The sequence below is a fragment of the Sphaerothrix gracilis Ecp01 genome (genome assembly GCF_030405905.1).
In the GTDB taxonomy this organism is placed as follows: domain Bacteria; phylum Cyanobacteriota; class Cyanobacteriia; order Phormidesmidales; family Phormidesmidaceae; genus Sphaerothrix; species Sphaerothrix gracilis.
Map to the genome: position 1 here is coordinate 170129 of NZ_JASATW010000007.1, position 57671 is coordinate 227799.

Here is a 57671-nt window from a genome sequence, read left to right on the forward strand (position 1 = left end):
CAGAACTACCGCTAGAGCTTTCTTACTGGGTTGCTGGCAATTTGTATGGCGTTGCCGGCGAGCAGCAATCTTTGTTAGAGATGCAGGATACAGCAGGACGCTTGGAGCGAGAAGTTGAAATTCTGACCTCTACCCGTAACCATTTAGCTGCCCGCACCGCCCTAAAAGACGTTTTAGAATAAGATCTGGCGGAGATTGAGTGAAACTGGATTGGCGTCGCTCAGTCGGTAGAGGCGGGTGAAATAGGGGCTAATTCGGTTTCGCTGATTTGCATAGTGCCATAGCTGCCAAAGATTTTTAGCGTTTCAGTGCAGCGCTTTAATCCTTCCAAGGCTTTTTGAACTTTGCTTTGGCTAGCATCAGCCTCAATATCGACAAAGAAAAGATAGTCACCTAGGGAGCGTTTGGTTGGCCGAGATTCAATCCGGCTAAGGTTGATATTCTGATTAGCGAAAATTTCCAAAGTCTTAAGCAGGGCACCGGGAGCATTTACTGGCAGACTAAACGCTAGCGAGGTCTGTGTTCCCTGTCCTGCCTGAGACTGTCCCACAACCCAAAATTTAGTGCAGTTCTCAGCATGGTCATTGATTGGGCAGGCCAGAACGGGCAGATCATAGAGCCGAGCGGCCCAGCGCGAGGCGATCGCCGCCGCCTGTAAGTCTGTTGAAATATACTGCAGAGCATCTACGGTTGAGCGCGTCGGTACTAGCTGGGCCTGCGGCAGATACTGGTCTAGCCAGCCCTGACACTGGCCCAAGGCTTGGGGATGGGAATAGACTCTTTCAATCGTTGACCAGTCCTGAGCTTTAGATAAACAGGCATTGAGAATTGGTAAGACGAGTGCCTGCTGAATTTGTAAGCGATCTAGCTGCCAGAGGCTATCTAGTGTCGAAGTGACTCCCCCCTCAATTGAGTTTTCAACCGGCACAACCGCTAAATCAGCTTCGCCGATAGTGGTTGCTTTGATGGTTTGCGTAATACTGGGATAAGTCTGTAGTCTGGCGGATTGGCTGTGATTTTGCTCAAGCCAGCTGACGTAGGCGACAGCGGCAGCTTCTGAATATGTTCCCCGAGGGCCTAGATGGGCAATAACAAGCGACATACAATGAGTTGATAGTTACTGTGAGTCGGTAAGTACCTGCTTAAGCCAGCATAGTGCGATCGCTCAGTAAATAGACCAGACAGACAGGCTACAAGCGCTAAATTCTATAAAGACTCTCTGATTGGTATAGCGCTATTTCGATTTATGTTCTTCTAAAAATGCTCCAGTTTTCAGCTTCACAATCAGTCAATATGGCGGTGCCGACAAAATCCGTTCCGATCAGGCACTACCTGCAAAAAACCCGGCGGCTTGTACAGGCATTGATGAACCCTGAGCAGGTTGAAACCTTGGGATTTGATAGGTTTCGTTTCAGCCTGCAGCCGTTCAAGTTTATCGTTTTGAAGATTCAGCCCGTTGTGGATCTAGAAGTCAAGGTGAGTGAGGCTGGCAGCGTCAAGCTACGCTCAACTGACTGTGAAATTCGCGGTAACCAATACATTAATCAGCGTTTTGATTTGGATTTGCAGGGGTGGCTAGAGCCTCGGTCTAAGAATGCAGAAACACACCTAGTCGGACAGGCTGATCTGACCGTCAAGTTTGAGCTGCCGCCCGCGCTTCGGTTCACGCCCAAATCTTTAATCGAGTCTGCCGGCAATCACCTGCTGCGCGGCATTTTAGCAACTATCAAACAGCGTCTTGTTCAGCAGCTACTGGTAGACTACGCGCAGTGGGCAGAGTCAGAACCAGCCGCCGAAACCTGCTCCGAAGCTAATTGAGTAGTTGCCGGTTAACCGCCTTTGACGCAATGTTCCCATCTTGGCAGGGCTTAAATGATTTACGGTGCTGGCGGGTTGGCCCTAGCCTTAACAGGGCGGCTCGGTGTTTAGCGCTGCCATATCCTTTGTTAGACGCTAGGTCGTAGTGGGGATAGCGCTGAGCTAAGCGAACAATGAGGCGATCGCGCCAAACCTTAGCTATAATGCTGGCTGCCGCGATCGCTACCGAGCGCTGATCGCCTTTAATCCAGGTTTCCTGATAAATAGGCAGATTAGGAATAGCTCGATTACCGTCAATCAGGCAAAGCTGCGGTGCCGGCGACAAGCTTAGAATCGCTCGCCTCATTGCCAGGAATGTAGCCTGCAGAATATTGACGCGATCAATCTCGTAGGCCGAGCTAATGCCAATTCTGCAGTCAACGGCGGCAGCTAGAATAACCTGATAGAGCCGCGATCGCCGCTGGGGTGTCAGCTGCTTGCTATCCTGCACACCAGCAGCGACAAGCGGTTCAATGCTGGCTGCCGTTAGAATTACAGCCGCCGCTACCACCGGTCCAAATAAAGCCCCCCGGCCTACCTCGTCCACCCCGGCAATTTGTTCAGACGTAAGCTGTGGTTTTGTCTCAGAGAGATCAGTTAGCCTCAGCGGTAGCTGTTTCGGCTGAAGACCGCCGCCGCCGTCGCCGCCGCACGATGCCATTGTCACCCTCACCGCTATTCTCCTCTGAATTCTCTGCTTTAGCTGCCGCGGCAGCATCACCAGGGTCCGAAGTAGCCACGGCAGCATCCGCGCCAACGCTAACGCTAACAGATTTTTTAGGAGCGGCCACTGTCTGAGCCGTGTCAGCCGTCTCTGACTTGAGCTTGGGTTCTGCCACTTTTTCGCCAGGTAAGACCACTGAAATAATTGCAGAGCGAGGATCTTTGACTTCCTGGTTGGAGAGCACCAAAGGCGAGATACCCATCATGGCATATACTTTTTGCTCCTCCGGCGTCATCTCAACCGCGATCACCTCAGGGGGTTGCTTCCGCTCATTGCGACCGTTACTTTTGAGTTTGCTAGGCTTACTGGTTTCTGCCGCTAGCTCTGGTTCAGTAGTTTTATCCTCAGCCGGTCCACTCTCTCGCTCTTGCTCACGCGGGCTACGGCTAGGTAAGTTATCAGCAGGCCGCCGCCGCCGCCGATGACGATTGCTGTTCTTGGTATTCCCCTTCTCCTGATAGCTAGGATGGTTGACTAAATCAAGCTCCTGCAAATCTGCCTGTGGCTCCAAGTCTTCCGTACGACTGTCTAGCTTGGGGGCTGGCACGCTGGAGGCACTGGCAGGAGCAGCAGGAGCGCCTCTATACTCTCGCAGCGCTTCCGTCGGTTCCGCGCTAGCTCTGACTTTCTCGCCTGGCAGATGAACTAGATGCCCTAAGCCATCACAGGTCGGACAGGGTTTCCCAAACAGCTCATAGATATTTTGACCCTGACGTTTGCGTGTCAGCTCTACCAGTCCAAGCTCGGAAAGCTGAGAAATTTGAGGTCTGGCTTTATCGGATCTCAGTGCTTTACTAAAGTGCTCTAGCACCTGCATCTGATCGCGCCGAGAGTCCATGTCAATGAAGTCAACGATGATTACACCGGCCACGTTTCTGAGCCGTAGCTGCCGCGCAATCTCGGCGGCGGCTTCACAGTTGGTCCACAAGACAGTTTCTCTGGCAGTGGCTGAGCGCGTAAATGAGCCTGAGTTGACGTCAATCACTGTTAAAGCCTCAGTTGGCTCAATGATGATATATCCGCCAGAGGGCAAATCTACTCTGGGTTTCAGGGCTTCGCGAATAGCCGCATTCACGCGGAAGTACTCTAAAATCGGAACGCGATCGCGATGATGATCAATGAGAACTCCCTGAGGCGACTTGCCTGCATTCCAGTTAGAAAGATGCTGCTTTACTCGCTTCAATCCGGTATGAGAGTCAGCCACAATGCGATTGACATCTGTGCTGAAGACATCTCTCAACACCCGCTGGATAAAGTCATCGTCTCGGTTTAACAAAGCGGGCGGACGGCTGGAAAGCGCTTCTTGTTGAATACTTTCCCACTGTCGCTGCAGGAATTCTAGATCTTCAATAATCGCTTCTTCAGGTATCCCTTCGGCCTCAGTGCGCACCAGCAGTCCCATGCCGGCTGGCTTGATTAAAATTGCCAGGGCTCTCAGGCGATGGCGCTCATTTTCATTGCGAATGCGCCGAGATAAGTTAACTCCACGGCCAAACGGCATGAGCACCAGGTAGCGGCCCGGCAAAGTAATGTTGCCAGTCAGGCGTGGGCCTTTATTGCCGGTCGGCTCCTTCATGACTTGCACCAGCACCTTCTGCTGGGGAGCCAGCAGTTCAGTAATAGAGCCAGCCGAGCGCTTTAACCGCAGCGGCCCCAAATCGGTCACGTGCATAAAGCCGTTACGTTCGCTGTCTCCAATATTGACGAAGGCAGCATCAATGCCTGGTAAAACATTCTCTACAGTCCCCAGGTAAATATCACTAACCTGGTGGCTGCCGGTGGCTACAATCAGCTCTTGAATCTGGTCTTCCGAAAAAACAGCAGCAATCCGATGCTGCTCAGCAATAATAATTTGCTTTGGCATTCAATTTCCTCAAATACTATCACCAGCTACGGCATTAGTAAGATCCTTGCAACGAATTGACTGGTGTAAGGCTAAAATACGGGTCGATCGGTAACAGAAGAATTCTAGAGAATCTCCTATTAATGAACTCAATCCCCACAACTCTGTGAGAATTGAGTCTGCGCTAGTAAACTCAGCCAAAAGGACATCACGTCCGCGTGAAAAGGGCACGATTACTACATGCAAGATCTGGAGGTCAAGCCGGTGCCAAAATTCAAGAAACTCTGACAGAAGACCTCAGATACGGGTACTCCCCGCTGGCTCAATCACTATCGCAGGGTCATCAAAGCTATATCTAAGCGTTAGCTTCTGTTGAAATGAATTATAACGCTAGAGCAGCCCTAAAATCATAGAACTGGCTTTTTTCTAGCATATTCCGTCTGAAAATGCACGCCTAATTTTAGAAGCGAACGGCGAGAAGGAAATGTTAAGAATTAAAACAGCTAGTAGAACTGACTGAGATAGGCAAGATCTACTTAGGCAATATGCCTCTAAGTCCTATCTCAGCCAGCTACGTCCGGCTAGTGTTAGGAAACAGCTACGGTTGGCTTGGTTTTCTCCGCTTTATAGGCTTCAGCCGCAGGCTGCTGCAGCAGAAAAACAACCAGCGGATATCGCTTTGGCAGCTCTCGCTTGAGAAAACGCCGCAGCTCTCCCTCAATTTTAAACTGCAGTTCTTGCCAGTCCACATTGGGCAACCCATTTTGAGACGGACTGGAAACGGCTGACCAGTTTTCCCGCAGGGCAGTCTTGATCAGTTTGTGAATAGCCTGCCCTAAACGTTCTGGATTTGCTGCATTGGCGACGCCCCGCAGGTGAACGGCGGGTTGGGCCACTAACTCACCGTTCCAGCTAACAGCCGCCGCAACGCTCACCATGCCATCTTCTGCCAATTGCTGCCGCTCTTTGAGCACGTCGCGGGCTACCAGGCCGTTGCGTGAAGAGTCAACTAGCTCAATACCTGAAGGCACCTGACCCACGATTTGAATATGGTCTTGGGCAACTTCAACGATATCGCCGTTATTGATAATCACCATGTTCTCAGCCGGAATGCCCATGCTCTGAGCCGTTTCCGCATGTTTGACCAGCATACGGTGTTCGCCGTGTACGGGCAGGAAGAATTTGGGTCGAGTTAGCGCCAGCATCAGCTTTTGATCTTCCTGCGCGCCGTGACCAGAAACGTGAATGCCCTTATCTTTGCCGTAGACGACTTTGGCCCCCTGCATCATCAGCTTGTCAATGGTATTGACGACGGCAATGGTGTTACCCGGAATGGGGTTGGCCGAGAAAACAACGGTATCTCCCTGTTTGACCTTAATTTGCCGATGGGAGCCATTGGAAATGCGGGTAAGAGCCGCCATTGGTTCCCCTTGCGAGCCAGTTGTCAGAATGAGGACTTTGTGATCGGGCCACTGACTGAGCGCCTTCAGCGGCTGGAATAGATCATCATCACACTTGATGTAGCCGAGGCTGCGGGCATGGGCAATTACGTTAAGCATCGATCGCCCAACTACAAACACAGCCCGGTCGTGCTTCTTGGCCAAGTCAAGAATCATATTGACTCGGTGTACTGAAGAAGCAAAGGTTGTAACCAAGAGCCGCCCATCAGCCTGGGCAAATGTCCGATCTAAGTTGGGATAAACCGATCGCTCAGAGGGGGTGTGTCCAGGAACTTCCGCGTTGGTTGAGTCGCTAATCAGGCACAGCACGCCTCGCTCTCCATGCTCGGCTAGCTTTTGAAAATCAAAGAACTCACCGTCAACAGGGGTGTGATCTACCTTGAAGTCGCCGCTGTGAATGACGACGCCGACGGGCGTATGAATCGCCACCGTAAAACTGTCGGCAATAGAGTGAGTGTTACGGATGTACTCAACAATGAACGATTTGCCAATCCGCACCATTTCGCGGGGGCGTACAGTCCGCAGCTCAGTGCGATCGCTCACACCGGCCTCTTCTAGCTTGCCCTCTAGCAGGGCCATAGCCAGCCGTGGGCCGTAGATCACCGGAATATCAAACTGCTTCAGGTGAAAGGCAATCCCGCCAATATGATCTTCGTGGCCGTGAGTCACAATCATGCCTTTGATTTTGTGGCTGTTCTCACGCAGATAGGTGACATCTGGCAGCACGATATTGACGCCGTGCATACCATCGGTCGGAAAGGCAAGTCCGGCGTCTAGCAGCATGATTTCGTCGTTGGTTTCAAAGACGCAGGTATTTTTACCAATTTCGTGCAGTCCGCCTAGAGGAATCACCTTCAGGGCTTGATTGGTATCAGTTTGTTCTGTAAACATTCAGGGATAGAACTCCTAACAGATAAAAATGTAAGGTTAAAAAATTGGGGTGGGACTAAGACCGGAAAACGACAGGCCGGCGCAAATCTAGAGAGATTGTCGATGGAAAAAGTTTATTCAATTGTTCTAGAGACTTGTGTGGGTTCAGCGATCGCCCCTACCAACCCAGCGCCCAACTTTTCACTGCGGCTCAACAGCCTGCAAAATATCCTGTAGCTCCTGCTTAAGGGCTGGTGGGGCTGCGCATAGGGGTAGACGGAAGTAGTCAACGTCCCAGCCTTGCAGGGCCAGTGCTGTTTTAACAGGGATGGGATTAGTCGTCAGGAAAAGTCCTTTAAATAACGGTAAAAGCTGAATATGAATGGCAGTTGCTTGCTCTACTTGCCCAGTCTTAAATGCCTGAATCATCTGCTGCATCTGCTTGCCCGCTAGATGGCTGGCAACGCTAACAACGCCGATACCGCCGACTGCCAGCAGCGGCAGCGTTAGCGCATCATCACCGGAATAAATGGCAAACTCAGGCGGAGTTAATCGCCGAATCTGGCTGACCTGATCTAAATTACCGCTGGCCTCCTTAATAGCCACAACGTTGGGTATTTTTGCCAGCCGGGCTACTGTCTCTGGTAGGAGGGTTTGCCCAGTCCGCCCAGGTACGTTGTAGAGCATTAAAGGCAAGTCAGGTACGGCTTTAGCGATGCTGCTGAAATGCAGATAAAGCCCTTCCTGCGGCGGTTTGTTGTAGTAGGGCACTACCTGCAACGCCCCCTCTAAACCCAGTTTACTGGCCTTTTGCGTCGCCGAAATCGCCTCTTGGGTAGAGTTAGAGCCGGTTCCAGCAATAATCTTGGCTTTGCCTGAGACGGCCTGCTGCACAACGCGAAAGAGAGTATATTCCTCATCCCAGCTCAGGGTAGGAGACTCCCCAGTTGTACCACAGACAACTAGGGTATCAGTTCCGTTGTCAGCTAAATGGGCAGCAAGCTTTTCTGCTAGAGCGTAGTTGACCGCGCCTTCCCGGTTGAAAGGGGTAATCATAGCAGTCAGGACTTGCCCGAACTCAGTTGTGCCCATTTAAGCTCCTTACGTTCATGAAACTTGGCCTTATCTCTGCATTCTAATCACAAAAGACTTGAAGACAGCTTTTTTCCAGAAACCGCTGACAGAAATGAAACAATCGTCAATTTGTTTCTATGCCCGAAAACCGAGCAGCTGTCAGCTCTCTTGTCTAAGCTAGGGTCGGTACCGCTAACCAGCGCTTAGCCACCAGCAGCTCAGCAATTTGAATCGCGTTCAGGGCAGCTCCCTTGCGAATCTGATCGCCGCTTAACCACAGTTCTAACCCACATGGATGGGATAGGTCTTGCCGAATTCGACCAACTAGCACCTCATCTTGACCGCTAGCTTCAATAGGCATGGGGAAATGGTTTGCCTGCCAGTCCTCTACCAGCCGTACACCAAGGGCATTAGACAGAATTTCTCTGGCCGAGGCAATATCAAAAGGCTGTTCAAATTCTAAGTTAACGGCTTCTGAGTGTGCCCGTAAGACGGGAACCCGAACACAGGTGGCCGTAACTTTGAGCGACTCAGCCCCAAAAATCTTGCGGGTTTCATTGACCATCTTCATCTCCTCCTCGCAGTACCCCGCCTCTGTCAGCTTGGAGTCATGGGGAAAAAGATTAAAGGCTAACGGATAGGGCAAGACTTCGGCGATCGCGGTTTCTCCATTTAGGATTGCCTGCGCCTGTTTTTTCACCTCTTCCATCGCCCGGGCACCAGCTCCACTCGCAGACTGATAGGTCGACACCACAATTCGCTGCACTGGCTGCACCCGATGGAGCGGCCAAACCGCCAGACTCATTAAAATTGTCGTACAGTTGGGATTAGCAATAATACCGCTATGTTGACCTGCCGCCGCCGCATTCACCTCAGGCACCACTAAGGGCACTTGAGGATCCATCCGAAACGCACTGGAATTATCAATGACAACAGCACCTGCCTCAACTGCTTTAGGTGCCCACTGCCGCGAAACGCTGCCACCCGCAGAGGCCAACACCAAATCAACATTATCGAAAGCATGTTCATCTAGCGGCTCAACAGTGAGGTTAGCCCCTTGAAAAGCAATTTTTTTACCCGCTGAGCGCGCAGAAGCCAGTAGCTTTAACTCGGCGATGGGAAACTGACGGCTCTCTAGCAGAGAAAGTAATTCTGTGCCTACAGCACCTGTGGCACCTAAAACGGCAACTCTGTAAGACTGGGACAAGCGAGGTTCCTCCTTAAAGTTTGTTGTACAGGATTTGATTTAGAGATCAAGGCAAGTGAGTAAAACTGTTGAAGATAGTTGGCTTTGGCAGGGGTTTAAATTCTGTTACAGCGCCAAGCGATAAATTTTGGCTGTTCTGGCTAAGGGGAACGTTGAGCTGCGTTGCTGCCGGTGGGCTGTGAGAGTCTCTTAGTGTTCAGAAGTGTCGGACAGAAATTTCTTGACATTGATGGCCTGAGCGCCTGAAGCGGGCTGAGAGGCGTCAAGGCAGATGCCTACACAATATCGCTAAAGCTCACTCCACACTACTGTAGCTAGCAAAATTAAGCCAGCTTTATTGATTTAACTTTGTTAATTTCCACAGTCTTTTTGCCTTAATTGTCTTAACTTTCCGCCGCTTTGATCTCGATAGCCCTGCCACGCCGTCCAGCTTTCCTAGCAAGATTCCTTACGGTAGATACTCGCTGCTGGGAAGAATCCGCTATGATAGCTAACTGCGATTAATTGAAGAAAGGGTCTCGTTTACGGATAGTCCGGAGCTGGATCAGTTGCTAAAAATTTAAGGAATTCGATGAAAGTTACTCAGGAAAAGTTGCCCGATAGCCAGATTGGCTTAGAAATTGAGATCCCCGCAGAGATGTCAAAGCAGGCATACGATCAGGTGCTGCGTAAGTTTATGCGCTCTGCGAATATTCCTGGGTTTCGCAAAGGGAAAGTTCCCCGTCAAGTTCTGTTACAGCGCTTTGGTCAGGCTCAGGTAAAAGCTGCTGCCATTGAGGAGCTGGTTCAAGATGCTGTGGAACAGGCTGTCGAGCAGGAAAAAATTGAGGCGATCGGTAACTATCAGCTCAAAACCTCTTTTGAGGATTTAATCGCTCAGTATCAGCCTGGACAAGTGCTGACTTTCTCGGCAACGGTGGACGTGCCGCCTAGAGTTTCTCTAACGGACTATAAAAATCTTTCGGTTCAGGCAGAAGAGATCAAGTACGAACCCGAAAAAGTAGACTCAGTCTTAGAGGACTACCGTGAGAATCTGGCTACGCTGGTACCCATTGAGAACAGGGCCGCTGAGGCAGGTGATGTCGTGGTCATTGATTTTGTTGGCAAGCGCCTGATTGAGGGTGAAGAACCAGAAGAATTTGAAGGGGGCAGTGCCGAAGACTTTCAGCTAGAGCTGAGCGAAGGTCGGTTTATTGCCGGTTTTGTAGACGGCATTGTGGGTATGCAGCCCGACGAGATTAAGGATATTGAAGTTACCTTCCCGGAAGACTATCCGCAGCAGGAGCTAGCGGGCCAGCCGGCAGTCTTTACAATCACGCTGAAAGAGCTCAAAGAGAAGGAACTGCCTGAGCTAGACGATGACTTTGCGCAAGAGGTGAGTGAGTTTGAGACTCTGGCAGAGCTGCGAGCTTCTTTGGAAGAACGCTACAGCCAGGACGCGGAGAAACAGACCCAGTCGAATAAAGAAAGCGCTCTGCTAGAGGCTTTAGTCAGCCACCTAGAAGCAGAAGTGCCGCAAACCTTAGTCCAGCGCGAAGTGGACTATCTGGTAACGCAGACGGCTATGCAGTTGGGCAATCAAGGGATTGATATTAAAAAGCTGCTAACCAAGGATATTGTGGCCAATATGCGGGAGCGGGCGCGACCTGAAGCGATCGCTCGTTTGAAGCGTACTCTAGCCCTGGGAGAAGTGGCTAAGCAGGAAGATATTGCCGTCGAAGAGTCCGAGATTAAAACCCGCGCTGACGAAATGCTAGCCGAGGTTGAAGATCCTAAAAATATCGACATGGAGCGGCTAAACGAGATTGTGCGGGAAGACTTGCTCAAGGAAAAGATCTTGGCGTGGCTGGAGGAAAACAGCACGGTTGAACTTGTCCCAGAAGGCACCCTATCGCCAGATGAAGCAGATGAAATGGCCGCCGCAGAGACAGAACCTCCGGCCTCTGAAACCGTCGTTGATGTAGAAGCGACTTCGGCTGAAGCCGAGGCGGAATCGGCTGAGACAGCCTCTGAGGCTGCAGAACTTAAATAGAGATGGCTACTCCTCCCAGTCTGAGGCAATTTTGCCCCCGACCGAAGCGCTAGACTCTCTGGGGTATTTGCGTCCAATGTTAACGAATGCTATTTTCTCGAAAGGATTCCATAACACAAGCGCCAATCCAAACAGGGAGTTAAGGCATAATGATGGGAGGAGTCGGATATGAGAGGATTAGGCTAATAAGCTGCAAATCTATCTGACCGCAAACCGTTAATTGAGCAACTAGCCCTATATGGCCTTTTCGAAGACACCAGTTTCTGTTTTAACCAGCATTAGCCCAACCGCTACGGCTACCGCGCAAATTAAGAGCGTTGTGCCCATGGTGGTTGAACAGTCAGGGCGGGGAGAGCGAGCTTTTGATATCTACTCTCGTCTGCTGAGAGAGCGTATTGTCTTTTTAGGCACCCCGGTAGATGATGCGATTGCTGACTCGATTGTGGCTCAGCTTCTTTTTTTAGACGCTGAGGAGCCAGAAAAAGATATCCAGCTCTATATCAATTCGCCAGGTGGCTCAGTCACGGCGGGCATGGCAATTTACGATACAATGCAGCAAATCCGCCCGGATGTAGTGACTATTTGCTATGGTCTAGCGGCTAGTATGGGGGCCTTTCTGCTCAGCGGCGGCGCTAAAGGCAAGCGGATGTCTCTGCCAAGTTCTCGCATTATGATTCACCAACCTCTAGGAGGGGCGCAAGGGCAAGCAGTAGATATCGAAATCCAGGCGCGAGAAATCCTCTACCACAAACAGCGGCTGAATGAGCTAATGGCTCAGCATACAGGCCAGCCTCTAGAACGTATTCAAGAAGATACGGAGCGTGACTTTTTCATGTCAGCTCATGACGCTCAAGCCTACGGTCTGATTGACCAGGTAATTGAGCAGAAAGAACTGTCCTCCAGTTCAAACGTAGCAGCGCTGAAATAAGAGGCAACTATGTCTAAGTACGACTCCCATCTCAAGTGCTCATTTTGCGGTAAGTCTCAGGAACAGGTGCGCAAGCTAATCGCAGGCCCGGGAGTCTATATCTGTGATGAATGCGTCGATCTGTGTAACGAAATTTTAGATGAAGAGCTGTTTGACTCTAGCGCAGCAGTTTCTCAGCCCGTGCAGCGCCGGGAAGCTCCCCCTGAAAGACGGCGCAGTTCGACCAGCCCCATCGCCCTCAACCAAATTCCTAAGCCGCGCGAAATCAAAAAGTATCTTGATGAGCACGTCATTGGTCAGGACGAGGCCAAGAAAGTGCTGTCAGTCGCGGTTTATAACCACTACAAGCGGCTGAGCTACAGCCAAAATCGCAGCGAATCTGAGGAAGTCGTGGAGCTGCAGAAATCCAATATTCTGCTGATTGGCCCTACCGGGTGCGGTAAAACGCTGCTGGCGCAGACCCTGGCTCGCATCTTGGAGGTTCCCTTTGCCGTTGCCGATGCTACCACCCTGACTGAGGCAGGCTACGTTGGCGAAGACGTTGAAAACATTCTGCTGCGGCTGCTGCAGGTGGCGGATCTAGATGTCGAGGAAGCCCAGCGCGGCATCATCTACATTGACGAAATTGACAAGATTGCTCGTAAAAGCGAAAATCCCTCAATTACCCGTGATGTCTCCGGTGAAGGGGTACAGCAGGCGCTTTTGAAGATGCTAGAGGGCACTGTTGCCAACGTGCCCCCCCAAGGGGGACGCAAGCATCCCTATCAGGACTGTATTCAAATTGATACCAGTAATATCCTGTTTATCTGCGGGGGGGCTTTTGTCGGCCTAGAAAAGATGGTTGAGCAGCGCATCGGCAAAAAAACGATGGGCTTTATTCAACCCGGCGACGCTCAGCAGACGCGCGAAAAGCGGGCCTCCGATATTCTGCAAAACCTAGAACCAGAAGATTTGGTGAAGTTTGGCCTGATTCCGGAATTCATTGGTCGTATTCCGGCTATTTCAGTCGTTGATCCGCTAGATGAAGATGCGCTGGTCGAAATTTTAACGGAACCCAAAAACGCGCTGGTGAAGCAGTTCCAGAAGCTGCTGCGCATGGACAACGTTAATTTAGAGTTTAAACCAGACGCGATTCGGGCGATCGCCAGAGAAGCCTACCGGCGTAAAACCGGAGCTAGAGCTTTGCGGGGCATTGTGGAAGAGCTAATGCTGGACGTTATGTATGAGCTGCCTTCACGTAAGGACGTGAAGCGCTGTATGGTGACGCGGGAAATGGTGGAAAAGCGATCGACAGCGGAACTCCTGGTTCATCCCTCCTCGCTGCCCAAGCCCGAATCAGCCTAGCCGTCATGCCCTACGTCAATGTCAAGGGGGTTCCCCACTACTATGAGTGGATTACAGAGTCGTCCTCTTTTGAGGTAGGCGGCAAACCAACTCTGGTATTTTTGCATGGTTGGGCAGGCTCAGCTCGCTACTGGCAGCGTCCGGCGCAGGCTTTCACCCATAAGTTCAACTGCTTGCTGTACGACATGCGAGGATTTGGGCGCTCCCAGATTCCCGCAGACCACCGCCAAGCAACTCTAGATAGAGGTTTTGAGTTAGACACCTTTGCCGCAGACTTAGCCGATCTGCTGGACGCTTTGGGGCTAGAGCAGATTTATCTCAACGCGCACTCGATGGGCGCAACGGTGGCGGTTTACTTTCTGAATCAGCATGGCGATCGCGTGAAGCAGGCGATCTTAACCTGCAATGGCGTATTTGAGTATGACAAGGCTGCTTTTGAAGCCTTTTATCGGTTTGGTGGCTATGTTGTGGCCTTGCGCCCCCAGTGGCTCAGCAAGATTCCGCTGATGCCTACTTTCTTTATGAGCCGTTTTTTGAGCCGTCCTATTCCCGCCGCTGAAAAGCAAGCGTTTTTGGCGGATTTTCTGATGGCGGACTATGAGACGGCCTTAGGAACTATCTTCACCTCGGTGAGTCAGAAAGCCACGGAGGTAATGCCCGATGAATTTAGCCAGATTTCTGTGCCAACGCTGCTGGTTGCAGGCGAGTTTGATAAGATTACCCCGGCCAAGCTAGGGAAAACTGCGGCGGATCTTAACGAAAAAATTGAATACGCTCTGATTCCGCGAACAGGGCATTTCCCCATGCTGGAGGCACCAGAGCAGTATTTACAGGCCGTTAACGGCTTTCTGAACTAACTTTTTAGCCAGATCCGTCACAGCAGCTATTGTTTTTCGTGGACTAATCAAGCCCTAGTTCTCGCTTCAGCAGGGAAATCGATTTTTCACCCACATAGTTATCGCTGCAGATGATTTGGGGTGGGCGAATCAGGTCTTCGCGGACAGCGGCGATCGCCTCTTTGACCAGCGGCAAGCTATGCTGATCAAAGACAAAAATAGTATTAGCACTGCGCACTAAGGCTTTGAGCTTGTAGGCATCATCGGCCTGAGCCGTCGTTACAAGAATGTCATCTCCTCGCAGGCTATAGGCGATGACTTCAGCCGCCCGTAAAATTCCAGAGCTGATACTCACCATGCCCAAAGACGTATCTTTAGGCAACTGCTTGAGGCGGTTGAGTTCAGCCGCGTAGTCATAAATATCAATGGGAATTACCCGTACGGACTTAGGCCCAGCGATCGCCTCCGCCTCGTTCAAAAAGTAATTGCTGGTGACAACCGTACCCGATCGCGCCTGAGCTAAAACATCGTCAAGTTCTTCTAGCGGCACGAGCTGCACTGGAATCTGCAGCGCCTGCTCTAGCTCTCGCACCATCATTTCCCCGGCCCCAATATCCTGCCGGGGCGTTGTTACCAAAACCCGCGCACTGCAGCGCAGTCGCCAGTCAATTTCGGCCAAAAACAGCTCTCTGGCCTGATGCAGCGAGGATCCCTGCCGCAGCAGTTCGTCTAGGCTATGCTCCACCACCTCCCGGGCTTTGGGAAACTGATCCCATAGCGGCGACTGCGGCTTAGCCCCGTCTACTCCCCCCTGAGCGCGAACATAGATACCTGAGCCAGGCTGTGCTTCAACAATTCCGGCTTCTTCTAGCTGGCGGTAAACTTTGCTGATGGTATTGCGATGCAGCCCGGTCTGCATGGCTAGCTGCCGCGTACTGGGCAGGCGATGACCGGGGGGAAACTGACGAGAAGCGATCGCAAACCAGATTTGATCATAAAGCTGGGTGGAAGCCGGAATGTCGCTTTCAGGCTGAATATGAAACTGAACCACAGGTAAAAAACCTCGCGTGGAACACAACTGAGAATCAAATAACGCAATTTGACGCTGGCGATAATGCTAAACCAAGCAAATTGGAGCTACTGAATCAATTTTATGTCTTATTGACGGCAACCGCCTAATCTAGGTAGGTTTCTGGCATATCGTCTCGCTGATTCTGGCGATGAATATCCGCGAGTGTAGACTCTGACGCGCCGGGCCAGTATTGTGCCTGCATCCCTGTAATTAACCGATGCGAGGCGATCGCGCCGCACTGCTGCGCCGTCGTCAGTCCCGCCGCGATCGCGGCCTGCACGTCTGCAACCGGCCCCTGCACCGCAACCGAAATCAGTCCGGCTTCGGCGTTGGCCCACTGAACCAGCTCTACCTGTCCGCTTTTACACATGCTGTCAGCCACTTGAATAGCGGTAGACAAGCCAAAAACTTCAATGATTCCTAGTGTGGTCATTTTTCGAGATACGTCAGCCCTTCTCAGTGTAGCTAGCACGCCTCAAGCTAAGGAAAGCCTCAAGCTAGCAAGCTGTGAAAGCGCCATTAATATAATGAGGCAGACTTGCTAATTACAGGAATAAACCTTTGACTCTGACGGCGATCGCTTTTCCAGCAGCGACTGATCAAACCCCTCAATACCTGCTAGTGGCCCTTCACGGTTGGGGAGCCAATGCCCAAGATTTAGCAGGGCTAGCCCCCTATCTCAAGCTAGAAAATTGGCAAATGCTTTTTCCGAATGGCCCTTTTCCCCATCCCCAGGTTCCGGGTGGACGCATGTGGTACGCCTTTCCCAAAGACTATGGCTTTCGCAATCCGCCCAATTTTGAAGGTCAGGTCGATCTGGCTCAGAGTCGGCAGCAGCTTACCGAATGGCTGCTCTCTTTAGAGGCGGAAACGGGCGTGCCGCTTCATAGAACCGTTCTAGCTGGTTTTTCCCAAGGAGGGGCAATGACTCTAGATGTCGGAACTCAGCTTCCCCTAGCAGGGCTAATGGTACTCAGTGGCTATCTGCACGCGCCGTTGACCTCTCAGCCCACTCCCAGCCCGATACTGATGATTCATGGACGCCACGATCCGGTTGTACCCGTTATTTTGGCGCAGCAGGCTAAGGCGGCTCTCTTGGCACAAAATCTGACAGTTGAGTATCATGAGCGAGACATGGGCCATGAAATTCAGCCTGAGATGATAGTGCAAATGCAGCACTTCTGCGAAATTTTGTGGACTAAGTAAGGCATTTTAGCCACTCCTCGTCCTAGGATGGAAGCGAAGAACACGGATTTGTGGTGTTGAAGATATTCCGAGACTCGTAAATCCTAAAGGGGGAAAAGCTATGACCACGCTCCATCTTTCTCAAAAAGAAGTGTCTGCAATGACCAAAGATTCAGTTGCAGAATTGGCTAAGCGTTTGGAACAAGATGCTTATGAGAATGCCTTTGAAGGTCTTAAAGACTGGCACCTGCTGAGGGCTGTTGCCTTTCAGCGGCCTGAACTGGTCGAATCTTATGTGCATCTGCTCGATATGGAATCTTTTGATGAGGCTTAAATTCTGCCGCGCTGACCCCATGCCCAATGGCAGCGGCAATTGTTTTACCGTCGGATAGGATTTAAGAAATTTTGAACAATAAAGCGGCTCAGCGCATTCTTTTGGGGGTGGGCGGAGGTATTGCTGCCTATAAAATTTGCGAAGTTGCTTCAGCCCTAGCCAAGCAGGGAGTTTCGGTGCAGGCTGTTTTGACTGAAGCGGCTCAGCGCTTTGTCAATCCGCTGACATTTTCAACCCTTTGCCGCCAACCAGCCTACACCGACGCTGACTTTTGGCAAGCCAACCGAGGACGCCCTCTACACATTGAACTGGGCGAATGGGCCGACATTATTTTAGTCGCGCCGCTCACGGCCAATACCCTAGCTAAACTCACCTATGGTTTAGCAGATAACTTACTCACAAATACGCTGTTGGCCTCAACCAGCCCAGTACTACTCGCACCTGCTATGAACACGGATATGTGGCAGCAGGCGACGGTTGCCCGCAACTGGTCTCAGCTTTGTCAAGATCAGCGCTATCACAGTGTCGGGCCAGGGGCGGGAAGACTGGCCTGCGATCGCGTTGGACAGGGGCGCATGGCAGAGCCAGAGGAGATTTTGACCTATTTGCAGTCTTTGCTCTACAGCCGAGGTCGGCGCGATCTCAGCGGCAAAAAGCTTTTGATTAGCACGGGCGGCACCCGTGAATATATAGATTCAGTTCGCTTCATCGGTAATCCGGCAACCGGCAAAATGGGCATTGCGCTGGCTCAGGCCGCCTATCATCGCGGGGCCACAGTCACCCTCGTGCATGGCCCCATCACTCCTGACCTACTGCAAACGCTGCCGCCGCTGCAGACCCACTTCACGCCTAGCGCCGCTGAGATGCGCCAAACTTTGCTCAACGAAGCTTCCCAGGCCGACTGGATAATCATGGCCGCTGCTGTCGCTGATGTCCGTCCGCTAGAAACCGCCGCCGCTAAGCTGCCCAAACAGGCTTTACCACAGCAACTTCCCTTAGAAACCGTCCCCGATATTGCAGCAGAACTCGGACAGACTAAAGCAGCACACCAAAAACTGATTGGCTTTGCGGCCCAAACGGGCGACATCGTCTCTCCGGCTTTACGCAAGCTAAACCAAAAAAGATTAGACGCGATCATTGCCAATCCCATCGATCAGCCAGATAGCGGATTTGGCAGCGATCGCAATCAGGCTATTTTTATCAGTGGTGCGGGCAAACAGCAGCCCATTTTGCCCTGTAGCAAGCTAGAAATGGCCCATCAGATTCTCACTTTGATTCAGCAGTTAGCCCCTTAACAGGCTGAAGACGAATTCTGCAAAGTGCTTTTATTGAACAATTAGCCGCCTCTAAAGTTCCAAGGCTGCCCCCCACCTTCTACGAACTTTACATAAGGCTAATTCTTTTCAAAGTTTAGACAAACCTGGTAGCTTTATCTACCAATCCCTCCCTAGTGTTTTTACTATGTCAGTGACAGGTAAACGTCAGGAGGAGATCTATAGCCAGCCGTGGTCAGCACTTCTCAGATTTCTACTTGCAAAACATCATCTTTAAGTCCAATCTCCTCATCAGCATCTTTGGAAACAGCGTGTTCTCAAGAGATTCAGCTTGCTCAATCCGTCTCGTCTGAGATTGGGATAGAACACAGCTCTGTGAGAAGTTTATTTAAGCGACTGCTGGATATTTCTGGAGCGCTTATAGGGCTGGTCATTACCGCGATTCTGGCCTTGCCCATTATTCTGGCGATTCAAATTGACAATCCTGGCCCAATCTTCTACAGCCAGGTGCGCTGTGGGCATCGCGGCAAAACTTTCCGCATTTGGAAGTTTCGTTCGATGGTCAGAGATGCCGATAAGCTAATGCATCTAGTGAACAATGAGGCCAAAGGGCTGATTTTTAAGAATGCCAATGATCCTCGTATCACCCGCGTTGGTAAGTTTCTGCGCAAAACCAGTATTGACGAGTTTCCTCAGTTTTGGAACGTGCTGATGGGTGATATGAGTCTGGTGGGCACGCGGCCACCCACTGTGAGCGAAGTGATTCAGTACAAGCCGCACCACTGGCGCAGACTTGAGGTAAAGCCTGGTATTACTGGAGAATGGCAGGTATATGGCCGCTCCACAGTCCAAGATTTTGAGGACGTTGTGCAGCTTGATCTGCGCTACCAGGAGCGCTGGTCGGTGCTGTACGACATTAAGCTGATTTTACAAACGGTGGGGGTAGTCGCGCTGCGCAAAGGTGCCTACTAAGGAACGGCCTCCTCAGAAAGTTTCGTATCCGTGACAACAACGCAGTGTGAGGGCCAGTTTGGCCCTCTTTTTTTGCGACATCAATCCGAAGAGAGTGGATCTTTCAGCAATTTTCTTAGAGAATGAACCTCTATGCCACAGCCAGCTTGATAGCGTAATCACAGTTAGATTTCAGCAAGTTGCTGGTGAGGAGTAGCTGTTAGCCCTCATTCTAGATAAACAAGCTCATGGCCGGTGACGAACAAATTAGCCTTTTCAATCTGGCAGAAGCAGAAGCGGCAGTGCCAGCGGATTTTAATCCTGATCTCATTCCTACCAGCGCGGCTGTACCGATTCCGCCGGGAACGTTTGAGTCGATGGCTGATTTAGCGGTGCCCTGCAAGCAGTGCCAGCGCTGTGATTTAGCAGCGGGTAGAACTCATGTCGTGGTGGGGCGGGGGAATCCTCAAGCCCCGATTATGATTGTGGGTGAAGGGCCGGGACAGAATGAGGACGAGCAGGGACTTCCTTTTGTAGGTCGCTCCGGGCAGCTTTTAGAAAAAATCTTGGCTTCTGTGCGCCTTAGCACTGAGCAGCATGTGTATATCTGCAACGTGGTCAAGTGTCGCCCGCCCGGCAACCGGACTCCTACGACCGATGAGGTCAATGCCTGTCGGCCCTATCTGATGGAGCAGATTCGTCTGGTGGATCCTAAAGTGATTTTGCTGACAGGGGCCACTGCTGTTAAGGGACTGACCGGAGATAAACGCGGCATTACTAAAATTCGCGGCCAGTGGATCGAGTGGGAGGGACGTCTCTGTATGCCCATTTTTCATCCAGCCTATTTGCTGCGCAATCCTTCGCGGGAGAAAGGCAAACCCAAATGGCTGATGTGGCAGGATATTCAGGCAGTTCGGGCCAAGCTGGAAGAGATGTCGGCAATCTAGCGATCGCATCTTATAGCTAATTGACCGCACCGCGATCGCCCAATTCGGCCTTTTTGCAGATGGCTGATAGGTTAGAAGAGGTGATTCTAAGCTTGGCTGCACTCAATAAAACCCATGACTTCTTCCATCCGCTTGCCGCTGCATCAGCAAATCTATTCCCTGCAGCATGAGGCGCTGATTAATCTGCTGGCAACGACTGAAAACCTGCTGATTATTCAGGATCTTGACGGCGTCTGTATGGGACTGGTGAAAGATCCCCTACACCGCGAAATTGAGCCTAGCTATGTGGAAGCTACCCAGTCCTTTGACGGACATTTCTTTGTCTTGACCAACGGGGAGCATATTGGGCAGCGGGGGGTAAACGGGATTATCGAGCGGGCCTATCCAGACAGCCCCGCGTCCTATCTGCCCGGTCTGGCCGCAGGCGGCGTGCAGTGGCAAGACCGCAGCGGTGAGGTGCTGCATCCCGGCGTTAGCGATGAAGAACTAAGCTTTCTAGAAGCAGTGCCGGAGCGGATTCAGCAGCGGCTGCGCCAGTTTTTTAGCGATCGCCCTACTGACCTCACCCCAGGGCAGCTCGACTTTTGCATTGAAGCTTCGGCATTGGATAACAAGGCGTCACCCACGGCCAATCTCAACACTTTCTATGAAGCTCTCGGCAACGGCCATGAAATCTACGTGGCGTTGCAACACGAGATGCAGGCGCTGATGGACGACTTGCTAGCAGAAGCCACGCAGCAAGGTTTGGGCGACTCTTTCTTTGTCCATTACGCACCTAATTTAGGTCGTGATGCCAGCGGCAAAGAGATTGTCTGGTTCAGTCAGGGTGATGAATCCGGCACTACAGATTTTCAATTTATGCTGCGGGGGGCCGTGAAAGAAGCGGGCGTGGTGGCGATTCTCAACCGTTATTATTATCAGCGCACTGGCTCCTATCCCCTGGGGCCAGATTTTAACTCCCGCCAGGCTCCCCACGAACATTTGGCCTTAGTCAAGCTAGTCAAAGACAATTTTGATCCGGCTCACATGCCGCTAATTGTCGGTGTGGGCGATACGGTGACTAGCAAAATGGTGGAGGAAGACGGTCAGCTTCAGGCCAAACGAGGCGGCAGCGATCGCAATTTTCTCCAACTGATTCAGGACATCAACGCCTTTTTTGATCAAGGCAATCTGGTGGTTTATATTGACAGCAGCGGCGGCGAACTGAAAAATCGCAAGGCCCTACAGCTCGCAGAGGTTGACGGTGAGCTGAAAGTCATAGAAGGCCCCTGCGATCCGCGCGATACGTCCGATCCGCTCGTGCTCAACGTGGTATTTCCCGGCGGCTACCGCCAGTACTGCGCGGCTTTTAGCACTGCTGCTCAGCGCCGGCAAGCTTCATAGGCAGCAGAATCTCTCTGCGGGCAGGCTGCTGGCTGCCCGGTTTCGCATAAGCTGAGGCCAAAGGTGGTCTTGCGAGAAAATTGCTATGCGTCAACTGCTGATTCAGGTGCCACGCGGTCAGGGGGCGCAGGTGCTAGCGCTGGCCCAGCAGCATCAGGGGGCAAACCTAGCCCAGGTAGAGGCGAAAAGTCCAGAGGCGGCGATTGATTTAGTCGTTGTCCACGTGCCGAATCGTCAGGTGGAAAAGCTGCTGGATGCTCTAGAAACAGTGCCCGAACTTGAGGTCACGCTGATTCCCAGAGGGGTAATGCCGCTGCGACCGCCTGCGGCGGAAGCGCCCCAGCAGGTTACCAATGTGCAGGCCCGCAGTCCGATTGAGATTGTTCTAGCCGGGCTGCAGAGTATTGGTTCCTGGTATAGCTTTCTGGCTTTTGCGGCGATCGCCGGGGTAATTGTCTGGATTGGTCTGTTTACCAACAGCAGCTTCTTGCTGGTGGCGGCTATGCTGATTGCGCCATTTGCAGGCCCGGCGATGAACGTAGCTATTGGTACCGCTAGGGGCGATCGCCTGCTGCTGCGTAAAAGCCTGGTGCGCTACTTCTGCGCCCTCGCCGTCACGATTGCCACTGCTGCTTTACTCAGCCTGGTTTTCCGGCAGCAGACGCCCTCTAGCCTGATGATTTCGGCTAGCCAGGTGTCAGCCGTCGCTGTTTTGCTGCCGCTAACGGCAGGCGCCGCAGGGGCTTTGCAGCTAGTACAGTCAGAGCGCAGCAGCCTCGTTTCGGCGGCGGCGGTGGGGATGCTGGTGGCGGCTTCCTTGGCTCCCCCGGCAGGCGTGGCGGGCATGGCGCTAGCGCTGGGCGAGTGGGGCTTGGTGAAAAATGGCCTCTTTTTGCTCATTTTGCAGCTTGCCGGGATTAACCTGTCAGGGGCAGCGGTGTTTCGCAGCTATGGCCTATCCCCCACCGGGGCGCGCTACCAGCGGGGCGATCGCTTTATTTTTCCGACTGTGCTGGCGATAACGGGCGTTATTTTGGCGGCTCTCCTGACCTGGCAGTTTAGGCAAACACCTGGTTTGCAGCGATCGAGCCGCGCCCAAGCAGCGGTAGAGGTGATCCAGGAGACTATTCAGCAGAATGATACCGCATACCTAGTAGAGGCCAATGTTCGCTTCACCCGCGCTAGCATTCCAGAGCAAAATACGCTACTCGGCGTTATCTACGTGCAGCCACAAACAGAAACTACTCTCAGCGATACCGCCTTGCGCCAGCAGCTTAGCCGCGAAATTCAGCAGGCCCTACTGCAGCAGGGCTTCAACGTCACGCCGCTAATTGACGTGATCGTCCTCAGTCCCCCTTAAGACGACCAGGTATTGAACCAGCCGCTGACCTGATAATTCAAAGCATGGTTATGAAATTTAACCGACTCCGGCATTAACCTGGTTCACAAAATTTGCTATATTAAGGTTTCGCAGCGGCGGCATGGCCAAGTGGTAAGGCAGAGGATTGCAAATCCTTTATCCCCAGTTCGAATCTGGGTGCCGCCTTTAGACGAGTTGTTGCGACCTATTTCCCACGTCGAAGGAAAGGTTGGCATCAAGAGAGATGCCGTAATTTGTAGGTAACTGAACCTGCAGGTAACTGAATCTAAGATCAAGAGGGTGCTTTCACTTTGGCCTTGCGCGATGCCGTCTCCCTTTCGCGGTATAGATCTCTGCGCTTAGCAAGAGCCTCATTGCCTTTACAGGCTATCAGTCCGCTGTAGTTCAGTTGGCAAGGTAACGCGACTGCTAGCGGCAATACAAAGGCTGGCGGCCAGAAAGGCGATGCCGCCTGCGATCGCCATTACGATAGGCGCTAAATTTTCGGTCTGGCTCACCACCACGCCAAACAAACTGGAAGCGACCGCTCCCCCGCTGAAATAGAGGCCCGTGCCCAAGCCCGCCTTGTCAGCCGGAACCAGGGACAGGGCAAAGGGAATTGTGCCGTTGGAGACAAGGCTGAAAGCTGCCCCAAAAGCGATCGCGATCGCTCCGGCCAGCAGCCCGCTGCGCGTTACAGCCACTAGCCCACACAAAACAGCCATTAATACTAAACCCACAACCATGCTGCGGCGATTACCCAGCTTCAGGGTGAGCCTGCCGGCTGGAATAGCCGTCACCGCCAGAGCTACAAAAATGAGGCCCACGATCAGCTTTACCAGCGGCCCTGGAAGCTGAGCCGACAGAATGGTCGGAAAGCTGCTGAGCAGCAGGCGGAAGCCCAGGGTAATACCTACACCAGCTAGGAAAATTAGGCCCAGTCCCGGCAGAGACAAATCCCGCCAGCGGCTCGCTATCGGGGGAGCCACCTTTTCAGGGGCGATCGCTCGATCTGGCCCTACCTGCCGCAGTGCTGCCGCCGCTACCACCAGCACTACAGAACCAACCGTGAAAGCCACCGCTGGCCCCAAACTAAGAATAAAATTACCTGCCAGTGGCCCCATCGCACCGGCTACGCCCCCCACCAGGGTCAAAATGCTGGCGGCTTGGGGAAGCTGGGTCGCAAAGGCATAGCGGCCCAGCAGTGACAGCGCCGGACTGCGAAAAACCGTCATCGCCAGTGCCCAGGCAACTAGCGTAATCGGCAAAAGCCCCCGCAGCCCGGCACCGCCCCAAACAAACACGGCGGGAATGGCCAGAAAGCAGACCGCAGCGAGAATCAGCCCCAAGGCAATCAGCGGAAAGCGGCTGCCAACCCAGTGCTGAGTGCGATCGCTGAGACTGCCCATCAGCGGCTCCATCACCGCCGCCAGCAAATTCTCCAAAATTAGCAAGCCTGCGGCTAGCCCCCTGGGAAAGCCCAATCCTGTGAGCAGGTCGAGCAAATAGAGGTTATAAATCACCCAGGTGAGGGCGATCGCCCCCTGCACAGCCGCCAAGCCCCACACTTGCCGCCATAGGACCGATTGATTAGGGGCTAGCTGCGTCTGCTGCATGGCTTTTATCTGTGGTTCAGCACTGCCAAACTAGCCGAATTTTCTGGTTCAAACCTAGAAACGATTCAAAACGTTAGGTTATTCCGGTGCGGGGGCGGCTGGTAGCAAAGGCTGCGCCGCGATCGCCTCTAGCTCAACAGAGGTTAGAAATTCTGTCCAGCGCTCTGTGACTGTAAGGGAATCCGGATGAGCTTGGCGCAGAGCCACCAAGCGATCGATAGCCTCAAACCAGAGGCCCTCATCAGCATAGAGCGCCGCGTGAACAGCAGCGGGTTCAGTCGCTAACTGGGCAGCCAGATCAGCCGTCGGTTCAACTCGACGAATCCAGCCGTCTATGCGTAAATCCTGTTGACGAGCCTCGGCGTTGCAAATCAGGGCGACTGACCACTGATAGTCTTGGTCAATTTCTAACGGCGGCAGTCCGGCTGACTCCGGTAGCGCTAAACTGGCGATGCCTGCCTCACGGCTGACCGTAAACGTGCTGCGGTAAATGAGCTGCCGTTCAGTCGTTGCAGCTCCTGCCTGGTAGAGGCTGAACTCCATGAGCTGAGCTGAATTTTGCGGCATGAACCAGTAGAAAGTGGGATATGCCTGCGTAGTTAAACCCAGGTTGCTGTCTGGCAGTAGGGCGGTTAACCGGGCCGGATTGCCTGAGGCACAGCCGCCGCGAGTGCCCCCCCCAACGCGGCGGCCGGGGCGACCGAGGTTGGGCGGACTGAAGCGCTCGGAGAAGGCAGGCGGAATCAGCACTGCGAAGCTGACTAAACTAAGACCCAGCGCTAAGCCTAAAGGAAGGAAGCGGTTTTTGTACCAGTCGTTCATAGGGTTTACCTAATTGCCATATCAGCCTAGATGAGGCGAAGGAATCGATTCCAGAAAGGGTACCTGCCGGTGTAGCGGTGCGAGGCGGCAGAAAACTGACAAATTGCAGCAGCCACAGTGGCAGAGAGCGATCGCAGTGGCCTGTCTCTATTATCTCATTCAGATCAACTCCCCCTAGATCCGCACAAGTTGGTGAGGTTGAATAGACAACTGCTCTATACTGGCGAGTCTAGGTTGGTTTAGATTGAGTGGAGAGAGTCTGTGGGAGTGATTTGCAGATGATGTATCGGTACTGGACGACAGGATTGCTGCTGGGGATGACGCTGACGCTGAGCGCAGTCGCTGAGGTCAAAGCCCAGTTTGAGCCGAGGGCCGAATCGCTATTAGCGCAGCTGGCTGAGACTTACGACACTTATACCGAAGCCAATACGTTTGCCATTGACTATCCTGGTGGCTGGCGAGTCGAGCGGCTCGATGACAAATACGTGCGGCTGATGAACTACGATCCGATTGATCCAGTTGCTCCGGCAGGCGATCGCATCAAAACTGAGATTCAGCTCATTGACGAAGCGCCCGCGGTGGTAGTGGCGCAGTCGCTTGATACGTTGCAAGCTGAGAATACTCAGGTCAATCGCTACCGCGTAGTTACTGTGGATCGGCAGTCCGGCATCCGGCTCTGGCTAGGCGGCCTGCCCGGCGAGTTTTCCCACGCCATCCGCACTTATGTCGGCTATGGCGATCGCCAAACCGCCTTAATCATCAGCTATTACGTCAGCCCCGCCGAGGGGCAAGAAGCGATCGCTCTTGAACGAGAAGCGGCTCTGCTGCGCATCCACGACTCATTCCGCAAGCTGATGACGGCAGCAGCTAGCCAGTCTGACGAAAGCGAAGCCGCTAGCCCAGCGCAAACCGACTAATTTTTTCGGAGAACCGTATCGCGGGCAGCGGTTCAGCCCAGACGGCGATTGCTAAAGTGGGGAAGCATGACTAATAAGAGCGATCGCCCAGCAAGCTTGTGAATCAGGTCTTATCTATTGTTCATCAGGAAACCTCCGATCCCGGCCTTGTCGGGCAGATCCTAAAAGCCAAGGGCTACCGCTTGGAAATGCGCTGTCCGGCTCTAGGCGATTCCCTGCCTCAGAACTTGGAAAATTATGCGGCGGTCATCGTTTTTGGCGGTCCTATGAGCGCCAACGATGATCAAACGCTGCCCTTTATTCGCCAGGAACTTAACTGGATTGCCCAGGTGCTAGCAGCGCAGACCCCTTTCCTGGGCATTTGTCTGGGAGCGCAGTTGCTCACCCGCGTGCTGGGCGGGCAGGTACGTCCTCATCCTCAGGGAATCCGCGAGATTGGCTACTATCCCATCGTGCCTGCGGCTACCGGCCAGCCGTACTTTCAGCAGCCCATGCACGTCTATCATTGGCATCAGGAAGGCTTTGACCTGCCTGGCGGAACAACTCTACTAGCTCAGGGACAAACCTTTGCCAATCAGGCATTTCGCTATGGTCAGACAGCCTTTGGCCTGCAGTTTCACCCCGAAATTACGGCAGACCTAATTGAGGCTTGGACAAGTAAAGCCGTCGACCAGCTTGAGCTGCCCGGTGCTCAGGCAAAACCCTTGCATCTGCAGCTTCACACCGACCACAGTGCAGCAGTACAGCACTGGCTCATCCAGTTTTTGACGCAGTGGCTAGGGGAGGAAACCCCAGCCCTACCCCTTTCAGCTTAGACAAGGTCGCCGGGCAAAAACTGGGCGATCGCCCCCGGCTCTCTGTTTACAAATAGTGTTTACAAGTAGTAATAGCGCTAAAGCTAAGCGCGTTGGCGTCCGTAGTAAGAAACTTCCAAATCAGCACACCAGCTCGGCGTAGTGCTTTCATAGAGATAGACCCGCTGCACCTGATAGTAAACGCCATCTCGAAACAAACAGTCCCCCATCCTTGGAATAATTGGATAGGTAGCAAACCAAAGCGCATCTTCTTTGGGACTGTGCTGGCTGGGCACTGAGGATGCCCGGTAAATAACCTGCACCGGAAAGCCAGAAGTTGTCGCTGAACTGGTTTCTTTTGGCGGTACTGCTTTTTTGCCAGATGCTTTTTTCATCGGAATAGACTCTTCAGCCACACCAGCACTCAAACATGATTTTGCGAATTTATACTGAGTATTTATGCTTATCAAAATCCGTGTTTAGGCACCAAAAATGAACCTGCTCGCGGCTAGAACGCTCTAAATTCAGGGGTTTACGTGGGATCAATCACTTTCGGCGGATGCAGGAAATATACACAAACTTAATAATTAAAGGTAAAACGTAACACCTCTCAATCTGGTAAAGTAACTCTATGAACTTTTGCAACTGTTTGCTCTCATAGTTGAGTCTTCTAGTTAATAGGTCTTGCGGTCTTACTAGCCAGTTGACGACATCCAGTTTGAGAGAGTTGCCAATTTGTGAAGTGCTTGAGGCGGTTTATATGCTATCTCCAATTGAGGAACCTGAAGAACGATTACCCCGCTTTTCTGCTTGGGGCCAAGCTATCTTCAAGGTGATCGGCTTTAGGCTGTTATTTAGCATTGTGATAACGCTGATGCTGTTGCTTACGGGCTGGCAGCCAGAGGAACCAGGGGTGAGGACGATTGCTGCGGCTAACTCATCGGTACAAATGATGACGATGTCCCAGTCGCAGCCACGGGCCAAGCAAATGGCGCGATCGCCAGAGCGACCTGCCGCCAAAGCCGCCAGCCAGTTTGATCCAGCAGTCGCTAATCGACTGAGCCATCAGGGATTGAGTCACGCTGTTCTCACTGGCAATCACCTGACCCGGGCTCATTTATTTACAGATTTGCCTCGCTAATTCTTAAGCGTTAAGACCGCGATCGCGATCGCAGTTTGAGCAGATAAAAACTAACGGTTTCACCTAATTTTCAAGGTTTGATGACATGCTAAAGGTAGACTTCGTTTCAGTCTGCCTTAGCCTTGAAATGGCTGCTAGAAGCTGTGAGAAAAAGTCTAGAATAGTGTGTTGAGTTTTCAACCTCAGCACACCTTTGGCGTTTTTAACAGCGTCAACAGCGGCTCTTAGCCATTGGCGCTCAATCCTTACAGGCATGGTTTGCTCTGTGCAGTATGCCTGAGTTTCGTAGGACATCGGGCTAGCGTCCCGGCACGCCTACAGTGGATTGAGCCAGATTCAATTGCTAAAAGCGTAGATAATTTTTGTCCTATCTCAGGTCAGCCCTTAACTGCCGACGATTCCTATGACTGCTCCCATTCGCTTTCTCATGTGTGCGCCCCATCACTATGACGTGGACTACGTCATTAATCCTTGGATGGAGGGCAATATTCATAAGTCTTCCAAGAACACAGCCACAGCACAGTGGCAAGACCTTTACCAGATTATTTCAGAACGGGCTTCGGTTGACCTCGTGAAGCCCCAGCCGGGATGGCCGGATATGGTCTTTACCGCTAATGCCGGACTGGTCTTGGGTCAGACAGTCGTGTTAAGTCGGTTTTTCCATCCAGAGCGCCAGGGAGAAGAACCCCACTTCAAGACGTGGTTTGAGGAGCAGGGGTTCACGGTGCACGAGCTGCCCAAAGATTTGCCCTTTGAAGGGGCGGGGGATGCGCTACTCGATCGCGAAGGTCGAGTGCTCTGGGCCGGATACGGCTTCCGTACTGAGCTAGATGCTCATCCTTACCTCGCCAAATGGCTCGACATTGAAGTGCTGTCACTGCGGCTGATGGACGAGCGCTTTTACCACTTAGACACCTGTTTCTGCCCTCTCACAGACGGCTACCTGCTCTACTATCCGCCAGCCTTCGATGCCTATTCCAATCGCCTGATTGAAATGCGCGTGTCGGCGGAAAAACGCATCGCGATTGAAGAACCCGATGCAGTTAACTTTGCCTGCAACGCGGTTAATATTGATCGCACTGTTGTCTTAAATCAGGCCAGTCAGGCGCTAAAGCAGCGTCTAGAAAAAGCTGACTTTCAGGTCATTGAAACACCGCTGACCGAATTTTTGAAAGCAGGCGGCGCGTCTAAGTGCCTAACCCTGCGGGTGACAGAGCCAGTCCAGGCAGATGTACATGCCGAAGCGGCTGTAGACAGCAGAACCTTGCAGCTAGAGGGACACCTGCTAGATTCTGGGCTGATTAACCGGGCCTTGGATTTGATCGTAGAAGGCGGCGGCAGCTTTCAGGTACTGAAGTTTGATCTGGGGGAACAGCGCCAGAGTACTTCTTCAGCCCAGGTGAAGGTGTCCGCTCCCGATCGCGGCGTCATGGAGAAAATCATGTCGCAGCTCATTGATTTAGGGGCTGTGGCCTTGCCTCAGGAAGTGCGGGACGCCCAGCTAGAAACGGTAGCCCAGTCAGGGGTAGCTCCTTACGATTTCTACAGCACGACTATTTATCCCACTGAAGTGCGGGTGCAGGGAGAATGGGTGCGGGTCCGCAATCAGCGCATGGACGGCGTTGTGGTTGTTTCGCAAACCGCTGCGGGTACGACGGCAGATTGCTGCCTGCTGCGAGACTTAGCCCAGGGGGATCAGGTCGTGGTTAAGACTGACGGCATTCGCATTGTGCGCAAAGCTGATGTCCGCGACTCTCGCAGTACCCAGGAGTTTTCCTTCATGGGAGCGGGGGTATCTAGCGAGCGCCGGGTAGAGCTGGTGGTTGAGCAGGTGAGCTGGGAGCTGCGCAAGATCAAGGATCAGGGCGGGCGCGTCGTAGTGGTGGCTGGCCCAGTGGTGATTCACACCGGCGGCGGTGAGCATTTGTCTCATCTAATTCGCCAGGGCTATATTCAGGCGCTGCTGGGAGGCAACGCGATCGCCGTTCACGATATTGAGCAGGCCCTGATGGGCACTTCGCTAGGGGTAGACATGAACCGGGGCGTCTCTGTTCGGGGTGGTCACCGGCACCATATCAAGGCCATCAACACCATTCGGCGCTGCGGCAGCATTGGAGCAGCGGTGGAGCAGGGCGTCCTGACCCAGGGTATTTTCTACGAGTGCGTCAAGCACAACGTACCGTTTTCCCTGGCCGGATCGATTCGGGATGACGGCCCCCTGCCCGATACCAAAATGGATCTGATTGAGGCTCAGGCAGACTACGCCAAGCTGGCCCAGGGAGCCGACATGATTTTGATGCTGTCCACCATGCTGCACTCAATCGGCGTGGGCAATATGACTCCGGCAGGCGTCAAAATGGTCTGCGTGGATATCAACCCGGCGGTGGTGACGAAGCTGAGCGATCGCGGTTCAGTGGAGTCTGTAGGCGTGGTGACCGATGTGGGGCTATTTCTCAGTCTGCTAGTGCAGCAGCTCGATCGCCTCAACCATCCCTACCTCGTCAGCTAATCGTCAACTACAGCCCATAAACTTAAAGGCCCTATCATGCTGATGGGGTCTTTTTAGTTAAAGCAGTATTTCGCCTGAGACTGCTAGCCTGGGCGAAAACCGCGCTAAAAATTAGAAGGCGGCGATGGCTGTCAATCTCCAAGCGAAGCAGGCGACGGCTGTAGTATCAAAGGGGTAAGTGACGTTGCATTTGACAGGGAATGGCCGAGCTGAAATAGGCTGGAGCTAGAAAGGAGATCAAGACCAATTTGTTTAGGTTTAAAGAAGTGAGGAAGTATTCATTGGCGCTGCTGGTAGCCCTGTGGGGATTAGCCAGCGGCGGGGCAAGCACCCTGGCAGAAACAGAAAACTGCCGTGCTGCGATTGGCACCAACCCGTTTGAGAATACCAACACCCTGCGTCAGGGCGAAGTGATTGTCGTTGGGCGCTTACCTGAGCGGCACTACCTGGTAATTGTGCCCACCGACGATGCAGCCGTCCTAGAGCAGGTGCAGGCTTGCGTACCCGGTGCCTTCATTACGCGATCGCGTCTGGGCCCTTATATTCAGGCGGGCATCTTTGATCGGCGCTTTTTAGCCGAAAATCTGTCGTCACTGCTGCGGGACGAAGGCATCAGAGCTAGGGTAATCTATGTTCGATAAGTTACTTTAGGTAGGAGCTGAAATAGTTGCGCAGACGCATCCGGGTCTTACTGACCACAACAGCGATACTCGTTGCTCTCTCCGCCGCTCAGAGCCTGTTTGCCCAAACCCTGCCGGTACGGGTTAATCGCTGGCTAGAGCTGCGGCAGGCCAACGGTAGCGTTCTCTATGTGCGGGGAGGCCGGACGCAGCCAGCGCGCACTGGCTTCCGGCTTCAGGCTGTCGGGGATGGCTTGCGCACAGGCGCCGGGGCTAGAGCCACCCTCGCCATAGATACTCAAATCGGCTTTGTGCAGGTTTCTGAGAACACCGATCTGCGCATTACGGAGCTGAGAGCTACCCGCAACGGCGGGCGCGTCACCGAAATTACCGTAACGCGAGGCCAGGCCCGCCTGCAGGCTCGCCCGTTTACAATCCCAGATACCGAGCTGAATATTCGGACGCCGGCGGGGGTTAGCGGCGTCCGCGGCACCGTATTTGGCGTCTCAGTGCAGCCGGAAGGCCGCACTGGCGTGGCGACGGAAGAAGGAGCTGTGGTGTCTGCGGCTGAGGGAGAAAGCGTGTCGATTCCAGCAGGCTTTCAGTCAATGATTATTCCAGGGGAGCCTCCCCTACCGCCGGTTCCTTTGACCAATGATCCCAGCCTGAATCTGAGCGTTCTGAGGGCGGATGGAACTGGAACTGTGGAAATTGCGGGTCAGGTCGATCCGCTGAATCTGCTACTAATAGAAGACGATATTCAAACAACCGATCGCAACGGCGAGTTCGATATTCGTTTACCTCTACCCGCCAATGGCCGGATACGGGTTTTAGTCACAACCCCTTTAGGACAGCAACAAGCCTATGAGCTGGTGGCCCCGTAGACCTAGATTGCCGCTGCCTGAGTTGAAGAAGCTCATGCCAGGAGCCATCATTGCTTTAGCGGTGGCCTGCCTGATGCAGCTCAGGATTTTTGATCCGCTGGAGCTGCTGCTGCTGCGAACCCTGACGCTGATGCGAGGCCCGGTGGAGTGGGACGATCGCATTGTGCTGGTAACGGTAGACGATCGCACGCTGGCAGAATTAGGGCGCTTTCCCATTGCCCGCAGCAACTATACTCAGCTTTTGCAACAGATGGCAGCGGCTGAAGTCAGCGTCGTGGCGCTGAATATTCTACTGACAGATCCCCATCCCGCCGACGCTAGCCTAGCAGAGGCAATTTTGCAGCAGGGACAGGTTGTGCTGGTACAAACCTGGGATGCCCAAGATGTTGAGGTCTTACCAACGCCCCTCCTAGCGGATGCTGCTGTCTTGACCGGCCATATCCGAGAGCTGGTTGATTCCGACGGCATCACCCGTCGAGTCGAGCTGCTGTATCAAGGTGTACCGGCTTTTGGGGTTGCGATCGCCCAGGTCTATAGCCTTGTCGCCGAAATAGTCGCCATCCCCGATCGGGCGATGATATGGGTCAACTGGCCGGGGCCAATCTCTGGTCTATCTAACTATTCGCTGGTGGACGTGGTTGAAGGCCGAATTCCCGCTGCCGCTTTTCAGGAAAAAATTGTCATAGTGGGGGCGACCGCAACCGGAGTTGATTCGCTGCTGACGCCGTTTGACTCGCTGTTGCCCGCTAACGGTATTCACTTCCACGCGGCTGTCGTTCACAATCTGCTGCATCAAAGCTGGCTGCGCCGTCCCAGCGCTCTGTGGATGGGTCTGATTTTAGTAGGTTTAGGGCCTTGGCTGAGTTGGGGTCTGAGCGATCGCGCCTTGATCGTCCAGCTAGCAATTTGGCTGGGAAGCAGCCTGGGGGTTTTAATCATCGCCTTGGTGGCGCTGTATCTCAATGTTTGGGTGCCGACGGTAGCTCCCCTCACCTTTCTAGCCTTAGTGAGCGGCAGCACTATTGCAGTAGATCGACTGCGTACCAGCGCTATTCTGCAGGCCCGCAGCGAATTTCTCAGCACTATGAGCCACGAAATCCGCACCCCCATGAACGCGGTGATTGGCATGACGGAGCTACTGCTAGAAACCCAGCTAACCCCGGAACAAAGGGATCTCTCAGAAACAATTTATTACAGTGGTCAAACCCTACTGGCTTTAATCAATGACACCCTCGATCTCTCTAAAATTGAATCAGGCAAGCTAGAGCTAGAGCAGGTTCCTGTCAGCCTGCGTAGCTGTATTGAGCAGAGTTTGGAACTGGTGGGCAGCAAGGCCAATGAAAAGGGAATTGAGCTAGCCTACTTCGTGGAATCCGATGTTCCTGAAGTCATCTTGGGCGACGAGCTGCGAATTCGCCAAATCCTACTCAATCTCTTGAGCAACGCGGTGAAATTTACTGAGAGCGGGGGGGTGACGCTGACAGCCTGGCTGACTTCTACAACCAGCGCTTGGCGGCTGCATCCCCGTCAGCTGCGGACGGTCGCAGCTAAAGCGGGTCATCTCAATGTGCCGTTCACCTCATGCTGCCTGACATTGGCCGTAGAGGATACTGGCATTGGAATTCCGGCAGACCGTTTAGCCAATTTATTTAAGCCGTTCAGCCAGATGAGTCAGTCAACAGCGCGGCAGTACGGGGGGACCGGGCTAGGACTGTCAATTAGCAAGCATCTCACCGAAAAAATGGGGGGAATGCTTTGGGTCAACAGTCAGTCCGGCCAGGGCAGCACCTTTACCTTATCGCTGCCGGTAATAGCTCCCCGGCAGCAGCCCGTTCCAGCTCAGGTGTTTGATTCCCTGGCGGCGCAACAGGTTGTGATTGTGGAGGCTTACGCTGCCCGCCGCAATTTTCTGCAGCAGCAGCTAGAAGGTTGGAGCCTACAGCCGTGTCTATTTGCTTCTATGGAAACGGCGCTGGCTGACCTAACCTCAGCCTCAGCTCCCCAGGCCGCCCTGATCAATGCCTTGACTCTCAAAACTGGCATGGCGATGGCCGAATCGCTGCGTCACGCAGTTCAGCAGCCAGCCTTGCCCGTTATTCTGATGCTGTCCGCCTTTCAGGCGTCGGCTAAAACTTTGCCCCCAGGCATCCTGGTTTTGCGCAAGCCGATCCGCCAAGCACCGCTGCTAGAGGCGCTGCAGCTCAGCCTCACGCCCCTCAAAGCTGCTATAGATCCAGTCCGCTCACCGCTGCCGACTGCTACCGACAAACCGCGATCGCTGCGGATTCTGCTAGCTGAAGACAACAAGGTGAATCAAAAGGTAGCGCTGCGGATGCTAGAGCGCATTGGCTACCGGGCCGACTTAGCCGTCAACGGTCAGGATGCGGTGCGGGCAGTGGCCGAGCAGTCTTATGACGTGGTGCTGATGGATATGCGGATGCCTGAGCTAGACGGCCTAGAAGCGACCCGCCAGATTCGCCGTCACTACGCCAGCGATCGCCCCTGGATTATTGCCATGACGGCTAATGCAATGGAAGAAGATCGGCGGGAATGCCTTGCGGCTGGGATGAATGACTACCTCAGCAAGCCAATTCGGGTGCAAGCGCTGACCCAGGCCCTAGAGCGCTGTCCCTATCCGCCTCAAACAGCTAGCTAATAGCGAATACGCGGATCAATATAGGCATTGAGCACGTCAATCAGGATGCTCATAACCGCAACAATCACCGCAAAGAAAACCATCAGTCCCTGGACCACCGGGTAGTCCCGCTGGGAAATGGCTTCGTAAAGCCGATTCGCCAGTCCCGGCCAGGAAAAAGTCACTTCTGTCAGCACTGCGCCGCCCAGCATTGAGGCAAAGGTCAGCCCCAAAATCGTTACCACCGGAATCAAAGCGTTTTTCAGCGCGTGGGCCACTAAAATTCGGCGCTCAGGAATGCCCCGCGCCCTGGCGGCTTCCACATAGTCAGCTCGCAAAGTCTGCTTCAGATTCACCCGCACCATGCGCTCAAAAATACCGCTGATCAAAATGCCCAGGGTCAGACAGGGCAAAACCAGGTAGTACAGGGCGATAAAGCACTGGACCAAATTGCCCTGCAGCAGACTGTCTAATACATACAGGCCGGTCGGCCCAGCCGGTGGCTCCATACTGAGGGGAAAGCGCGTGCCAATGGGAAACCAGCGGAGCTGCACCGCAAAGATCAGCTGCAAGATCATGCCGAACCAGTACATTGGCACCGCATAGGTCAAAATGCCAAACAGTCGCCCCCCGGCGTCGATGGCCGTATTGGGCCGAGAGGCAGCGATCGCGCCCACCGTCAGCCCTACCACCGCCGCCACCAGCAGGCCACCGATGGTCAGCTCCACCGTGGCCGGAAAGTGCGCCCCGATAATCTGCCACACCGTCTGTCCCTGACTAGAGAGGGACGTGCCCAAATCCAGCCGCAGCAAATCTCCCAGGTAGCGAATGTACTGCAGCCACAGGGGCGCATCCAAACCAAGCTGCGATCGCAGGGCTTCTTTAGCGGCTTCCGGAGCCCGCGACCCCAGCAGGGCATCAATTGGATCCCCCGGCGTGGCCCGCAGCAGCAAAAATACCACTGTCGTAATCGTCCAGATCATCAGCGGCGCTAGCAGCAGCCGGGCCAAGACATAGTTGCGGAGCGAGGCGGAACGAGACATTTACTTATCAATCTGCCAGAACAAGAACTGCTGGGTGGGCTGAATTTCTACGCCGTCCACATTCGCCTGGGCAAACACGTAGTCCTTGTTTTGCCAGAGGGGAACATAGGGCACATCTTCTTGCAGCAGGGTTTGCAGCTCTTTGAAAATCTGCTGACGGGCTTGGCTGTCAGACTCACTGCGCTGCTGGCTCAGGAGGGTATTGGCGCGATCGCTAAAGTAAAAAGAGCCGCTATCCTGACTTTCTCCTTTTACACACAGCTCGGCCTCCGACCCCTCGCCGCAGCTCATAAAGGGCTGAATGAAAGTGTCAGCGTCGTAATAGTCGGGATACCAGTTTGCCAGTACGGTCGGGTAAACGCCCTTCTCCACGTTTTCCCAGAGGGTAGCGGACTCAGCGCTGTTGATTTCGACATTGACCAAACCGGGAAGCCCCTGCTCAATCGATTCTTTCAGCGTCGTTGCCACAATGCTGCGGGTGGTGGAAGAAGAGGGATACCAGAGTTCCAGCGTAAACGGATTAGATTCCGAAAATCCGGCGGCGGTTAAAAGCTCTCTGGCCTGGTCAAAGTTGCCATCGCCGTAGGCTTCCTCAAATACCGGCTCGTAAATATCAAAGCTGGTAGGAATCAGGCTGTAGAGCGGCTCCGCCTGGCCCTGAAACACCCGCTGGTTAATCAGCTCCCGGTCAATCATCGCCGCCACGGCCTGCCGTACTCTCACGTCGTCAAACGGCTCGATCTTCTGGTTTAGGGTCAGGAAATTGGTAACGGTCGTCCCCGCTTCAATGACCGTCCAGTCGTTGCTGTCGGCTTCGCGCTCTAGGCTGGCAATCTGGTCGGGGTCGAGAGTTTGATAGGCCACGTCAACGCTGCCCGTGCGAAAGGTGTTGTACAGGTTGGCGGCGCTGGTGAAAATTTGGATATCTACGCCTTCGTTACTGGGGGCTTCTCCCCAGTAGTCCTGATTCACGTCTAGCTTGATGGCATCGGGACTAAAGGAGGCCAGCTTGTAGGGGCCAGAACCGATGAAGGTATCAGGCTGAAAGCTACCGGCAGCAATCTCATAGGTATCCGGGGGAACTGGGGTAACGCCCCAGAAGGTGAGCAGGGCGGTAAAGGCGGCGAAGGATTCTTGCAGCGTCATGGTTAGCTCGTAGTCGCCAGTGGCCTCCACGGCGGCAATCTTGTCTGCCAGCAAAAAGGCTGGGCGTCCGCCATTCTCCATGAATCGCTCAATGGAAAAGGCCATGACTTCGGCATTGAAGGGGGTACCATCGTGCAGCATCACGTCTTCCCGCAGGGGAATGGTATAGGTGAGACCATCTTCGCTGATTTCGGGCATCTCGGTGGCCAGCTGCGGCACCAGATCAGTCGTCCCCGGTTCATAGGTGTAAAGGCGATCGCCCAGGTTGTAGAGCAAAATGCCGGGAAAAATTTCGTAGGCATCCGCCGGATCGAGGGTTCTTGCCTGCAGGGTAGTACCAACACTGACCCGCCCGCCAGCGGCACTCTCGGCTGGGGCGCTGTCGCTGCTTTGGGGTTCCGGGCTGCAGGCTACAATCAGCCAGAGGCCAAAACTAAACAGGGCGATCGCCTGCAGGGCCGTTCGCCGCGATCGCGAAAACCGAGTCCGCCATTTCTTTCGTAAAGTCGTTATCGCCCGCAGCATAGTTATCTCCCCAAAACAGAACCAATCCCCGCCTAATTTCAAAAAAGGGATCCTGCTAGTTTTACCACTGCCGCTGACTTTGTTCAATTCCCTTAGCTGCCAGCAGACACAGATTCAGCGGCGGCGGCCTCCTCTGGTTGGGGCCAGAATTTCTGGCTCAGGGTTTCGGTGATGAAGTGGCAGAGCAGCCCCAGCGGCCCGGCAAAGAAGCACAGTAGCAGCGAGTGGCGAAACCAAATGTTTAGCTCCAGCGATCGCTGATAGACCCAGCGGCCTACAAACAAGTCCATCACTAAAAAATGCACCCAGCCTGTCGCTGTTACCTTTTCCTGAGCAAAAAGCTGAGCCAGGTCTGCCAGCTTGAGCTGCGGATCAGAGAAGGTTTCAATGGTTTGCGGATCAAGGCTGACGACAAACAGATAGAGATACACCAGCGCCAGCGCCACAAAAGGTAGATAAGAGGACATAATCCGCCGGGTAATGTTCCAACGTGGCACCAGCAGCATCAGCCCCCAAAAGGGCAGCACAAACAGATTGGCACCGCTAAAAATCAGCTCTAAAGACATGGGCGATCGCGCTTATAGTTTCTCACTCTGCTGTGATTCTAATCTCATCGGCCCGGGGACGGCTGCCTGCCTGTTTGTTACTTTGAAGCTCTAAAAACTAAAAACAGACCTAACACCAAGCCCACCAAAGTCGGCAGCCAAGCCGCCATAAAGGGGGAAAGTACCTGCACTTCTCCTAGAGCGTTCGTGATAAAAGACAGCAGATAGTAGCCGAAAATAATTACAACGCTGACGCCGAAGCTGGTTGCTTTGCTGGTGCGCTGCGGTCGCACTCCCAGGGCCGATCCCACCAGACCAAACACAACGCAGACAAAAGGCAGCGCATATTTTTGCTGAATCCGAATCTCTAAGCGGCGAATGCGCTGATCGTTGCCGGTCTGACGTATTAGCTTCAGATACTCGTTTGCCTGCACGATGTTCATCTCGCTGTCATCTGGTTTGCGCGAGGCTAGGTCGAAGGGAGTACGCGGGAGCTGAAGCTGCTGATTATTAAACTTGACAATATTGCGAAAAGAGCCGTCAGGAGAAATGACGTAGATGGTGCCGTCTTTAAATTCCCAGGTATTTTGCTCAAAATCCCAGGTGGCTGACTCCGCACTGACAATTTGCTCTAATCCCTGCTGCGAAAAATCAACAATAGTCAACCCCTGCATATTTTCGCCATCAAACCGACGGGCGTAGAACAGGCGTCGCAGCTCTTTTTCCTCGTCATCATCCGCCGCCTTCTGAAATTCCTGGTAGAAAATATTGCGCTCTTGAAACGGGGGCCGTTCCGATTTAATTGCGCGTTCTAGGGTGATAGCAGCCCGGTAGTTGGCGGCAGGGGTAATTAGCTCGTTGAAGGCAAAGGTGAGGCCCGTCACGATTAGGCTGAGCGCTACTGCTGGGGCAATGATGCGCCGGACGCTGACGCCGCATCCTCGCAGCGCAATCAGTTCGCTGTCGCTAGACAGGCGGCTGTAGGTCATCATGGTGGCCAACAGCACCGAAGCCGGAAAGGAAAAGACAATAAATTCCGGCAGCTTCAGCACAAAAATTTCCATCGCCAGGTACAGGGAAAGCCCTGACTCTGTTACCCGCCGAATCAGGTCAAACAGAGCACCAATGGAAATACCAATGGAGGAAAAAGCTCCCACTCCAAATAGGAATGGCAACACCAGTTCCTGCATGATGTAGCGATCCATGACTGAAACGCGAGGAACAAGCCAGCGCCACAGATAGAAGCCAAGAGAGGGCCTATTTGAAGCTGTTGCCATGACTGTAGGAGATGAAAGAACAGAGCCAAAGACCGTCGGGGATTGGGGTTAAAGCCGGAAGCCTTCACCCAGATAATGCTGTCGCACCAAAGGATTATTGTAGAGATCTTCAGCATTGCCCGCCGCTAAAATTTGACCCTCGCTCATAATGTAGGCCCGGTCGATAATCTGCAGCGTCTCGCGTACGTTGTGATCGGTGATCAAGATACCCATGTGGCGATCGCGGAGCTGGGCAATAATCGTCTGAATTTCGGAAACGGCGATCGGATCTACCCCGGCAAACGGCTCATCGAGGAACAAAAAACGCGGCCCGTCCTGACCTGCCGCCAGCGATCGCGCCAGTTCTGTGCGCCGCCGCTCGCCGCCAGACACCTGAATGCCCAGCGTCTGCGCCACTGACTCTAGGCGAAACTCCTGCAGCAGGTCTTTAATCCGCTGGGGCCGCTCATAGGCAGGCACATGGGTCTGCTCCATGACTAAGCGCAGATTGTCTTCGACACTGAGGTTCCTAAAGATACTGGGTTCCTGAGCCAGATAGCCAATGCCCAAACGGGCCCGTTCGTGCATTGGCAGGGCAGTAATATCAATTTCATTGAGCAGCACTCGGCCCTGATCGGGCTTTTCTAGCCCCGTAGCCATGTAAAAAGTGGTGGTTTTACCAGCGCCGTTAGGGCCGAGGAGTCCCACAATTTCTCCCTGGGCCACCGACAAGCTGACGTGCTTGACGACATCGCGCTTGCCATAGGACTTCTGCACATTCTCTACGACAATTTTGAGGGGGCTAGTCTGCTGCCGGTTGCGAACCGCTGTGAGATCAGAATTGAGCAAGGGAAACTGCCTGACGAATTCAAATTACTTTATAACGTTTACGCAGGGAGGCTCAAGCTCTCAGCATACTCTACTTGATCATTAGACAGGCTTCATCGTCACAGCCCATCGGTGAAGATTAGGCTTATTCATCCAGCGGCGGCAGGGTCAGCTCTGCGGGTGGCGCGGCGGGACTGGGCGTGGGGGAAGACGTCTCAGCCGGTAGAATATAGGTGGTTTCTACCTGTTGGTTTGGCTCAGGCAGGGCCACAAAGCGGCCCTCATCAATTAGATAAGTCACCGTCTCGGCCCGCAGCGTATTGCCCTCTTGGCGTACGAGTACGTCGCCGCTGAGCACCATGCGGTTTTCTCGGCTATAGTACTGGGCCTGGGCTGAGGTGGCATAAATCTGCTGCAGGGGATAGTCAATCTGCACGTTGCCGCGAGCCGTAATGATGCCCGTATTGGAGTTAGCCTCCTGGACGTCCGAGCGCAGGGTGATAGTGCCGCCGCCGGTTTGAGCGCCAGCCTGACTAGAGAGCAGGTAAAAGGTCAGAACGCTGCCGATGAAGTAGGCAGCTTTTGGCAAAATTTTGTATCGAGCAGCGGGCAGAGGGCGCAGGCGAAACATAGCTGGTAACGGCTTGTAAAAATATTGGGTGCTCTATCTTACTAGGATAAGCGGCCTAGTCACAGATAGCCCCTGTTAGGATGACGCTTGCTGAGGTGGCTAAGTTGCCTCACCGGGCGATCGCCCATAGTCCTACCGAGAGATTCAGCCGCAACCAGAGCAGAAAGAGCCAAACTTGCTTATCCTAAAGCTAAGGCAGAAACGATACAAAACGACTTATTTTTATGGACTTGCAAACTATCCGCGATCGCGTTGACTCCATTCGCTCCAAGCGGGAATCTCTGGTGCGCCTGCTAGAGCAGCCTGATTTAGGCACGCTGCGCATTGATGTGAATCAGGCTCTTGAAGAAATGGACGATTTGCTGGAAGAGTTTGAGCGCACCTTTGGAGCTGAAGCTTAGGGCGGCGTCAGGCTCGCAGCTTTGGCCAGGAAGAACGTAAAGTAAAAGAGATATGAGTGTTCAGTGCTGGACGGCTTCCAAGTTAGGATGAATATTCAGCCGTTTTTCCGTTCGTCTAACGCACGATGCCTAAAGCCTATACCGCCGAGATTCTTCATCAGGGACAGACCCACACGATTACGGTGCCTGAAGATCAGACCGTTTTAGCCGCCGCTCAGGCAGCAGGGCTGGATTTACCCTATTCCTGTAGTGCTGGCGTTTGCACCACCTGTGCCGCCAAGCTTTCAGACGGTAGCGTCGATCAAAGTGAAGGCATGGGCCTCAGCCCCGAACTGCAGGCAGAAGGCTATGCGCTGCTCTGCGTTGCCTATCCCCGCGCCGACCTAAAGCTGGAGACAGAGCAGGAAGACATGGTTTACGAGCGTCAGTTTGGTCAGCCGCAGTAAGCCACATTGCCATGCAAACCCGGCTGATTATGCTTGAGATTGAGCTAACTGACTTGGGGGTTGATTTACCACAGGCGATCGCTGCTGCGCTCTCAGTACACGGCGAGCCGCTGCGCTGGGCTATTACTCAGGTGCAGTCGCAGTGGGCCAGCCTTGAGGCAGTAGTCCTAACCGATGATTGATGCGCCTGTGACCGCTGCTAGAGCCTATACAACGGTGCTCATTGTGCCAACGGGCATTGGAGCCAGCATTGGCGGCTATGCCGGAGACGCGCTGCCTATAGCCAGGCTGATAGCGCAAGCTAGCGATCGCCTAATTACCCACCCCAACGTGCTCAATGGGGCACAGCTCTACTGGCCCTTGCCCAACGCTTACTACGTCGAAGGCTATGGCCTCGACTGCTTTGCGGCTGGAACGTGGGGCCTGCGCCCTGTACGTCAAAACCGCATTGGCTTGCTCCTAGACTGTGCCATTGAATCAGAGCTGCGCTGGCGGCATCTGCAAGCGGCCAATGCGGCTAAAGCAACCCTAGGGCTAACCCTGACGGACTACGCCATCACGGATGCGCCCCTACAGGTGGAGCTGCGGACTGCCTCTTCTGGCGCGACTTGGGGCACTTTGGGCAATCCTGACAGCCTGCTGCGGGCGGCCGAAAAGCTAGTACAGCAGGCCAAGGCCGAGGCGATCGCCGTCGTGGCCCGCTTCCCCGATGACTTAGACAGCCCCGAACTGCAGCAGTATCGCCAGGGGCAAGGCGTTGATCCCCTCGCCGGAGCTGAAGCTGTGATTAGCCATCTGGTGGTAAAAACTTTGCGGGTACCCTGCGCCCATGCACCAGCACTGGCCCCTTTGCCGTTAGATCCTACTATCTCTCCCAAGTCCTCGGCTGAAGAAATTGGCTACACCTTTCTACCCTGCGTTTTAGCCGGACTGAGCCAGGCCCCTCAGTTTGTCAGCGCCGCCAGGCCGCAGCCTACTGATATCTGGGCCGATCAGGTTGATGCTGTCATTATTCCGGCTGAGGCGGCTGGGGGTAGCGGCGTTATCAGCCTTGGCCAGCGGGGCATCAAGCTGATCGCCGTAGGGCAAAATCAAACAGCCATGCAGGTGCCGCCCGCTGCGCTGGGCCTAGAGGCTATACAGGTCAATAGCTACTTGGAGGCGGCGGGATTGCTCCTAGCCGATCGGGCCGGCATTGATCCCGCTGCCCTACAGCCCGCGATCGCGCCCATACAGGCGCTCAAAAATTTGGGAGAACAGCGACTGGTTAAAATGTGAGCACACCGTAATCTGACTCTGCTAGCTACCGCTGCATTTTGGGTCAGCTTGATGATATTTAGAGAGCTAACGTGAGTAATCAGCGTCCTCAAGACCCGCAATTTGAACCGCTAAGCCGGGTACAAATCCTAGCCGCGATGGGCGTAACGGCTTTAGTTCTCTTATTGGTGGCTCGATTTTGGCTATTTTTTGACACGGTGGCAATTCTGCCCTTTCGCTGGTTGCCCCAATCGCTGCTGTGGGGCGTGGGCTTAGGTCTGAGCATTACCCTCGCCAGCGCTTTGGTCTATCAAATTTGGCCCGCCTATCGCCGCAGCGCTGACTTTTACTTAGACTTTGTCCTCAAGCCGCTGACTTGGCCAGATTTACTGTGGCTAGGCTTGCTGCCGGGGCTAAGCGAAGAGCTGCTGTTTCGCGGCGTCATGCTGCCAGCCCTGGGACTGAATGCGGGCGGCGTAGTGGTTTCTAGTCTTTGCTTCGGGGTGTTGCACCTCAGCAGCCTGCAGCAGTGGCCCTATGTGCTGTGGGCAACGCTAGTGGGTCTAGCCCTAGGCTATAGCGCCCTAGTCACTGGCAATTTGCTGGTACCTGTGGCCGCTCACATGACGGCCAATTTAGTTTCTAGCCTGATTTGGAAATACCGGCAAAATTAGGCAGGATCGCTGGCTGAAACAGCCTGATAGCCAGCAGCATACCAGTCTGGCAGGCGATTGGCCCTTTTAGGAAAATAGAGCAGGCTTGGCTATACTGAAGGCGACAATCGGCCCAACAGTGCCAGCTTGCCCATGAGCTTGATTAAGCGCCGAGCGATCGCGTACCCATCTTTCGCTGGATGTTTTAAGGTAAGCTTTTGTAAACATAATTGAAGTAGCTGCGCTTAGATTTAACGGCCAAGCGGCCCCATCAGACAGCAGCCCAGAGCGCTCAAGTCCTGCCGATTAATTGTTTAAACGCTGATTCTGACGAGTAAAAAAGCGATTGCAAGTGTTGGTGCGGGCCTAATTGCAGGCGATCGCTCAGCTCTTAAAGGTATAAAAATCAGGAGGTCATTACATGAAATCTTCTCTAGTGATTTTGTATCACCGAGAACCCTATGACGAAGTTAAAGAAAATGGCAAAATTTACTACCGGGAAAAGAAAAGTCCCAACGGCATCGTACCGACGCTGAAAAGCTTTTTTGCTAACGCTGAGAGCAGCACCTGGATTGCCTGGAAGCAGGTAGCCAGTAAGAAACAGGTCAATTTTGAAGAGCGAGTCACGATGGAAGGGGGCAGCGATAGCTGCGTAGTACGTCGGATTCCCCTCACGCCTGAGCAGGTTAAGGACTTTTACTACATCACCTCAAAAGAAGCTTTCTGGCCAATTCTGCACTCTTTTCCAGAACATTTCACCTATGAAAGTTCTGACTGGGAAAACTTCCAGAACATCAATAAGCTGTTTGCCGAGGCCGCCTGTGAAGACGCCGCAGATGATGCCCTTATCTGGATCCACGACTATAACCTGTGGCTGACCCCTTACTACATCCGGCAAAAAATGCCGAATGCCAAAATTGCCTTCTTCCACCACACGCCTTTCCCGGCCGCCGATGTGTTCAATATCCTACATTGGCGCACCGCGATTGTAGACAGCCTGCTCTGCTGCGATCTTTGCGGTTTCCATATCCCTCGCTACGTGGAGAACTTTGTTTCCGCCGCTCGTAGCTGCCGCGAGGTTGAAGTGGTGACTCGCACGCCGGTACCCGACTGCTTCACCTCGGTGGGCACTGCCTTGGCCGAGCCGGAAATGACCACTCAGCTTAAGTACAACGATCGCATTATCAACCTTGATGCCTTTCCGGTGGGCACCAATCCTGACTATATCGTCAGCATGATGAACAAGCCGGAGGTGCAGACCCGGGCCCAGCAGATTCGAGACGACATTGGCGACAACAAGCTAATTGTCTCTGCCGGACGGGTGGACTACGTGAAGGGCACGAAGGAAATGCTGCTTTGCTACGAGCGGCTGCTAGATCGCAGGCCAGAACTGATCGGCAAAGTCAACCTGATTATGACAGCGGTGAAAGCGGCCTCTGGAATGCGGGTTTACCGTACCGCCCAGTCTCAGATTGAGCAGCTTGTCGGTAAGATCAACGGTCGCTTCTCTAAGCTCAACTGGATGCCGATTAAGCTATTCACCGAGCCTGTCCCCTTTGACGACCTGATGGCTTTTTATAAGGCGGCTGATGTGGCCTGGATCTGCCCTCTACGCGATGGTCTTAACCTGGTGGCGAAGGAATATATCTCGGCCCATCAGGGCCAGGACGGCGTTTTAGTTCTGTCAGAATTTACCGGCTCAGCAGTGGAGCTACCTGAGGCGATTCTGACCAATCCTTACTCTGACAAGAGCATGGATGAATGTATTGATCAGGCGCTGGCAATGTCTCCTGAAGAGCAGGCTAAGCGGATGACCCAGCTCAATGATGCGGTCAGACGCTATGACGTGCAGCAGTGGGCTAACCACATGTTCCGAGAAGCGAAAGCGACTGACAAGAGCGATCGCGAACCCGTTCTGGTTTAGCCATCCTCAGGTATATATCCGGTGGGGTGGGCACTGCTTGCCCCACCGGCATCAAAGATTAAAAAACGCTGCTTAATTTACAGAACTTACTCTATAAAAGCGTGTAACTAGCTGTATGAGCGGAGATCCAGCCAGAGAGTGACGCCAGCAAACAGTTTGGAAGGTTACAGTAAAACTGAGCACCGCTAACCATCCTTCCCAGTCGTATTCAACCTAGACCCTATGCGCGATTTTCAAACTATTCAAAATACAGCTTACGATCTTATCATCATTGGCGGCGGTATTAATGGAGCTGCCGTTGCGCGTGATGCCGCTCTCAGGGGCGTAAAGACCATCGTTGTAGACAAAGAGGACTTCGGTGCCGGGACTACTAGCTGGTCTACGCGCTTAGTGCATGGGGGTCTACGCTATTTAGAGTACTTTGAATTCCATCTGGTACGAGAATCCTTGAAAGAGCGGGAAGTGCTGCTTAAGGCAGCGCCTCACCTCGTCAACCCGATTCAGATGACCATTCCGATCTACGGCAGTGGTTCTCGCAGCTATTGGGAAATTTGGGCGGGCATGTTTCTCTATGACGTTCTCAGCTTTGACAAAACCCTGCTGAACCATCGGATGCTCTCCGCCAAGAAGATGCGGCAGCTTTTCCGCTCCGTCAACCCAGAAGACCTCAAAGGGGCAGCCCAGTATTATGACGGTCAGGCAGAATATGCTGAGCGCCTGTGCCTAGAAAATATCATGTCGGCCCAGACGGCTGGAGCTACGACGCTAAATTACGTTGCTGTGGCTGAAATCCAGCGGCAGGACGATCGGATTACGGGCTTAGTTTGTGAAGACCGGCTGACGGGCGATCGCTTCACGATCAAAGGCTCTGATAAAGCCGTTGTGATCAATACTTCCGGCCCTTGGGTCGATCAGGTTTTGGGCCTGGGTCAGCGCGGCGATCGCCCAGCCCCCATCGGCAAAGACAAAAAGATGGGCGGCACCAAAGGCAGCCATATCATCGTTGACAGCTTCCCCGGTGCCCCAGATACAGCCCTGTATGTAGAAGCGGCTTCTGATGGTCGTCCCTACTTCATCGTGCCCTGGCTAGGTATGTACCTGATTGGCACCACCGATCTGCGCTATACGGGCGATTTGGACAAGGTCAAAGCCAATGACGACGAGATTGACTATCTCATCAGCGAAACCAACCGCGTCGTGCCCACCGCTCACCTCAGCCGTAAAGACATCAAGTTCACTTACTCTGGCGTTCGGCCTTTGCCCAATGCGGAAGGCAAAAAGCCGGGCAGCATTACCCGTAAGCATATCCTCTTCGACCACGCCAAAGAGGGCGTAAGCAATCTGATCTCCCTAATCGGCGGCAAGCTCACCACCCACCGGCAAGTGGGTGAGGAAATGGTGGATATGGTCTACCGCAAGTGGCAACAGCCTGCGCCTGAGTGCCTCACCGATAGGCAGCCGCTACCGGGGGCAATCATGCCTGACGATCCGAAGGTGGACGAAATGCTGGAGACTTATGGCGATCGCGTTGCGGCTGATTCGATCCACCACCTGTTTATCGTCTACGGGGCTAAGGCGCCGGAAGTGCTGGCGCTGGTAGATGACGATGCGTCTCTAGGCGAAAAGATTGTAAACTACCTGCCGGATATCGGGGCGCAGGCTGTCTATGCTATTCGCTCTGAGATGGCCTATTCTCTAGCCGATATCTGCCGTCGCCGCACGACCCTATCTATGCAGGCCAACTATGGCTTTGATGCCTTGCCCTCTATTCTGTCAGCTCTGGCTAAGCACTGCGGCTGGAGCGAAGCGGAATGCGATCGCCAAACCCAGGCTTACCGCCAGTTCATGGAAGAAAACTGCATTCCTGATTATCTGATTGGCTCGGCTGAGCTAACACGAGAGCTGCAGCCGGCTTCTTAAGCCCCTGCGTAATTGAGGGGTAAGGGGGCGGCTTTAGTCTAGTTCCCCCTTTACCTGGGAGCCAAGGCGTTACTGCTCTGCGCCACTAACCCTACGGCCACTGGTCGCTTTCACCCTCGGCTAAATGGGCACCGAGTCAGCGCTCGTGCCCATGAACCTTGTTTGACGCCAATAAAATCGGCTCAGTCTGTTATCGTCATAAACGATGCAGAGTTTAAAAACACAAACCGTGAATTTAACCGTATTGGGTGCAGGAGCCTGGGGTTCAGCGCTAGCTGCTCTTGCCGCTCGCAATCAGCACAATGTTAGCGTTTGGTCGCGCCGTAGCGAGCTGTCTCTGGCAGAGGCCGTACAAGGGGCAGAGGTCATTCTTTCCGCGATTTCAATGAAGGGAGTGGCTGAGCTGGCCAATCGGCTTAACACCGAAGTGCAGATTCCCAAGTCTGCCATCATTGCCACTGCCACCAAAGGATTGGATCCAGCGACAACCCGCACGCCCTCGCAAATTTTTACCGAGACTTTTCCTAGCCATGCAATTGTGGTGCTCTCTGGCCCCAACTTGTCTAAGGAAATTGAAAAAGGCTTTCCTGCGGCTACCGTAGCTGCCAGCACCGACGAGACGGCGGCTGAAAAAGTACAGTCGCTTTTTGCCTCCGATGCTTTTCGGGTTTACACCAGCCCAGATCCGCTAGGGGCCGAGCTAGGCGGAACGCTGAAAAACGTAATTGCGATCGCCGTGGGCGTCTGCGATGGCTTGGGCTTAGGAACAAACGCTAAGGCAGCTTTGATTACTCGCGCTGTGCCAGAGGTGATTCGTATTGGTACCCATCTGGGCGGCCAGACTGAAACTTTCTTCGGTCTGTCTGGGCTAGGAGATATGCTGGCTACCTGCACCAGCGTCCTCAGCCGTAACTACCGAGTCGGCTATGGTTTAGCAGAAGGCAAGCCGCTAGAGCAAATTTTAGAAGAGCTGGGCAGCACTGCTGAAGGAGTAAACACGGCCAATGTGCTGATTGAAATCGCCAACCGCGAGGAAATTCCGGTCCCCATTTCTCGGCAGGTCCATCGCCTACTCAACGGCAAGATTACGCCTCAGGAAGCGGTTGAGGCCCTGATGGAGCGAGATCTGAAACCGGAAGTCTGCGATCTGTTCTAGACTGCTGCCATGATTGCCACTCCTCACCCATGACTGCCAAGACTTATCTAGCCTGGAAAGCCCAGTAAGAAGGTTGCTATCAGTCCGTCAACGGTGAAGTCCGGCTCAATTTTGTAGGTCCTACTAAGCCGCTTTATCAGACTGTGGTGCTGCCGTGATTTTAGTTTAATTGGCAGGCAATAGCCGGTGTCCTGTGGTCCAAACTTACCGGAGCGCCGGTAGAACACACGCTAGGATAGCTACAGTTGCCGCTCTGACGTTTTTGCAGAAGTTATGCTTTGCCCCTGTCTTTTTCATCCACCTCCTTACGTCGCCCCCCTCACTCCAGTGACGTATTAATTTAGAGAGGAGAACTGTGAAAAAGGCATTTTTGAGCTTCTGGCAGCTCTGGAATATGAGCTTTGGCTTTTTTGGCATCCAGTTTGGCTGGGGCCTGCAGATGGCCAACACCAGCGCCATCTTTGAACATTTAGGCGCAGATGCTCATCAAATTCCGATTCTGTGGCTAGCCGCGCCGCTCACCGGACTGTTTGTGCAGCCCATCATTGGTAATCTCAGCGACAATACCTGGGGGCCGCTGGGCCGCCGCCGCCCTTACTTTTTGGTCGGCGCGATTTTTAGCTCTTTGGCGCTAATTGCGATGCCCAACGCCTCCAACTTATGGATGGCGGCGGGGTTGCTGTGGATTTTAGATACCTCGGCCAACATCAGCATGGAGCCGTTTCGGGCCTTTGTGGGAGATCTGCTGCCGCCGGAACAGCGCACCAAGGGCTTTGCCATGCAGAGCCTGTTTATCGGCATCGGTTCAGTATTGGCCTCGGCGATGCCCTGGCTGCTGACTCACGGACTGGGGGTAGGGGCGATCGCGCAAAAGCACGCCGTTCCGCCAGCAATTAAGCTATCTTTCTACATTGGCGCGGCGGTGTTCTTGAGCACCGTGCTGTGGACAGTGTTTACCACTGAGGAATATCCCCCCAAGGATATGACCGCTTTCAAAGCCCAGCAGGAACGCCGGCTAGGGATTGGCTCCACCTTTCGCGAAATTGGCACAGCCCTAAAGCAAATGCCCCCCACCATGCGGCAGCTCGCCTGGGTGCAGTGCTTTAGCTGGTTGGGGATGTACTGTATGTTTTTGTACTTTCCCCCGGCGATCGCCCGCAATATTTTGGGCGCAGTGGATGAAGCCTCTCCCCTCTATGCTGAGGGGATTGAGTGGGCGGGCCTGTGCATTGCCATGTACAACGCTGTTTGCTTTGCCTTTTCTCTGGTCTTGCCTAAGATTGCCGCTGCCACCAGCCGCAAAACCACCCATGCCCTATGTCTAGTTTGTGGTGCTGCCGGTCTGATTTCGCTCAACTTTATTCACAACCAGTACCTGGTGCTGCTGTCGATGGTGGGAGTGGGGATTGCCTGGGCCAGTATGCTAGCCATGCCCTATGCCATGCTGGTGGGGGCGCTGCCGCCGAAGAAAAGCGGTATCTACATGGGTATTTTCAACTTTTTCATTGTGCTGCCAGAAATTGTAGCTTCCCTCGTTTTGGGCTGGGTGATGATTCAGTTTCTGCACGACAACCGCCTGACTGCCGTGGTCCTGGGCGGCGTATTCATGCTGATTGCCGCGCTGCTTACCCAGCGAGTCCAGGAAGCGGCTAAGGCTCAGCCCGCCACAGCAGCAGCCCAGCTCTCTACCTCAGAGGCCGCCGCCGTCCCCCTGACGTTGGAAACTCAGATGACGGACTCCTCGGCTCAGGCGGTGCCGGAAACAGAGTCAGTGACTGAAACCCGCTGATTTTGCGCCAAAGCGATCGCCCTACTGAGCCGCCGCTGACTCTACTAGAACAATAAAAACCAGATAGTCCCAGGCTGCTGAACCTTCTGTTGCGGTCAGCGTCCTTTCTAGCCGCTGCCGCAGTGATTGAATATCGGCTTCGTTACTTTCATCTGCTAGCGTCACCTCATGGCCCTGCTGCATCAGCGCCTGGGAAAGCTGCCGGGGCAGGGGATGCTGATGGAGCTGGGTGTGATAGCAAAGCAGCACTCGCTGGGGGGTTAGCGAATCGCTGAGCGATCGCATCACCGCGCTCTTAAGCTGCTTTTTTCTGACCCGTTCCCCCAAAACCTCAGATAGTTTGCGCCACAGTTTGTACCCCACTGATTTTTCGACATAGGGCGGATTGGCCGGGTAGATTTCGCTGTAGGTTTTGTCCTGCCAGGAACCAATAAAGACCTGCCTTTCCAAGTCGTTGAGACGCTTATTGGTATGTTCAAAAACTTGCTGATCGACTATTTGAAAGGCGGTTTCAGCGGCTATTGCCTGAGATTGAGGAAGATGCTGCATTGGCGCTTACTGTCAGCAAAATGCTGACCATCCTAATTTTTTGTCTGTGGTAATTGATGCCCCTGAAAAGAGATGCTTTGCCTTCGATATAGAGAAAAATCTAGATTGAAGGTAACAATTTTGACCCTATAAGTCTTATTCCAGTGACTAATAAAGTCCTATGTCTTCCGTGTTTATACTAATCAACGGGTCAAAAAATAACCTGATCTAGATCACAGCAGGGCATGATCTAGCCCATAGGAAATCATTTTTGCCGTCACATCCGCCAAAACACTGAAGTTTTAGAATATAGCTGAGTCAATTGACCGATGTAAACTTTAATCGGCTGCGGATACCTGAAATCGTCGCTCAGCCAGTATCAAAGCTGGTTGCTCCGCTTTAAATATTGTCGCTAAGGACTGATTAATTCACCGATGAATGAACTCACTAATTAAATAGTTCGTTTTTTGAGCTGTTTTTTGTAGAGAGTAAATCGCTTATTTCCTCAAACTGATCTGTTATTAACAGGTCTGCTTTTTCGTGTCTTTAAGCCAGCTAAAAAGCAAAAACTATCTTTAAAAGTGTGAGTTTTTATGGTTTTAATTTGCTGGGAACTTCCGTACCTTTAAGTGATGCTGGTTGTTTGTGTATTTCGGTTGACTGAAGCAGAGAAATCTGTCTTTTTTGTACAAGGAATGGCCTATGTTTGATCCAACGCAGCTTGCAATTGATGTCTTGGTTTCGCATTTAGAAATTAACTACCAGCGCAGCTACGGCCGTCAGAATCAGGCAGCGATCGCCCTAATAGGTCGCACTGCCCGGCAGGTTTTAAGCATCTTGTCTGAAAGCAGCGCTCCTTATCATACGGTTGAACACACGCTGCTGACGACCTGGACTGGGCAAGCCATTCTCCAGGGTAAACAGGTGCGTGACGGCGATGTCAGCCCCCAAGACTGGCTCAACTTTACAATTGCTCTCCTCTGCCAGGATGTTGGCTATGTGCAGGGCATTTGCCCCGGCGATCGCCTGCCTGCCCGCCGCTGTGTCAAAAATGCAGCGGGCAAAACTGTTTTCCTGCAGCCCGGTTGCACCGATGCTAGCCTAGCGCCTTACCATGTCGATCGCAGCCAAATCTTTGTCAGCGCCCGTTTAGGCACTGAGCTAATTGACCTTGAAGCCGTCAATGCCATCATTGAGCTGACCCGCTTTCCGATTCCGGCGGGCGATCGCTATGCTGATACTCTCAGCTATGGCGGGCTGTGCCGCGCCGCTGATCTGCTGGGACAGATTAGCGATCGCCACTACCTGCAAAAGCTACCGGCCCTATTTCAGGAGCTAGCGGAAACAGGCATGAACCAGCAGCTTGGCTACCAGCATGTCGGTGAGCTGCGAGCCAGCTATCCTCATTTCTTTTGGGATATTGTTTATCCCTACGTGCAGGACAGTATGTTTTACTTGTCGGCGACAAAAGCAGGGCAAAAAGTTATTGCCAGTCTTCATGCCAATCTGTTCGTGCTGCGGCAGGAACAACGACGGCAGGAAAGCCGCGCCAACTTAGCGGTTGAGCCAGCCGAACTGATGACCTGGTCTCACGGAGCGCTGTGGATGTAATAGGTCTTTAAAAACCGGGCTTGGTATAGACGCAGCCCGGTTTCTGTCACATTTTCTAATAGCGCTACCTCTCTATAACGCCAGCGGTTCTGGGGGTTCAGCAGGGACAGAGGCTGTTGGCGTTTCATCTGTAGCAGATACATAGCCATAGGTTCCGCCTACCCCCACAGGCGTATACACCACTAGCATTGATGACTCCCAGTGCTTATGGGCGATCGCCTCTGGTTCCCGGTGCATGATCCACTTGCCCTGGCGCTGACGGCGCCGGGCAGGCAGTACCAGCAGATCATTCTCGCTGAAGCCTTCAGAAACTCGGCGGATAAAGTTACCACGCACTTCTTTGACACTGGCGGTTTCAGGAAAGCGATCGCGCCAGTTGACCTTGGGCTGTCGCGTCTTTGGCCCGCTCCACACCATTAATATTGCCAGCGGCGCTTTGAGTTCTTCTGCGAGCTGCTGCGCCACTACAATTGCCAACTCATTGGCAGCTGAAAGAATGCGAATCGCCGGCATTGCCAGCAGCACCCGCTGCACGTTTTCAATGGGCTTAGGAAACCGAGCGATTAAAACGGGCGTTGTGGCCTGATTGACCACGTTGTCAATCACATCACCAAACAGGCTGTCTCGGTAGGTGGAATAGCCCTTCCAACCGCAGACAATCAGGCTGGCCTGGCGCTCAGCCGCTGTGCGAATAACGCCACGATCAATGCTGTCATCAACGCGGCCAATGGTTTCGACCTCCACCACAGCGCTGTGAGCTACGTTCTCTGCTGTAGCCAGAAGCTGCTGCTGTCTGAGCTGCTCTGCTGTTGAGATTGCACCGTGGCGATCGGAGAGAACATGCAGCGGCAGTAATGTTCCCTTCATCCGCTTCGAGAGCAAAATCGCCAGGTTGAGCAAATTATCCTCAGTGCTGGGGTTAGCCACAGGCACTAAAATCCGCTTGCCCCATTCCACCGCCGCCTCGCTCTCGGTCGTCTTTTGGGGAGCGACCGGCTGCACTTGGGTTCCCCAGCGTTCCGTAATCCAGGGAGAGGCAATGCAGCTTACTAAAATCATGGCAATGATGCCGTTGACCGTCGCTTCATCAACAATTTTTAGGTTGAAAGCCACCGTAATAGCCGCCAGGGTAGAAGCAGCTTGAGCTACCGATAGGCCAAACACCGTCATGCTGCTGGGAAACGTCCAGCCAAACACCTTACCTGACCCCCAAGCCGATAAAAATTTACTCAGCAACTCCGCCACAATAATGACAGAGGCGACTAGCAGCGACTTCGGCTCTCGAAAAAGAATCAACGGGTCTACCAGCATTCCTACCGAGATTAGGAAAAATGGCACGAACAGCGTATTGCCAATAAACTGAATTCGGTTCATCAGCGGGCTAAGCGTCGGAATTTGCTGGGTAATAGCAACGCCTACTAAAAACGCCCCCACAATCGGCTCTACTTCAATCAGTCCGGCGATATAAGACACGACAAACAGCGCCGCTAGCACAAAGACAAATTCAGCCCCCTCATCATGGCCAAATTTACGGAAAAACCATCGGCCTAAACGCGGTACGCCCCATAGCGTGGCAAACGTAAAAATGATGAGCGACGGAATTAAAAACAGCCAAAAGCTCAGGGTCAAATCCCCTTCTTGGGCTTTAACAACCACGGCCAAGACCAGCAGCGCCAGAACGTTGGTAATCAAGGTGCCGCCTAAGGTTGCGGTAATCGCAGGCACGCGCATGATGCCCAGCTTGCTTAGAATTGGCAGAGCCACCAGCGTGTGAGAGGCCAAACAGGAAGCCACTAACACCGCGGCCAAGGCACCATATCCCATCAGCATCAGTGCCCCAGTCCCGATCGCCATCGGCACTAAGAATGTTGCCAGCCCAAAGCCGATTGCAGACTTGGCGTTGCGCTTCAAATCGTCCAGGCTGGTTTCCAAACCGCCTAAAAACATTAGAAACAGCAGCCCAACCGTTCCAAGCAGCACAATAGTCTCGTCGCGCTCTAGCAGGTTGAGGCCGTGGGGGCCGACTACCACACCCGCTAAGATGAGGCCGACGATGCCCGGCAGTCGCAACCGCTCAAAGATCAGCGGTGCCACCAGCATGATCCCAACAATGACTAGAAAAACAGTCACCGGATCTTGAATAGGCTGATTCAAAATTCCCAAGGTGGGAACATGCCAAAATGAGTCCCAAACCCAGCCCCAAGAGAGCATAAGCGCCACAGTAAACCTCTGCTAATAGGAAGTACGTAAACCCACTAACCACGGATGTCAGGAATTATGCGGATATTCGCATATCAGCCTGACTCTGCATCTTAGGAAAAAGCTGGAGTACTCTTCACTCTCCCGGATGATAGATCTGTTTCTTTAACCTATATGAATCAGGGTTAAAGTTTCTTGCATCAGTGCGGGTGGCTCACAACTTTTTGGAAGAATTGGGATAGAACCAGGAGCTAGCGTGGACCACATAACCGGGAGTAAGCTATGAACGCTCGATGCATTGTATTCTCTAGCCTGATCACCTGTCTCGTGGGCGCGATGTTGGGGCTAGGTCTAGCTGAGATCAACCGCGATCGCTACCCGTCTCAGATGCACGGGCAATATGCGATCGCGGGGGCTATGGGCGGTTTACTCATCGGCGCAGCGCAGGAAGCTCTCCGGCAAAAGGCAGAACAAGAGCTAGAGTGAAGCGTTTCAGACGGCTCTAACAATTTATTTTCACCTGCAACCTTGTCTTCATGGCGATCTGAAATAAGTAAAAGGCAGAGTTCCTTTTGCCGCAGTGGCCTATCCCTGGACTGACAGAATTTACTAGATTGAGAGCCGCAGAGAGTCATTTGATGCTGGGATTTTTACCGGCAAGTCCGGCTGAGGACAGATGCCGAAAAAAGGTAGAAGCTCCAAATTTAGAGAAACAAGCCGTAACCCGGCTGCCGAGGGTAATTGTCTTGGGGCTTCATAAGAAAAGTTAGAAGTTACGCCGTTTAAAACTCAAGACAGTCAGAGACATAGGCCAGCCCTCCCCTGCCCCCTTGATAAGGACGGCGACAGCCGGAGGAGCCTGCAGTAAATTAAAACCTCGTCAAGCGCACAAGTTCTGAGAGCCTGAGATGAGCCTCGACGCTCGTTGACAAAGTGAACTCATAACGAGTATGATTTAGAAAGTTGAGAGCAAAGCTGCTGTCTCTACTGAACAGACTGACTGGCACCGCTTTGCGACTATCTGATTGTTATTGACACAGCTATCTACAGGAGAACGCTTCATGGTTGCAACCCCAACCCGCGAATCTAAGACGTCTCGTCGCTTCTATCCCACCCGCATTGATCTACCTGCCGATACCCGCGTTCAGGTCGTCGATCTACTCAATCAGACTTTAGCGGCAACCCTAGATCTCAAAACCCAAACCAAGCAGGCCCATTGGAACGTCAAGGGCATGGACTTCTATCAGCTACACGAGCTATTTGATGAAATGGCAACTGAGCTAGAAGAGTATGTAGACATGGTGGCCGAGCGCGTGACGGCCCTGGGCGGCACGGCTATGGGCACTGCCCGCATGGCGGCTAGCGGCTCAATTCTGCCGGAATATCCGGTTGATGCCATCATGGGCGACGAGCATGTGACGGCTCTGGCCGAGCGCTATGCGGCCTATGCTAAGCACCTGCGTCAGGCTATTGATACAACTGACGAGGCAGGCGACGCGGATACAGCCGATCTCTACACCGAGATTTCTCGTACTGCCGATATGCGCCTGTGGTTCTTAGAGGCTCATTTGGTGAAGAAATCCGATGTGAGTTAGCGACTGAGTCGTGATGGGTGAGTTTAGTCAGGCTTTGCCATAGGCAGACAGATAGGCTCTCCCCGGCCCGTTAGCTCTTTTTTTGACCTCCTTTTTCTGACTTGGGAAAGGAGGTCTTTGAGCTGAATTTGCTATCAGCTACAACTTAGGTTTTGGGGGATGGTCAGGGGTGGAGCGATCCCCGCAGTCTGCGTCAGGGCTGCCGGATCTTTAGTTACTCAGCATTTTTTGTTGAAACTGAAGCCGCCTCATTAGGATAGAATCGCACTCAATTTTCGCAGCGAGAGATGGAAAGCCCTGTTAAGCCCCGGCTGATTTTAGTCATCGAAAATAGCCTTGAACACCAACGGCTGATTGAGGCCGTTTTTCAAGAAAGTACCGTACCGCACAAAATTGTCGCGATCGCCGATGGTGAACAGGCTCTAAATTTTCTTTATCGACAGGGGGAGTACAGAACAGCAGCTCGCCCCGATCTGATTCTATTGGATCTAGATTTGCCTGCCAAAGACGGGCGGGAACTTCTCGCAGAAATCAAAGCAGCGCCACAGCTCAAGCGGATTCCAACCGTGGTCTTGACCCTCTGCGATCGCCCAGAAGACGTGCTAAAAACCTACACCCTGCAGGGAAACTGCTACGTGCTCAAATCAGCCGACTTCGAGCAACTGTTTCAGATTGTTAAACGGATCGAAGAATTTTGGTTGGGAGTTGTAACGCTGCCACTAGAGTAAGACTACTCCTAGAGTTAACTTTTATTTAGGCAGACTGATTTTTGTAAGCAAAAAAGAATATTTAAACGGCGACGAAGTCAGTAAATTTTCAACAATTAGTCTGGCTGATTTTTTAGAATCTTTTAATAAAGCCTGCAAGCGACTTGGCTCTCTTCTCCAGGACGCTTATAAAAACTTCATTGAGACATCTCAGTTGATGCCGCCATCTCTATTGAGAAGTATTAACTAAAAAAGACTTTTGCAATTGATAATTGCGTTCTTTCAAGCTGGTTGCTGAGAGCTAAGCGATCGCTACTCAGGCTCAATTCGGAGACAAAATCTCTGCTCTATAGTGAACGAAGGCAGGTTTTGATCTCGTTATTGCTGTTCCCCTTTAAGCTGAAGCCTTATGTTGCGTTTGATCGTATTTAGCTATTTATTTTGTGAACTCTTCTTTCTGGTCGCTGGAGGCCAATCATGAGCAAACTTCTGGAAAACCAAGCTATTAATCTGACTCGGCTGAAGCGGCCCGAAATTCATACTCTAGGGCAGATACAGCCTCATGGCATTTTGCTGGTTTTGCAAGAGCCTAATCTCAATATCCTGCAGATTAGCCGCAATGCTGCGGCAGCCTTTGGCCGGGATCTCGACGACATCATCGGCCAGACCTTAGAAGATATTTTGGATCCCTTTCAGGTAGATAGCTTCAAAGCGGGACTAGCCTATGACAACTTAGAGCTGATCAATCCCACCAAAGTTTGGGTGCGACGCGGCGGCGATGACTACCGCGTTTTTGACGCCATTTTTCACCGTAGTGCGGATGGTTCTCTGGTTTTAGAACTTGAGCCAGCGCTCACCCAGGAAAATATCCCGTTTCTCAGCTTTTATCACC

At 53.1% G+C, this 57671-nt stretch carries 53 protein-coding genes and 1 tRNA gene (2 of these 54 running past the window's edge); 35 read left to right on the top strand and 19 right to left on the bottom strand.

Annotation, left to right across the window (positions count from 1 at the left end):
* A protein-coding gene (locus QJQ48_RS09920) for an LON peptidase substrate-binding domain-containing protein (protein WP_346291065.1) crosses the window boundary here: on the top strand, positions 1-182 show its final stretch. It extends 460 nt beyond the left edge of the window; the window shows 182 of its 642 coding nt (coding positions 461-642); its start codon lies beyond the left edge, outside the window; its stop codon occupies positions 180-182.
* Between the two features lie 38 nt (positions 183-220).
* Here QJQ48_RS09920 and pheA read toward each other — a convergent pair whose 3' ends face one another.
* On the bottom strand, positions 221-1102 hold the full coding sequence (gene pheA, locus QJQ48_RS09925) for a prephenate dehydratase (RefSeq protein ID WP_346291066.1): 882 nt from the start codon (positions 1100-1102) through the stop codon (positions 221-223).
* Between the two features lie 191 nt (positions 1103-1293).
* Here pheA and QJQ48_RS09930 point away from each other — a divergent pair, with 191 nt between their 5' ends.
* A complete protein-coding gene (locus QJQ48_RS09930; RefSeq protein ID WP_346291067.1) occupies positions 1294-1818 on the top strand; it encodes a DUF1997 domain-containing protein in 525 nt (174 codons plus the stop codon).
* Here the strand turns inward: QJQ48_RS09930 and QJQ48_RS09935 are convergent.
* From QJQ48_RS09935 to QJQ48_RS09955, 5 genes are all read right to left on the bottom strand, one after another.
* Positions 1811-2518: a ribonuclease HII gene (locus QJQ48_RS09935; protein ID WP_346291068.1), complete on the bottom strand. Its 708-nt coding sequence runs from the start codon at positions 2516-2518 to the stop codon at positions 1811-1813. The two genes, QJQ48_RS09930 and QJQ48_RS09935, sit on opposite strands and share 8 nt — an antisense overlap.
* Positions 2451-4445: a ribonuclease E gene (rne, locus tag QJQ48_RS09940; protein WP_346291069.1), complete on the bottom strand. Its 1995-nt coding sequence runs from the start codon at positions 4443-4445 to the stop codon at positions 2451-2453. The genes QJQ48_RS09935 and rne overlap by 68 nt, the downstream gene beginning before the upstream one ends.
* Before the next feature lie 566 nt (positions 4446-5011).
* Positions 5012-6775 (bottom strand): ribonuclease J, encoded by a 1764-nt coding sequence (locus QJQ48_RS09945; RefSeq protein WP_346291070.1) that lies wholly within the window; start codon positions 6773-6775, stop codon positions 5012-5014.
* Between the two features lie 180 nt (positions 6776-6955).
* Positions 6956-7846, bottom strand: coding sequence for a 4-hydroxy-tetrahydrodipicolinate synthase (dapA, locus tag QJQ48_RS09950; protein ID WP_346291071.1), 891 nt, complete (start codon positions 7844-7846; stop codon positions 6956-6958).
* Positions 7847-8000: 154 nt separating this feature from the next.
* Positions 8001-9035: an aspartate-semialdehyde dehydrogenase gene (locus QJQ48_RS09955; RefSeq protein ID WP_346291072.1), complete on the bottom strand. Its 1035-nt coding sequence runs from the start codon at positions 9033-9035 to the stop codon at positions 8001-8003.
* Between the two features lie 571 nt (positions 9036-9606).
* On the opposite strand from QJQ48_RS09955, the gene tig reads away from it, so the two are divergent.
* From tig to QJQ48_RS09975, 4 genes are all read left to right on the top strand, one after another.
* Positions 9607-11067, top strand: a complete 1461-nt coding sequence (tig, locus tag QJQ48_RS09960; RefSeq protein ID WP_346291073.1) for a trigger factor — start codon at positions 9607-9609, stop codon at positions 11065-11067.
* 238 nt (positions 11068-11305) lie between these two features.
* The gene (gene clpP, locus QJQ48_RS09965; protein ID WP_346291074.1) at positions 11306-11995 is read left to right on the top strand and encodes an ATP-dependent Clp endopeptidase proteolytic subunit ClpP; all 690 of its coding nucleotides are present in this window, start codon (positions 11306-11308) and stop codon (positions 11993-11995) included.
* A gap of 9 nt (positions 11996-12004) precedes the next feature.
* Positions 12005-13339 (top strand): ATP-dependent protease ATP-binding subunit ClpX, encoded by a 1335-nt coding sequence (clpX, locus tag QJQ48_RS09970; RefSeq protein ID WP_346291075.1) that lies wholly within the window; start codon positions 12005-12007, stop codon positions 13337-13339.
* A gap of 5 nt (positions 13340-13344) precedes the next feature.
* Positions 13345-14196, top strand: a complete 852-nt coding sequence (locus QJQ48_RS09975) for an alpha/beta fold hydrolase (protein ID WP_346291076.1) — start codon at positions 13345-13347, stop codon at positions 14194-14196.
* A gap of 43 nt (positions 14197-14239) precedes the next feature.
* Here QJQ48_RS09975 and QJQ48_RS09980 read toward each other — a convergent pair whose 3' ends face one another.
* Complete coding sequence (locus QJQ48_RS09980; protein ID WP_346291077.1) at positions 14240-15226, bottom strand: GntR family transcriptional regulator; 987 nt, start codon at positions 15224-15226, stop codon at positions 14240-14242.
* A gap of 124 nt (positions 15227-15350) precedes the next feature.
* The gene (locus QJQ48_RS09985; RefSeq protein WP_346291078.1) at positions 15351-15680 is read right to left on the bottom strand and encodes a BMC domain-containing protein; all 330 of its coding nucleotides are present in this window, start codon (positions 15678-15680) and stop codon (positions 15351-15353) included.
* A gap of 128 nt (positions 15681-15808) precedes the next feature.
* On the opposite strand from QJQ48_RS09985, the gene QJQ48_RS09990 reads away from it, so the two are divergent.
* From QJQ48_RS09990 to QJQ48_RS10025, 8 genes are all read left to right on the top strand, one after another.
* Entirely contained in the window at positions 15809-16453 is a 645-nt protein-coding gene (locus QJQ48_RS09990) for an alpha/beta hydrolase (protein ID WP_346291079.1), read from the top strand.
* Between the two features lie 100 nt (positions 16454-16553).
* Positions 16554-16766, top strand: a complete 213-nt coding sequence (gene isiD / locus QJQ48_RS09995) for a protein IsiD (RefSeq protein WP_346291080.1) — start codon at positions 16554-16556, stop codon at positions 16764-16766.
* A gap of 71 nt (positions 16767-16837) precedes the next feature.
* Positions 16838-18061, top strand: coding sequence for a bifunctional phosphopantothenoylcysteine decarboxylase/phosphopantothenate--cysteine ligase CoaBC (gene coaBC, locus QJQ48_RS10000; RefSeq protein ID WP_346291081.1), 1224 nt, complete (start codon positions 16838-16840; stop codon positions 18059-18061).
* A gap of 303 nt (positions 18062-18364) precedes the next feature.
* Positions 18365-19012, top strand: coding sequence for a sugar transferase (locus tag QJQ48_RS10005; RefSeq protein ID WP_428843040.1), 648 nt, complete (start codon positions 18365-18367; stop codon positions 19010-19012).
* 227 nt (positions 19013-19239) lie between these two features.
* Positions 19240-19938: a uracil-DNA glycosylase gene (locus QJQ48_RS10010; RefSeq protein ID WP_346291082.1), complete on the top strand. Its 699-nt coding sequence runs from the start codon at positions 19240-19242 to the stop codon at positions 19936-19938.
* Positions 19939-20052: 114 nt separating this feature from the next.
* The gene (stpA, locus tag QJQ48_RS10015; protein ID WP_346291083.1) at positions 20053-21321 is read left to right on the top strand and encodes a glucosylglycerol 3-phosphatase; all 1269 of its coding nucleotides are present in this window, start codon (positions 20053-20055) and stop codon (positions 21319-21321) included.
* A gap of 85 nt (positions 21322-21406) precedes the next feature.
* Positions 21407-22681 carry a DUF389 domain-containing protein gene (locus tag QJQ48_RS10020; RefSeq protein ID WP_346291084.1) on the top strand — a complete coding sequence of 425 codons (1275 nt, stop codon included), beginning with the start codon at positions 21407-21409 and terminating at the stop codon, positions 22679-22681.
* A 115-nt stretch (positions 22682-22796) separates the two neighbouring features.
* Positions 22797-22867 (top strand) — tRNA-Cys (locus QJQ48_RS10025).
* 194 nt (positions 22868-23061) lie between these two features.
* Here the strand turns inward: QJQ48_RS10025 and QJQ48_RS10030 are convergent.
* Both QJQ48_RS10030 and QJQ48_RS10035 read right to left on the bottom strand, forming a co-directional pair.
* Positions 23062-24297, bottom strand: a complete 1236-nt coding sequence (locus QJQ48_RS10030; RefSeq protein ID WP_346291085.1) for an MFS transporter — start codon at positions 24295-24297, stop codon at positions 23062-23064.
* A gap of 78 nt (positions 24298-24375) precedes the next feature.
* Entirely contained in the window at positions 24376-25119 is a 744-nt protein-coding gene (locus tag QJQ48_RS10035; RefSeq protein WP_346291086.1) for a DUF928 domain-containing protein, read from the bottom strand.
* Between the two features lie 278 nt (positions 25120-25397).
* On the opposite strand from QJQ48_RS10035, the gene QJQ48_RS10040 reads away from it, so the two are divergent.
* A complete protein-coding gene (locus QJQ48_RS10040) occupies positions 25398-26036 on the top strand; it encodes a hypothetical protein (protein ID WP_346291087.1) in 639 nt (212 codons plus the stop codon).
* 98 nt (positions 26037-26134) lie between these two features.
* The gene (locus QJQ48_RS10045) at positions 26135-26851 is read left to right on the top strand and encodes a glutamine amidotransferase-related protein (RefSeq protein WP_346291088.1); all 717 of its coding nucleotides are present in this window, start codon (positions 26135-26137) and stop codon (positions 26849-26851) included.
* An 83-nt stretch (positions 26852-26934) separates the two neighbouring features.
* Here the strand turns inward: QJQ48_RS10045 and QJQ48_RS10050 are convergent, their stop codons facing one another.
* Complete coding sequence (locus QJQ48_RS10050) at positions 26935-27225, bottom strand: hypothetical protein (RefSeq protein ID WP_346291089.1); 291 nt, start codon at positions 27223-27225, stop codon at positions 26935-26937.
* Positions 27226-27590: 365 nt separating this feature from the next.
* Between QJQ48_RS10050 and QJQ48_RS10055 the strand changes: the two genes are divergently transcribed.
* The 5 genes from QJQ48_RS10055 to QJQ48_RS10075 all read left to right on the top strand — a co-directional run bounded on the left by QJQ48_RS10055 (position 27591) and on the right by QJQ48_RS10075 (position 34640).
* A complete protein-coding gene (locus QJQ48_RS10055) occupies positions 27591-27971 on the top strand; it encodes a hypothetical protein (RefSeq protein WP_346291090.1) in 381 nt (126 codons plus the stop codon).
* A gap of 403 nt (positions 27972-28374) precedes the next feature.
* Positions 28375-30480, top strand: coding sequence for a bifunctional arginine dihydrolase/ornithine cyclodeaminase (gene argZ / locus QJQ48_RS10060; RefSeq protein ID WP_346291091.1), 2106 nt, complete (start codon positions 28375-28377; stop codon positions 30478-30480).
* A gap of 266 nt (positions 30481-30746) precedes the next feature.
* Entirely contained in the window at positions 30747-31121 is a 375-nt protein-coding gene (locus QJQ48_RS10065) for a hypothetical protein (RefSeq protein ID WP_346291092.1), read from the top strand.
* Positions 31122-31147: 26 nt separating this feature from the next.
* On the top strand, positions 31148-31984 hold the full coding sequence (locus QJQ48_RS10070) for a FecR family protein (RefSeq protein ID WP_346291093.1): 837 nt from the start codon (positions 31148-31150) through the stop codon (positions 31982-31984).
* 34 nt (positions 31985-32018) lie between these two features.
* The gene (locus QJQ48_RS10075) at positions 32019-34640 is read left to right on the top strand and encodes a CHASE2 domain-containing protein (protein WP_346291094.1); all 2622 of its coding nucleotides are present in this window, start codon (positions 32019-32021) and stop codon (positions 34638-34640) included.
* Here QJQ48_RS10075 and QJQ48_RS10080 read toward each other — a convergent pair.
* From QJQ48_RS10080 to QJQ48_RS10105, 6 genes are all read right to left on the bottom strand, one after another.
* Positions 34637-35662, bottom strand: a complete 1026-nt coding sequence (locus QJQ48_RS10080; protein WP_346291095.1) for an ABC transporter permease — start codon at positions 35660-35662, stop codon at positions 34637-34639. The two genes, QJQ48_RS10075 and QJQ48_RS10080, sit on opposite strands and share 4 nt — an antisense overlap.
* Positions 35663-37333, bottom strand: coding sequence for an ABC transporter substrate-binding protein (locus tag QJQ48_RS10085; protein WP_346291096.1), 1671 nt, complete (start codon positions 37331-37333; stop codon positions 35663-35665).
* Positions 37334-37425: 92 nt separating this feature from the next.
* Positions 37426-37899 (bottom strand): ABA4-like family protein, encoded by a 474-nt coding sequence (locus QJQ48_RS10090; RefSeq protein ID WP_346291097.1) that lies wholly within the window; start codon positions 37897-37899, stop codon positions 37426-37428.
* Positions 37900-37976: 77 nt separating this feature from the next.
* Complete coding sequence (locus tag QJQ48_RS10095) at positions 37977-39083, bottom strand: LptF/LptG family permease (protein ID WP_346291136.1); 1107 nt, start codon at positions 39081-39083, stop codon at positions 37977-37979.
* Between the two features lie 120 nt (positions 39084-39203).
* Positions 39204-39983, bottom strand: coding sequence for an LPS export ABC transporter ATP-binding protein (lptB, locus tag QJQ48_RS10100; protein WP_346291098.1), 780 nt, complete (start codon positions 39981-39983; stop codon positions 39204-39206).
* A 124-nt stretch (positions 39984-40107) separates the two neighbouring features.
* A complete protein-coding gene (locus tag QJQ48_RS10105) occupies positions 40108-40593 on the bottom strand; it encodes an LptA/OstA family protein (RefSeq protein WP_346291099.1) in 486 nt (161 codons plus the stop codon).
* Between the two features lie 224 nt (positions 40594-40817).
* Here QJQ48_RS10105 and QJQ48_RS10110 point away from each other — a divergent pair, with 224 nt between their 5' ends.
* The 9 genes from QJQ48_RS10110 to QJQ48_RS10150 all read left to right on the top strand — a co-directional run bounded on the left by QJQ48_RS10110 (position 40818) and on the right by QJQ48_RS10150 (position 50139).
* Positions 40818-40994 carry a hypothetical protein gene (locus QJQ48_RS10110; protein WP_346291100.1) on the top strand — a complete coding sequence of 59 codons (177 nt, stop codon included), beginning with the start codon at positions 40818-40820 and terminating at the stop codon, positions 40992-40994.
* Positions 40995-41119: 125 nt separating this feature from the next.
* Positions 41120-41440: a 2Fe-2S iron-sulfur cluster-binding protein gene (locus QJQ48_RS10115; RefSeq protein WP_346291101.1), complete on the top strand. Its 321-nt coding sequence runs from the start codon at positions 41120-41122 to the stop codon at positions 41438-41440.
* Between the two features lie 11 nt (positions 41441-41451).
* Complete coding sequence (locus QJQ48_RS10120; RefSeq protein WP_346291102.1) at positions 41452-41622, top strand: hypothetical protein; 171 nt, start codon at positions 41452-41454, stop codon at positions 41620-41622.
* Positions 41615-42718 (top strand): DUF3326 domain-containing protein, encoded by a 1104-nt coding sequence (locus QJQ48_RS10125; protein ID WP_346291103.1) that lies wholly within the window; start codon positions 41615-41617, stop codon positions 42716-42718. Before QJQ48_RS10120 ends, QJQ48_RS10125 begins: the two co-directional genes overlap by 8 nt.
* Before the next feature lie 71 nt (positions 42719-42789).
* Positions 42790-43371 carry a CPBP family intramembrane glutamic endopeptidase gene (locus tag QJQ48_RS10130; RefSeq protein WP_346291104.1) on the top strand — a complete coding sequence of 194 codons (582 nt, stop codon included), beginning with the start codon at positions 42790-42792 and terminating at the stop codon, positions 43369-43371.
* A gap of 400 nt (positions 43372-43771) precedes the next feature.
* A complete protein-coding gene (gene ggpS / locus QJQ48_RS10135) occupies positions 43772-45274 on the top strand; it encodes a glucosylglycerol-phosphate synthase (protein WP_346291105.1) in 1503 nt (500 codons plus the stop codon).
* Between the two features lie 222 nt (positions 45275-45496).
* The gene (gene glpD, locus QJQ48_RS10140) at positions 45497-47194 is read left to right on the top strand and encodes a glycerol-3-phosphate dehydrogenase (protein WP_346291106.1); all 1698 of its coding nucleotides are present in this window, start codon (positions 45497-45499) and stop codon (positions 47192-47194) included.
* Positions 47195-47399: 205 nt separating this feature from the next.
* A complete protein-coding gene (locus QJQ48_RS10145; RefSeq protein WP_346291107.1) occupies positions 47400-48350 on the top strand; it encodes an NAD(P)H-dependent glycerol-3-phosphate dehydrogenase in 951 nt (316 codons plus the stop codon).
* Positions 48351-48744: 394 nt separating this feature from the next.
* On the top strand, positions 48745-50139 hold the full coding sequence (locus QJQ48_RS10150) for an MFS transporter (protein WP_346291137.1): 1395 nt from the start codon (positions 48745-48747) through the stop codon (positions 50137-50139).
* A gap of 21 nt (positions 50140-50160) precedes the next feature.
* Here the strand turns inward: QJQ48_RS10150 and QJQ48_RS10155 are convergent, their stop codons facing one another.
* Positions 50161-50688, bottom strand: a complete 528-nt coding sequence (locus QJQ48_RS10155) for a helix-turn-helix domain-containing protein (protein WP_346291108.1) — start codon at positions 50686-50688, stop codon at positions 50161-50163.
* 681 nt (positions 50689-51369) lie between these two features.
* Here QJQ48_RS10155 and QJQ48_RS10160 point away from each other — a divergent pair.
* Positions 51370-52278 carry a metal-dependent phosphohydrolase gene (locus tag QJQ48_RS10160; RefSeq protein ID WP_346291109.1) on the top strand — a complete coding sequence of 303 codons (909 nt, stop codon included), beginning with the start codon at positions 51370-51372 and terminating at the stop codon, positions 52276-52278.
* A gap of 72 nt (positions 52279-52350) precedes the next feature.
* Here the strand turns inward: QJQ48_RS10160 and QJQ48_RS10165 are convergent, their stop codons facing one another.
* Positions 52351-54489 carry a cation:proton antiporter domain-containing protein gene (locus QJQ48_RS10165; protein ID WP_346291138.1) on the bottom strand — a complete coding sequence of 713 codons (2139 nt, stop codon included), beginning with the start codon at positions 54487-54489 and terminating at the stop codon, positions 52351-52353.
* 270 nt (positions 54490-54759) lie between these two features.
* Between QJQ48_RS10165 and QJQ48_RS10170 the strand changes: the two genes are divergently transcribed.
* From QJQ48_RS10170 to QJQ48_RS10185, 4 genes are all read left to right on the top strand, one after another.
* Positions 54760-54963: a hypothetical protein gene (locus QJQ48_RS10170; RefSeq protein ID WP_346291110.1), complete on the top strand. Its 204-nt coding sequence runs from the start codon at positions 54760-54762 to the stop codon at positions 54961-54963.
* 575 nt (positions 54964-55538) lie between these two features.
* Complete coding sequence (gene dps, locus QJQ48_RS10175; protein WP_346291111.1) at positions 55539-56072, top strand: DNA starvation/stationary phase protection protein Dps; 534 nt, start codon at positions 55539-55541, stop codon at positions 56070-56072.
* 287 nt (positions 56073-56359) lie between these two features.
* Positions 56360-56800, top strand: a complete 441-nt coding sequence (locus tag QJQ48_RS10180; RefSeq protein WP_346291112.1) for a response regulator — start codon at positions 56360-56362, stop codon at positions 56798-56800.
* Positions 56801-57256: 456 nt separating this feature from the next.
* A protein-coding gene (locus QJQ48_RS10185; protein WP_346291113.1) for an ATP-binding protein crosses the window boundary here: on the top strand, positions 57257-57671 show its start. The gene runs 1892 nt beyond the window's last position; the window shows 415 of its 2307 coding nt (coding positions 1-415); its start codon is at positions 57257-57259; its stop codon lies beyond the right edge, outside the window.

Bases quoted from the DNA above. Each gene is read 5' to 3' on its own strand.
- QJQ48_RS10180 (WP_346291112.1), top strand. From the start codon at position 56,360: ATGGAAAGCCCTGTTAAGCCCCGGCTGATTTTAGTCATCGAAAATAGC.
- QJQ48_RS09985 (WP_346291078.1), bottom strand. From the start codon at position 15,680: ATGACCACACTAGGAATCATTGAAGTTTTTGGCTTGTCTACCGCTATT.
- dps (WP_346291111.1), top strand. From the start codon at position 55,539: ATGGTTGCAACCCCAACCCGCGAATCTAAGACGTCTCGTCGCTTCTAT.
- ggpS (WP_346291105.1), top strand. From the start codon at position 43,772: ATGAAATCTTCTCTAGTGATTTTGTATCACCGAGAACCCTATGACGAA.
- QJQ48_RS10090 (WP_346291097.1), bottom strand. From the start codon at position 37,899: ATGTCTTTAGAGCTGATTTTTAGCGGTGCCAATCTGTTTGTGCTGCCC.
- QJQ48_RS10020 (WP_346291084.1), top strand. From the start codon at position 21,407: ATGCGTCAACTGCTGATTCAGGTGCCACGCGGTCAGGGGGCGCAGGTG.
- glpD (WP_346291106.1), top strand. From the start codon at position 45,497: ATGCGCGATTTTCAAACTATTCAAAATACAGCTTACGATCTTATCATC.
- QJQ48_RS10030 (WP_346291085.1), bottom strand. From the start codon at position 24,297: ATGCAGCAGACGCAGCTAGCCCCTAATCAATCGGTCCTATGGCGGCAA.
- QJQ48_RS10095 (WP_346291136.1), bottom strand. From the start codon at position 39,083: ATGGATCGCTACATCATGCAGGAACTGGTGTTGCCATTCCTATTTGGA.
- QJQ48_RS10150 (WP_346291137.1), top strand. From the start codon at position 48,745: ATGAGCTTTGGCTTTTTTGGCATCCAGTTTGGCTGGGGCCTGCAGATG.
- argZ (WP_346291091.1), top strand. From the start codon at position 28,375: ATGACTGCTCCCATTCGCTTTCTCATGTGTGCGCCCCATCACTATGAC.
- QJQ48_RS10085 (WP_346291096.1), bottom strand. From the start codon at position 37,333: ATGCTGCGGGCGATAACGACTTTACGAAAGAAATGGCGGACTCGGTTT.
- pheA (WP_346291066.1), bottom strand. From the start codon at position 1,102: ATGTCGCTTGTTATTGCCCATCTAGGCCCTCGGGGAACATATTCAGAA.
- QJQ48_RS09930 (WP_346291067.1), top strand. From the start codon at position 1,294: ATGGCGGTGCCGACAAAATCCGTTCCGATCAGGCACTACCTGCAAAAA.
- QJQ48_RS10160 (WP_346291109.1), top strand. From the start codon at position 51,370: ATGTTTGATCCAACGCAGCTTGCAATTGATGTCTTGGTTTCGCATTTA.
- QJQ48_RS09935 (WP_346291068.1), bottom strand. From the start codon at position 2,518: ATGGCATCGTGCGGCGGCGACGGCGGCGGCGGTCTTCAGCCGAAACAG.
- QJQ48_RS10110 (WP_346291100.1), top strand. From the start codon at position 40,818: ATGGACTTGCAAACTATCCGCGATCGCGTTGACTCCATTCGCTCCAAG.
- QJQ48_RS10120 (WP_346291102.1), top strand. From the start codon at position 41,452: ATGCAAACCCGGCTGATTATGCTTGAGATTGAGCTAACTGACTTGGGG.
- QJQ48_RS10115 (WP_346291101.1), top strand. From the start codon at position 41,120: ATGCCTAAAGCCTATACCGCCGAGATTCTTCATCAGGGACAGACCCAC.
- dapA (WP_346291071.1), bottom strand. From the start codon at position 7,846: ATGGGCACAACTGAGTTCGGGCAAGTCCTGACTGCTATGATTACCCCT.
- QJQ48_RS10040 (WP_346291087.1), top strand. From the start codon at position 25,398: ATGATGTATCGGTACTGGACGACAGGATTGCTGCTGGGGATGACGCTG.
- rne (WP_346291069.1), bottom strand. From the start codon at position 4,445: ATGCCAAAGCAAATTATTATTGCTGAGCAGCATCGGATTGCTGCTGTT.
- clpX (WP_346291075.1), top strand. From the start codon at position 12,005: ATGTCTAAGTACGACTCCCATCTCAAGTGCTCATTTTGCGGTAAGTCT.
- QJQ48_RS10170 (WP_346291110.1), top strand. From the start codon at position 54,760: ATGAACGCTCGATGCATTGTATTCTCTAGCCTGATCACCTGTCTCGTG.
- clpP (WP_346291074.1), top strand. From the start codon at position 11,306: ATGGCCTTTTCGAAGACACCAGTTTCTGTTTTAACCAGCATTAGCCCA.
- QJQ48_RS10080 (WP_346291095.1), bottom strand. From the start codon at position 35,662: ATGTCTCGTTCCGCCTCGCTCCGCAACTATGTCTTGGCCCGGCTGCTG.
- QJQ48_RS10050 (WP_346291089.1), bottom strand. From the start codon at position 27,225: ATGAAAAAAGCATCTGGCAAAAAAGCAGTACCGCCAAAAGAAACCAGT.
- QJQ48_RS10010 (WP_346291082.1), top strand. From the start codon at position 19,240: ATGGCCGGTGACGAACAAATTAGCCTTTTCAATCTGGCAGAAGCAGAA.
- QJQ48_RS10055 (WP_346291090.1), top strand. From the start codon at position 27,591: ATGCTATCTCCAATTGAGGAACCTGAAGAACGATTACCCCGCTTTTCT.
- tig (WP_346291073.1), top strand. From the start codon at position 9,607: ATGAAAGTTACTCAGGAAAAGTTGCCCGATAGCCAGATTGGCTTAGAA.
- QJQ48_RS09945 (WP_346291070.1), bottom strand. From the start codon at position 6,775: ATGTTTACAGAACAAACTGATACCAATCAAGCCCTGAAGGTGATTCCT.
- QJQ48_RS10075 (WP_346291094.1), top strand. From the start codon at position 32,019: ATGCCAGGAGCCATCATTGCTTTAGCGGTGGCCTGCCTGATGCAGCTC.
- stpA (WP_346291083.1), top strand. From the start codon at position 20,053: ATGACTTCTTCCATCCGCTTGCCGCTGCATCAGCAAATCTATTCCCTG.
- QJQ48_RS10105 (WP_346291099.1), bottom strand. From the start codon at position 40,593: ATGTTTCGCCTGCGCCCTCTGCCCGCTGCTCGATACAAAATTTTGCCA.
- QJQ48_RS10035 (WP_346291086.1), bottom strand. From the start codon at position 25,119: ATGAACGACTGGTACAAAAACCGCTTCCTTCCTTTAGGCTTAGCGCTG.
- QJQ48_RS10145 (WP_346291107.1), top strand. From the start codon at position 47,400: ATGCAGAGTTTAAAAACACAAACCGTGAATTTAACCGTATTGGGTGCA.
- QJQ48_RS10165 (WP_346291138.1), bottom strand. From the start codon at position 54,489: ATGCTCTCTTGGGGCTGGGTTTGGGACTCATTTTGGCATGTTCCCACC.
- QJQ48_RS10155 (WP_346291108.1), bottom strand. From the start codon at position 50,688: ATGCAGCATCTTCCTCAATCTCAGGCAATAGCCGCTGAAACCGCCTTT.
- QJQ48_RS10125 (WP_346291103.1), top strand. From the start codon at position 41,615: ATGATTGATGCGCCTGTGACCGCTGCTAGAGCCTATACAACGGTGCTC.
- isiD (WP_346291080.1), top strand. From the start codon at position 16,554: ATGACCACGCTCCATCTTTCTCAAAAAGAAGTGTCTGCAATGACCAAA.
- QJQ48_RS09975 (WP_346291076.1), top strand. From the start codon at position 13,345: ATGCCCTACGTCAATGTCAAGGGGGTTCCCCACTACTATGAGTGGATT.